This window comes from Ralstonia sp. 22086, from assembly GCF_052045975.1.
In the GTDB taxonomy this organism is placed as follows: domain Bacteria; phylum Pseudomonadota; class Gammaproteobacteria; order Burkholderiales; family Burkholderiaceae; genus Ralstonia; species Ralstonia wenshanensis.
In genome coordinates, this window is the sequence record NZ_JBQEPZ010000003.1 from 226,179 (window position 1) to 283,849 (window position 57,671).

Sequence of the window (57,671 nt, forward strand, 5' to 3'; positions counted from 1 at the left end):
AGGGGCGGGATAGCGGTTTGCGGTGACAAGGCGGGGCACTGTCAGCCCGGCGATCGCGCGACTGGAAGCGGAAAGGGTTCGAAAATCAGGGACTTATCAATTTCCCTGGGGTACAATCCCCCCCTTTCCTCCAAAGGCCGGGCCGGTGTACGCCGCTCCGCACGATGGTTTGGGTCTGTTGGCCCATTGAACGTATGGTCGTTGGCCCAAGCGGGGGCCAGCAAGCGCTCGTTTCCTACCTCAACAGACCCTAGGCCACCTGCCGATGGCGTCCTTTCCCAAATCGATCTTGTCGATGGTTGGGTTGTTCACTGCTTTCACCGTTATTGGGAGTGGGGATAATGTCCAATCTCAGCGCCGCACTGAATCTGGTGCCGTCTGAAACCCAGTTGCCCGTCTCTGCTTACTTCGACGAGGCGCTGTATCAAACTGAAATCGAACGTCTGTTCAAACATGGCCCCGGTTACGTCGGCCATGAGCTGATGGTCCCGGAAGTTGGCGACTATCACACGCTTGCCGCCGAGGCCGAAGGCCGCGTGCTCGTGCGCAACCCGAACGGCGTCGAACTGCTCTCCAATGTGTGCCGGCATCGGCAGGCAATCATGCTCAATGGGCGCGGCAATGCCCAGAACATCGTCTGCCCGCTGCATCGCTGGACATACGACCTGCAGGGCGACTTGCTGGGCGCACCGCACTTCGAAAAGCAACCGTGCGTGCATCTGTCACGCTCGCCGCTGCAGAACTGGAACGGCCTGCTGTTCGAGGGCAAGCGCGACGTGCGCGAAGACCTCGCCCGCCTGGGCGTGGCGCGCGATCTCGATTTCTCCGGCTACATGCTGGATCACGTCGAAGTGCACGACTGCAACTACAACTGGAAGACCTTCATCGAGGTGTACCTCGAGGACTACCACGTCGTGCCCTTCCACCCCGGCCTCGGCCAGTTCGTCTCGTGTGACGACCTGGAATGGGAGTTTGGCGAGTGGCACAGCGTGCAAACGGTCGGCATCCACGCGAATTTGCGCAAACCCGGCACACCGGCTTACCAGAAGTGGCATGACGCCGTGCTGCGCTTCAACAACGGCGAGATGCCGAAGTACGGCGCGGTGTGGCTCACCTACTACCCGAACGTGATGGTCGAGTGGTATCCGAACGTACTGGTCGTGTCGACGCTGCATCCGATGGGGCCGACCAAGACCCGCAACGTGGTCGAGTTCTACTACCCGGAAGAAATCGTCCTGTTCGAGCGCGAGTTCGTCGAAGCCGAGCGCGCCGCCTACATGGAAACGTGCATCGAGGACGATGAAATCGCCGAGCGCATGGACGCCGGACGCCTGGCACTGCTCAAGCGCGGCACAAGCGAAGTCGGCCCGTACCAATCGCCCATGGAAGACGGCATGCAGCACTTCCACGAGTGGTATCGACGCACAATGAACTACTGAGCGACGACCGAAGGTAGGCATCCGCCGCCTTCCGCGTCACAATAGGAACGGTGCAGCCCTCACAGGCCGCACCGTTTTTTTTCGCCCTCGCCCCTCGCCATGCCTGCCGACACTGCTACCGCTGCCCAGACTGCCGCCCAGACGGCCGACAGCTCCTCTCGCCAATCGCTGTGGATGATCCTTGCCGCGTTTGCCTTCTCGGCGATGGGCGTGTGCGTGAAACTGGCCTCGGCGCATTACAGCACCGGCGAGATCGTGTTCTACCGCAGCGTGATCGGCATGACATTGATGGGCGCCATCCTGGCCAAGACCGGCGCGGGCATCCGCACGCCCTACCTCATGGCGCACATCAAGCGCAGCGTATTCGGGGTGACATCGCTGCTGCTGTGGTTCACGTCGATCAGCCTGTTGCCGCTGGCGACGGCCATGACGTTGAACTACATGTCGCCGGTGTGGATTGCGTTGATCATCGGCGCCGGAGCTGCAATGGCCGGCAGAGCAGGGGGCGCCGACAAGAAAATGGTGGCAGCGATCCTGATGTCGTTTGTTGGTGTGCTGTGCCTGCTGCAACCCAGCGTGGGCGGCGGGCCGTCCCAGCTTGCCGGCGGCATGGTTGGGCTGGTGTCGGGCGTGTTCACGGCCCTCGCCTATGTGGAGGTCCGCCAACTGGGTGACCTGGGCGAGAACGAGGCACGCATCGTGTTTTACTTTTCCCTGGTGAGCGCAATTGCCGGCGGCGTCTGGATGCTGATCGGCGGCGCGCAGCCGCATACGTTGCACAGCGCGGCGCTGCTGCTGGCGGTGGGGCTTCTGGCCACGCTGGGCCAGACTGCCATGACGCGGGCCTACAAGCGCGGCAACACGCTGCTGACTGCTAACCTGCAATACACCGGCATCGTCTTTGCGAGCGGGTGGGGCATGTTGCTGTGGAATGACCACCTGAACGCGCTGTCGTGGGCGGGCATGGCGCTCATCATCGGCAGCGGCATCGTGACTACCGTCATGCGCGCCCGTCAGTCGGGCGCCGAACATCCGACGCCGCAGACAGCCGTGTCCGGCCCGGAAGCCGAGATTCACCCGGAAGTTTGATCGACCCAGGAGATTGCCGCCATGAGCGAACGCGCTCACTACGCCACCCTCATCACCGCACCGCAACTGGCCGCACTGCAGCAGAGCGCGCCCGAAGCGGTGGTCGTCATCGATTGCAGCTTTGACCTCGCCAACCCCGCCGCGGGGCGCGATGCGTATCACGCCAGCCACGTGCCCGGCGCGTTCTACATGCATCTCGACAACGAGCTGTCGGGCCCCAAAACCGGCACCAACGGCCGCCACCCGCTGCCCGATGCCGAAGCGCTGGTCGCGCGCTTGCAGGCGCTGGGCGTGAACGACGACACGCAAGTCGTCGCGTACGACCGCCAGGGCAGCATGTATGCGGCGCGCCTGTGGTGGCTGCTGCGCTGGGTCGGCCATGCCGATGTGGCCGTGCTTGATGGCGGCCTGCAAGCCTGGGAAGCGGCGCACTTCCCGGTCGACCAGGTCGTTCCCGAAGAGCCGCAGCTCAACGCCACGCCCGGCAACATCACGCGCAAGCCATCGCTCGTACAGATGGTCACTGCGGAGATCGTGCAGAAATACCTGGGCCACGCCGACAAGCCAATCGTCGATGCCCGCGCCCCAGACCGCTACCGCGGTGAGAACGAAACGCTCGACCCTGTGGGTGGCCACATCCCGGGCGCACGCAACCGCTTCTTCCGTGACAACCTGCAGGCAGACGGCACTTTCAAGCCTGCGGAACAATTGCGTGCCGACTTTACCGGCGTGCTCGCGGGCGCCCAGCCGCAAGACGCGACGTTGCAATGTGGCTCTGGCGTGACGGCCTGCCACAACGCACTGGTCATGGAGATCGCCGGTCTCACGGGCGCGGCCCTCTACGCCGGATCATGGAGCGAGTGGTGCAGCGACCCGTCGCGTCCGGTGGCGACGGGGCCGAATCCGTAATCTGCGAATCTGGCGTGCAGCAAAAAGCCCGGCATCGACCGGGCTTTTTTCTTGAGGACGATGCGGCGCGTCAGTGCGCGTGACCGTGCAAACCTTCGGTCAGCAAAAAGATCATCGCGATGCCTGCCGCAATCAATGCGACCTGCACCGCCGATTCCTGCCAGCGCGGCCGGCGCTTCATCTGCGGCATCAGATCGCACACGGCGATGTAAATGAAGCTGCTCGACGCCACCACCAGCACGTATGGAATCCACGACGTCAGGCGATCCAGCAAATAATAGCCAAGCACCGCGCCCACCAACGCGCAAACACTGCAGAGCAGGTTGTAGACAAAGGCGCGCGTCTTGGTGAACCCCGCGTTGAGCAGCACCATGAAGTCGCCAATCTCTTGCGGAATCTCGTGAGCGGCAATCGCCAGCGCGGTGACGATGCCTACCCTGGTGTCCGCCAGGAAGGCTGCGGCAATGACGATGCCGTCCGAAAAATTATGCAAGCCATCGCCTACCAGGATCATCAGGCCGCTGCGGCCCGCTTCCTGCCGGTCATGGCCGTGGTGATGTCCGTGACCATCGCCCTCGTGATGATGTGAATGGCGGATCAGCGAGATCTTTTCCAGCAGGAAGAAACCCAGCAGCCCGGCCAGCAACGTGGCGAACAACGCATGCGTGTTGGGCTCGATGCCGCGATGCGCTTCGAACGCCTCCGGCAACGAATGCAACAGCGACGTGGCCAGCAGCACGCCTACCGAAAAACTGACCATCCGATCGACCATGCGCGACAGCACCGTCAATGACAGCACGGCGGCGCCCGCCATGCTGCCGATGCCAGACAGCGCGGTGGCGAGAAGAATGCCTAACAGGGTGGTATCGAAGGTCATGCGGAGGTGACGCAGCGGGAGCCAATAAACGCAACAGAGTTGCAAGAAGGGCGAATTGTATGCCGCTTTATCAACCTTTGCCAGCACAGACAACAGAAAAAAGGCCCCAGCGACTGCGAGGGCCTTCCGTGTTCAGCGCGTGGCGGCGCTACACCACCCCGTGATCCTTGAACCAGGCGAGGCACTTCTTCCAGCCATCTTCTGCGTCGGCCTTCACATAGCTCGGTCGGTAATCTGCATGAAACGCATGGCCGGAATTCGGATACACGATGATGCGTGATGCGTGCGCCTTGGGGTTCTTGGATTTTTCCAACGCGGTCTTCATCGTGTCGCGCACGTCTTCCGTGATCACGGTGTCCTTCGCGCCGTAGAGACCCAGCACGGGCGCCTTCAATTCGTCCACCTTGTCGATGGGCGAAGCCGGTTGCAGCGGATTCGGATTGCCCTTCAGCGGCCCGTACCAGGACACTGCAGCCTTGATGCTGGGATTGCGCTCCGCGGCAAACCAGACGTGACGCCCACCCCAGCAGAAACCGGTGATGCCGACACGCGCCGCGTCGCCACCGTTCTCCTTGGCCCATGCGATCGTGGCGTCGATATCGCCTGCCACCTGTGAATCCGGCACCTTGGAGACCACGTTGGCAACGGCTTCTTGCACCGTGCCGTACGCACGCGGATCTCCCTGGCGCACAAACAACTCAGGCGCGATCGCCAGATAGCCGAGCTTGGCAAAGCGCCGGCAAATATCGGCAATGTATTCGTGCACGCCAAAGATCTCGCTGACGACAATCACCACCGGAAGCTTCGTCTTGCCCTCCGGCTGGGCACGATAAGCCGGCATCTTGAAATCGCCAACGGGCACAGTCACCTCGCCCGCCGTCAGCCCATTGAAATCGGTATGGATGGTCTGCGCAGACACCGGCAGCACCGCAGCCGCAAAGGCCGAGCCCAGTGCCGTCTTCATGAAGCCGCGACGGTCAAAGCTGCGGCCGGGTACCAGGCTCTCCACTTCTGCATCAAGCTGCATCGCACTCTCCTCCCGCCCTTGGACGGTTACGGTGAACGAAGCGGCTAGTCTACCGAAGCGGTTGCATTGCTGCAGAGCCAGGCATCCAGCGCAAGCAACAGGAACAGCCTAGTGCAGCTTGACCCGCGGATTCGTCTTGCTGCGCAGCCAGTGCATGACCGTATCCACCGACATGCGCACCCAGCCATGCAGTGCGAGCACGTGCATGCGATACAGCGACGTGTACATCAGCCGCGCCATCAGGCCTTCGATGAACATCGACCCGCCGATCAGTCCGCCCATCAGGCTGCCGACCGCGCTGAAATGGCCCAGCGACACCAGCGAGCCGAGATCCTTGAACGCGAACGGCTGGACCGGCTTGCCATCCATACGCTTGCGCAACGCGTCGAACAGATAGGTGGCCTGCTGATGCGCAGCCTGCGCACGCGGCGGCACGCTGGTTGACGCCTCGGGCCACGGGCAGCTTGCGCAATCGCCAAAGGCGTAGATCGAATCGTCGCCTTCCACCTGCAGCGTGCGTGAGACGACAACCTGACCCAGCTTGTTCACCGGCAACCCGAGCTCACCCAGCACCGACGGCGCGCGGATGCCCGCAGCCCACACGGTCAGATCTGCCGGAATGGACTTGCCGCTGGCCGTGTTGACGGCGCTTGCGGTGACTTCCGTCACACGTTCGCTGGTGATGACGTCCACGTCAAGCTTGTGCAGCAGCTCGGTGGTCGCAGCCGAAATGCGCTCCTTGAGCACCGGCAAAATACGCGGGCCGCCTTCGATCAAATGGATGCGGATGTCGTGGCGCGGGTCCAGCTTGTGCAGGCCATAAGCGGCCAACACGTGGGCCGTATTGCGCAGCTCTGCTGAGAGTTCCACGCCTGTGGCGCCCGCACCGACGATGGCGATGTCAACCTGCGGACGCGCATCGCCCACGCCGTTCTGTGCGCGCATGCACGCTGCAATGAGCCTGCGGCGGAAGCGCTCGGCCTGCCATGCGGTGTCCAGTGCGATGGCGTGCTCGGCCGTGCCCGGCACGCCGAAGAAATGCGTCACGCTACCGATGGACAACACCAGCGTGTCGTACGAAATGGCGCGCTCGGGCAGCACCTCGGTGCCGTCGGCGTCAACGCATCCGGACACGATGATGGACTTGGCGACGCGATCAAGGCCCTTCAGCTCGCCCTGCTGGAATTCGAAGCCATGCCAGCGCGCCTGTGCCGCGTATTCGAGCTGATGCGTGTTCGGATCCATGCTGCCGGCGGCGACTTCATGCAGCAGCGGTTTCCAGATGTGTGTGGGGTTGCGGTCGACCAGAATGACCTGGGCTGCGCCGCGCTTGCCGAGCTTGTCACCCAGCCGCGTTGCAAGTTCCAACCCGCCGGCGCCCCCGCCGACCACCACAATGCGCGGCCCGTTCGCCCCGCCTGCGCCATCCGTCTGCCCTGCCATGTGCCTCTCCTGGAGCCGTTGAATCTTCTCGATCACGTGATCTGTCAGGTGCAGTCTGCTGCAACGCAAAATTCACCGCAACCCCGCGCGCATGGATATGGCGAATCATGACGACCGCATGCCCAGGCCATCCGCAGGCTGCCTCGGCAGGCAAACTGGCGCCATCCCTTGTTTGACGGTGTAGCGCTCAGCTGGCAAGCGATTGCGTCAGTGCGCCTCTTCCCAGTTGGCGCCTACACCCACTTCGGCCACCAGGGGCACGCGCAACGTTGCGACGCTGCACATGAGCTCGGGCAGACGCTCGCGCACCACGGCCAATTCGTCCTGCGGAACTTCCAGAACCAGTTCATCGTGCACCTGCATGACCAAGCGCGAGCGCATCGCCTCGGCTTCGAGCCAACCTTGCACAGCCAACATCGACAGCTTGATCAGGTCAGCCGCCGTGCCTTGCATCGGCGCATTAATGGCGGCGCGCTCGGCAGCCTGGCGGCGCGGGCCGTTGCCGCCATTGATGTCGGGCAGCCACAGGCGACGGCCGAAGACGGTCTCCACGTAGCCTTCCTCGCGCGCGCACTGGCGAGTCTGGTCCATGTAGCTCGCGGCGCCGGGGTAGCGGGCGAAGTAGCGATCGATATAGAGCTTGGCAGCGTCGCGCCCGATGCCCAGGTTGCTCGCCAGGCCGAACGCGCTCATGCCGTAGATCAGACCGAAGTTGATGACCTTGGCCACACGGCGCTGGTCGGGTGAGACCTCCAGCGGCGTCACGTTGAACACTTCGGCGGCCGTTGCGCGGTGCACATCCTGCCCCTCACGGAACGCACGCATCAGGCCTTCGTCCTGCGACAGATGCGCCATGATGCGCAGCTCGATCTGCGAGTAGTCGGCCGACACGATCACGCTGCCCTCCGGCGCGATGAACGCTTCGCGGATGCGTCGCCCTTCTTCCGTGCGCACCGGAATGTTCTGCAGGTTCGGATCGGTCGAGGCCAGGCGCCCTGTCACCGCCGTAGCCTGACCGTAGGTGGTGTGAACGCGGCCAGTGCGCGGGTTGACCATCTTGGGCAGCTTGTCGGTGTAGGTGGACTTGAGCTTGGCCAGGCCCCGGTAATCGAGCAGCAGCTTCGGCAGGGGGTAGTCTTCGGCCAGCTTCTGCAGCACTTCTTCGTCAGTCGACGGCGCGCCGCTCGCGGTCTTCTTGATGACCGGCAGCTTCATCTGGTTGAAAAAGATGTCACCGATCTGCTTGGGCGAGCCGAGATTGAACGGCTGCCCGGCAAGCTTGTGCGCCTCGGCCTCCAGATCGATCAGGCGCAAGCCCAGCTCGTTGCTCTGCCTGGCCAGGCGTTCGGCATCGATCAGCACGCCGTTGCGCTCCATTTTCTGCAGAACGATGGAGGTCGGCATTTCGATCTGCTCGTAGACGTAGCGCAGCTTGTCGTCTTCGGCCACCTTGGGGAACAGCGTGCGATGCAGACGCAGCGTGATATCGGCGTCCTCCGCCGCATACTCGGTCGCGCGATCGAGCGGCACCTCATCAAAACCGATCTGCGATGCACCCTTGCCGCACACCGCTTCGTAGGTGATCGTCTTCAAGTGCAGCACGCGCTCGGCAAGCGCGTCCATGCCGTGATTGCGGTGAGATTCCAGCACATACGATTCGAGCATCGTGTCGTGCTCGATGCCGCGCAGCGCGATGCCATGGTTGGCAAACACATGCGCGTCGTACTTCAGATGCTGGCCGACCTTCTTGCGCGATTCATCTTCAAGCCACAGCTTCATGCGCGCGAGCACGGTGTCTCGCGAGAGCTGCGCCGCTGCATCAAACCCGGCCACATCCGGGCCGCGATGCGCCACCGGAATGTAGCAAGCCTCGCCCGGCTTGACCGACAGCGAAATGCCTACCAACTGCGCGAGCATCGGGTCGATGGATGTCGTCTCGGTATCGATGCAGCCGAGGTCCACTTCATCCAGACGCTGCATCCACGATTCGAGCTGCGCTTCGGTCGTCACCGTCTCATACTTGATCTCGTCGGGCGGCGCTTCCACATCGAACAGGTTGGCCTGGGCCTGCAGTTGTGCAGCCTCGCCGGCGTAGTTCTTCACCGGCGTCGCGGCCTTGCGCGCAGCACCCACGCTTCGCGTATCGGGCAGCGCATCGCCGGAAGCCTCGCGCAACCACGTCTTGAAGCCATAACGCGAGAAGAAATCGACGAGCTTGGATTTGTCTTCGCCGCCGTCGATCAGCGCATCGAATGTCGGCACCTCCTTGCTGAGGTCGCAGTCGAGCTTCACGGTCAGCAGTTCGCGGCCCTTGGGTAGCCACTCAAGCGTGTTGCGCAGGTTGTCGCCCACCACGCCCTTGATCTCGCCCGCACGCGCCATGACGTTGTCGAGCGTGCCGAATTCCGTCAGCCATTTCACCGCGGTTTTCGGGCCCACCTTCGGCACGCCGGGCACGTTGTCCACGGTGTCGCCAATCAGCGAGAGATAGTCGACGATACGTTCGGGCGGCACGCCGAACTTGGCTTGCACGCCTGCCGGATCGAGCGTTTCGTTGGTCATGGTGTTGACCAGCGTGACGTGATCATTCACCAATTGAGCGAGGTCCTTATCACCCGTTGAGACGATGGTCCGGACGCCTTCGCGAGCCGCCCGTTCGGCCAAGGTACCGATCACGTCGTCGGCCTCGACACCTTCGACCACCAGGATGGGCCAACCCAATGCCCGCACGGCTTCGTGGATCGGTTCGATCTGCGCGCGCAGGTCGTCGGGCATGGGCGCGCGGTGTTCTTTGTAGGCCGGATAGAGGTCGTCGCGAAAGGTCTTGCCTTTGGCGTCGAAAATGCAGGCGCTATACTTGGCCGGGTAGTCGTTGCGCAGTTTGCGCAGCATGTTGACGATGCCGTAGATGGCCCCCGTAGGAAACCCTTCTCCGTTTCGCAAGTCGGGCAGTGCGTGATAGGCACGGTATAGATAACTCGAGCCATCGACGAGCAACAGCGTTTCTTGACTTTCCGACATTCCCATGGACTCTAAAGTGACTGGCACGCCAAAAGGCGTTTCCGATAATGGCGCTTCTGCTGAAGGCGACTTGGCAAAGCAGGCTGCTGGTGCTTCCGCGACGGAGGTTTCGGCGGCTGAACTGACCGGAGTGAGCCCCTCGCGCCAGGCCACCACCGCCGACATGGACGTCAACGTGACAGTGGGCGTTGAACACGAGCCCAAAGCTGACGTGTCACACGGCCGTACCGATCGCAAGATGATCCCCAGCCTGCGGGCACTCGCCGACGAAGAACGCGCTACCGCAAAGAAAGCGCGCGCCTCCTGGCAGATGTTCACGATTATGGCAGAGTTCATCGAGGCGACCGAGTACCTCTCGGAGATCCGTCCGGCCGTCTCGATCTATGGCAGCGCGCGCCTGCGCGAGGATTCGCCGTACTACGAACGCACCATCGAAATCGCCCGGTTGTTCTCGGATGCGGGCTTCGCCGTCATCTCCGGCGGCGGCCCCGGCATCATGGAAGCGGCCAACAAGGGCGCGCACGCCGGCAAGTCGGCCAGCGTCGGCCTGAACATCGAACTGCCGCACGAACAGCAAGGCAATCGATACCAGGACATCTCGATGCGCTTCCGCCATTTCTTCACACGCAAGGTCACCTTCGTGAAGAACTCGGATGCGTTCATCGTCATGCCCGGCGGTTTCGGCACGCTCGATGAACTGGCTGAAGTGCTCACACTTGTCCAGACCGGCAAATCGCGCAGTGTTCCGGTGGTCATGTTCGGCAGCCATTTCTGGAAGGGCCTGCTGGATTGGTTCCGCTTCACGCTGCTGCCAATGGGCCTGATTGCCGAGCACGACCTGGACATCATGCGCATCGTCGACGAACCCAAGGACGCGCTCGATGCCGTCTACGAGTTCTACGAAAAGCGCGAAGGTACCTCGCCGATTCCGCCCAAGGAAGAAATGTTCTATCTGTAACCTTGGGTGTGGCATTTCGCGCCACGCGAACGGACGATGGCGGGAGGCTGGACTGCTAGAATGTAGGGTCTCAGATCACCCGCCGGAGTCCATGATGGATTCGCTGCTTCACCCGTCCGCCCCCGTCCACTCCGGCTTTGCCAATGCCGCGCGTCTGATGCGCCACGCTGGGCTGCTGGCAGGCGCCGTTTTTTGCCTCGCCCTGCCCGCGCACGCCGAAGTGACTTCCGACAGCGCCGGCCTGGACCTGCCGGACGTTAAAGCGATCAACAATCAGCCGATTTCCAAGCCGACCCACGGCGCGATCCACAACGAGCGCGTCAAACCGAGCTTCGACTACCGCGACAACGACGGTACGCAAGTCGAGGAATACCGCTTCCAGAAGGGTCAGGCACCGGACATCCATGTCAAATCGGGCATGGGCACCTCCTACAACATGAGCAAGCCCGAAGACAGCTCGCCGCGCATTCGTGAGCGCGGCAATATCGATCGTGTGCCCTCAGTCAACGTCCTGAAGTTCTAAGCCTGTGCCGCGAGCGCGGCGCCTGCAAGCCGGCTCCATGGTGGGCCGGTTGCATTTCCCTCCACCCGTTTCCCATTCCTGAAGCATGGCTGTTTTCACCCCGGTCTCCGACGCCGAGATCGCTCTCTGGCTGGATCAATACGATGTGGGCGCCGTGCGCGCATTTCGCGGCATCCCCTCCGGGATCGAAAACTCCAACTTCTTCCTGACCACGGAAAAAGATGGGCAGACGCACGAATACGTCGTCACCCTGTTCGAGCGACTGACGCTTGAGCAACTGCCGTTCTACCTGTATCTGATGCAGCATCTGGCGCAGCACGACATCAGCGTGCCGGCACCGATTCCGGGGCGCGACGGCGAGATTCTGCGCACGCTCAACGGCAAGCCGGCGACCATCGTGACGCGTCTGGCGGGCCGCTCGAACCTGGCGCCCACGGTGTCGGAATGCGCCATCGTCGGCGACATGCTCGCGCGCATGCATCTGGCCGGACGCGACTACCCACGCCATCAGCCGAATCTGCGCAGCCTGCCGTGGTGGAACGAAGTCGTGCCCGACGTCGTACCCTTCGTGCACGGCGACACGCGCGCGCTGCTGGAAAACGAACTCGCGCATCAGCAACGCTTCTTCGCCAGCGCCGACTACGCCGCGCTGCCCGAAGGCCCGTGCCATTGCGACCTCTTCCGTGACAACGTGCTGTTCGAGCCGGCCGCCGATGGCCAGCCGGAACGCCTGGGTGGCTTCTTCGATTTTTACTTTGCCGGTGTCGACAAGTGGCTCTTCGACGTGGCCGTCACCGTGAACGACTGGTGCATCGACTTGGCCACGGGCGTGCTGGATGATGATCGGGCACGGGCCATGCTCCACGCGTATCACGCCGTGCGGCCCTTCACCGACGCTGAGGCACGGCACTGGCAAGACATGCTGCGCGCCGCAGCCTATCGTTTCTGGGTCTCGCGCCTGTGGGATTTCTATCTGCCGCGCGACGCCGAACTGCTCAAACCGCATGACCCCACCCACTTTGAGCGCGTGCTCCGTGAACGGGTTGGCGCGGGCGCCCTGACTCTGGATCTTCCCCAACCATGCAACTGATTGAAGTACCGGCCAAGCAAGGCTACGTCTGGCTGCGCCAGGGTGCGTGGCTGTTTCGCAAGAACCCGATCGGATTCTTGCTGCTGCTGTTCATCTACCTGTTTGCGGTCAACCTGCTGATGCTGCTGGTGCCGCCGATTGGTGTGTTCGCCATCCTGCTGGTGAATCCGGCTATCTTTGTTGGCTTCATGTCGGCCTGCCGCGATACGGTTGCTGGCAAGCGCGTGGGGCCTGCGTCGCTCATCGCCGGCTTTCGTGCGTACGGCAAGGATGCGATGCGCAGCCTGCTAAAGCTCGGCGGCATCTATGGCGTGCTGGTACTCGTGGTCAGCGGCGTGCTGATGACGATGGTGGATGTCGACACGCTCATGACCGTGGTCAGCGACAAACCGCTCACCGCTGATGCCATCCGCGAGTTCTATCTCGCCATGGTGATGGGCTCGGTGCTGTACATCCCCGTGGCAGTGCTGTTCTGGTTTGCGCCGCTGCTGGTCGCATGGCACGGCATTCCGGTGGGCAAGGCGCTGTTCTTCAGCTGGATGGCCGTATGGCGCAACCGCGCGGCGTTCATCGCGTACGGCGTGCTGGTCGCAATTTTGCTGATCGCCGTGCCGCTGTTCATCGATGCGCTGTTCGCGTCGAGCGGCGCCAACAACATCGCCCCCATCATTGCCACGCCGTACCGGATTCTGGTGATGGCGGTGCTGTACTGCTCGTTCTACGCCACCTACCGCGGCTGCTTCAACGTCACGCAGGCGGCCGGCCAAACGACTGACACGACGGCCTGATCGGGCCGGATGACCCGATCGGTACTCAGTTGATCGGGTCGAGCTTGGCGATGCCCAGCGCCAGCGTCTTCACGCCGTGGCGGTTGAACTTGATCTGGGCGCGCGCCTCGGCGCCCTCGCCTTCCAGCGTCGTGATGACGCCTTCCCCGAACTTGTTGTGGAACACCGACTGGCCCACGCGGAAGCCCGTGGCCTCTGCACGCTTGGCGTCAGCGTAGTTCTTGCCGGTGTCCATGCCACCGGTCGGGCGGCCAGTGTAGGCGTCGTCATCGCCGCGCTCGGGGCGCTTGAACCAATCCTTGCCCCAAGCGGAATCGCCTTGCGCACGGCGGGTGGCTTGATAACCCGACTGCTGCGGCGTCAGCCACTTCAGCGTCGCTTCGGGCAATTCGTCAAAGAAGCGTGAACGGATGTGGTAGCGGATCTGACCATGCAGCACGCGGCTCTGCGCGAACGACAGATACAACCGCTCGCGGGCCCGGGTAATCGCCACGTACATCAGGCGGCGCTCTTCCTCCAGGCCGTCCTTCTCCATCTGGCTGTTTTCGTGGGGGAACAGACCCTCTTCCAGTCCGGTGATGAAAACGACATGGAATTCCAGCCCCTTGGCCGCATGCACGGTCATCATCTGCACGGCATCCTGACCGGCCTGCGCCTGGTTGTCGCCAGCCTCTAGCGAGGCGTGCGTGAGAAACGCGACCAGCGGTGTCATCTCCGCGGGCGTCTCGTCGAGCACGAGTTCAGAAACGGTATCGATCTCGCCGCCTTCGATGCGCAGCATGGCGTCGTGGCGCACCGGCAATGCGGTCGCGATCGCGTCGACACCGTAGCCTTCTTCGGCAACGAAGGCTTGGGCGGCGGTCACCAGTTCCTGCAAGTTTTCGATGCGGTCCTGGCCCTCCTTCTCGCCCTGGTAGTGCGTGATCAGGCCGCTGGCATGAATGACGTGCTGGACGATTTCGGGCAGCGTCATCTGGCGCGTGTCCGCACGCATCTGCTCAATCAGACGCACAAACGCCGACAACTTGGTGCCCGCCGCCCCGGTGAGATAAGGCACCGATGCTGCGAGCGAAATGCCGTACAGTCGCGCCGCATCCTGCAGCTGCTCCAGCGAACGCGCCCCCACGCCACGCGCCGGGAAGTTCACCACGCGGCCAAACGCGGCGTCATTGTCGGGATTCTCAAGAAGCTGGAGATACGCCAACGCGTGCTTGATTTCCGCACGCTCGAAGAAGCGCAGGCCGCCATACACCTTGTAGGCGATGCCGGCGGAAAACAGCGCGTGCTCGATCACCCGCGACTGCGCGTTGCTGCGATACAGGATGGCGATTTCGGAACGCGCCGTGCCACTGGCAATGCGGTCGCGGATTTCCTCGACGATCCAGCCGGCTTCCTGCCCGTCGGTGGCGGCCTGATAGACGCGTACGGGCTCGCCATGGCCGGCATCCGTGCGCAGGTTCTTGCCCAGCCGACGCGTGTTGTGCGAGATCAGGTGGTTGGCGGTATCGAGGATATGGCCGTGCGAGCGGTAGTTCTGCTCCAGCTTGATCCGGTGCTCGACGCGGAATTCACGCTCGAAGTCGACCATGTTGCCGACGTTGGCGCCGCGAAACGCGTAGATGCTCTGGTCATCGTCGCCCACGGCAAAGATGGCGTTGGGCGTGACACCAGGCTCGCCCAGGCCGGCCAGGATCTTCAGCCAGGCGTATTGCAGCTTGTTCGTATCCTGGAACTCGTCGACCAGGATGTGCTTGAAGCGCCGTTGGTAGTGCGCGCGGATGGCATCGTTGTAGCGCAGCAGTTCGTAGCAGCGCAGCAGCAGCTCTGCAAAATCGACCACGCCTTCGCGCTGGCATTGCGCGTCGTAAGCGGCGTAGAGATCGGCCATGCGGCGGTCGTATTCGTTAGCGATTTCCAGATCGCCCGCGCGCAGGCCCTGCTCTTTGGCGCCATTGATGAAGTACTGGACGTTCTTGGGCGGGAATTTCTCGTCGTCGATATTGAGCGACTTGAGCAGGCGCTTGACGGCGGAGAGCTGGTCTTGCGTATCCAAGATCTGGAACGTCTGCGGCAAACCGGCATCACGGTAATGCGCGCGCAGCAACCGGTTGCACAGACCGTGGAACGTGCCGATCCACATGGCGCGCGTGTTGATCGGCAGCATGGCCAGCAGGCGGGCCGTCATTTCCTTGGCCGCCTTGTTCGTAAACGTGACGGCCAGCACACCTGAGGGCGACACGCGCGCGCTCTGGATCAGCCACGCGATGCGGGTGGTCAACACGCGCGTCTTGCCGCTGCCCGCCCCCGCCAGGATCAGCGCCGATTCATCGGGAAGCGTGATGGCAGCGCGTTGTTCGGGGTTCAGATTGGCGAGCAGGTCGGACATGCGGGAGGAGCCTCGGCAGAATCCTGAAATTATACCGGCCGCATTCGCCGCTTCGCCCGAGCCGGACATCGACACGCCGTATAATTCCAAGCTTTCGCCCGCTATTTTCCTGGGCCAAACGTCTTTTTGCGCCCACTGCGCCCCGTCAGCATGACCGATCAAAACCAGTCCCTCGCCAAGAGTTTCGAACCCGCCACCATCGAGCAGAAGTGGAGCGCGGCCTGGGAAGCGATGGGCGTCTCCCGCGCGACGCTCGAAGCCGGCAAGCCCGACTTCTGTATCCAGCTCCCGCCGCCGAACGTGACGGGCACGCTGCACATGGGCCACGCGTTCAACCAGACAATCATGGACGGCCTGACGCGCCACGCGCGCATGTCCGGCGCCAACACGCTGTGGGTGCCGGGCACCGACCACGCGGGCATCGCCACGCAGATCGTTGTCGAGCGCCAGCTGGACGCCCAAGGCGTGTCGCGCCATGACATGGGCCGCGAGAAGTTCGTCGAGAAGGTCTGGGAATGGAAAGAGCAATCGGGTTCGACCATCACGCGCCAGGTGCGCCGCATGGGCGCCTCAATCGACTGGGAGCGCGAATATTTCACGATGGACCCGAAGATGTCGCGCGCGGTCAGCGACGTCTTCGTGCGCCTGTATGAGCAGGGCCTGATCTACCGCGGCAAGCGCCTGGTCAACTGGGACCCGGTGCTGGGCACCGCCGTGTCCGACCTGGAAGTGGTGAGCGAGGAAGAAGAAGGCTCGCTGTGGCACATCCGGTATCCGCTGGCCGAACCGGACGCCGTTGGCGGCCTGACCCACCTGACGGTGGCCACCACCCGCCCCGAGACGATGCTCGGCGACACGGCCGTGATGGTGCACCCCGAGGATGAGCGCTACGCGCACCTCATCGGCAAGTTCGTTCACCTGCCGCTGACCGATCGCAAGATCCCGGTGATTGCCGACGAATACGTCGACCGCGAATTCGGCACCGGCGTCGTCAAGGTCACCCCTGGCCACGATTTCAACGACTACGCCGTGGGCCAGCGCCACAAGCTGCCCCAGTTGTCGATCCTGACGCTTGACGCGAAGATCGTTGCCGATGCACCGACCGCCTATGCAGGCATGGACCGCTTCGACGCGCGCAAGAAGATCGTCGAGGATCTCGAGGCGCAGGGCCTGCTGGCTGAAGTCAAGAAGCACACGCTGATGGTGCCGCGCGGTGACCGTACCGGCGTCGTCATCGAGCCGATGCTGACGGATCAGTGGTTCGTCGCCATGAGCAAACCGGCGCCCGAAGGCACGCGCTTCCCGGGCCGCTCCATCGCGGAAGTGGCACTGGACGCCGTGCAGAGCGGTAAGATCAAGCTCGTGCCCGAGCAGTGGGTCAACACGTACAACCAGTGGCTGAATAACATCCAGGACTGGTGCATCTCGCGCCAACTCTGGTGGGGTCACCAGATTCCGGCGTGGTACGACGAAGCTGGCAATGTGTATGTTGGCCGCACCGAAGAGGAAGCCAAGGCCCAGGCAGCTTCTAAGGGCTACACCGGCGCACTCACGCGTGACGACGACGTGCTCGACACGTGGTTCTCGTCCGCGCTCGTGCCGTTCTCGTCGCTGGGCTGGCCGGCCGATACGCCGGAACTGAAGCACTTCCTGCCCTCCACCGTGCTGGTCACGGGCTACGACATCATCTTCTTCTGGGTGGCGCGCATGGTCATGATGACCCTGCACTTCACCGGCGAAGTGCCCTTCCACACCGTCTACGTGCACGGCCTCGTGCGCGACTCGGAAGGCAAGAAGATGAGCAAGTCCGAAGGCAACACGCTCGACCCGGTGGACCTGATCGACGGTATCGCGCTGGAGCCGCTGCTGGCCAAGCGCACGACCGGCCTGCGCCGCCCGAAGGACGCGCCCAAAGTCGAGAAGCGCACGCGCAAGGAATTCCCCGAAGGCATTCCCGCATTCGGTGCCGACGCGCTGCGCTTTACGTTCGCCTCGCTCGCCACGCTTGGCCGCAGCATCAACTTTGACCCGGGCCGCTGCGAGGGCTATCGGAACTTCTGCAACAAGCTCTGGAACGCCACGCGCTTCGTGCTGATGAACACCGAAGGCCAGGACTGCGGCGTGCAGGAATGCGTCGGCGATTGCGGCCCAGAAGGCTACCTGCATTTCTCGCAGGCCGACCGCTGGATCGTCTCGCTGCTGCAGCGCGTGGAAACCGAAGTGGAGAAAGGCTTTGCCGACTACCGCTTCGACAACATCGCCAACGCCATCTACAAATTCGTCTGGGACGAATACTGCGACTGGTACCTTGAACTGGCCAAGGTGCAAATCCAGACCGGCACGCCGGCCCAGCAGCGCGCTACGCGCCGCACGCTGCTGCGTGTGCTGGAAACCGTGCTGCGCCTGGCCCATCCGATCATTCCATTCATTACCGAAGAACTCTGGCAGAAGGTTGCGCCGATGGCTGGCCGCGCCAAGGGCGACGGCACCGAAAGCCTCGCGCTGCAGGAATACCCGCGCGCCGTGCTGTCCAAGATCGACGAACAGGCCGAGCAGTGGGTGCAACAGTTGAAGGCGCTGGTGGACGCCTGCCGCAATCTGCGCGGCGAGATGAATATTTCCCCGGCGCAGCGCGTGCCGCTGTACGCCAATGGCGAAGCCGAATTCCTGCAGGTGGCGGCACCGTACGTGCAGGCTCTGGGCAAGTTGTCTGAAGTGAAGGTCTACACGGATGCGGCCGCCATGGAGCAGGACGGCGCAGGCGCACCGGTCGCCATCGTCGGCGAGAACAAGCTGCTGCTGAAGATCGAGATCGACGTGGCTGCCGAGCGTGCGCGGCTGTCGAAGGAAATCGACCGCCTGCGCGGCGAGATTACCAAGTGCGAAGCCAAGCTCGGCAACGAATCGTTCGTCGCCCGCGCGCCGGCCGCCGTGGTGGAACAGGAACAAAAGCGCGTGACGGATTTCAAAGCCACGCTGGCCAAGCTGGAGGCCCAGATCGCACGGCTACCGGTTCAAGCCGCCTGAGCGCCCGGAACAATCGATATCAAGGAAACCACGATGCAACGCGTCACCAAAGCCGTTTTCCCCGTCGCGGGGCTCGGAACCCGCTTTCTGCCGGCCACCAAGGCCAGCCCGAAGGAAATGCTACCGGTCGTAGACAAGCCGTTGATCCAGTACGCCGTGGAAGAAGCCATGGCCGCCGGGATCACCGAGATGATCTTCGTCACGGGCCGCAGCAAGCGCGCCATCGAAGATCACTTCGACAAGGCGTACGAACTGGAAGCGGAACTGGAAGCCAAGCACAAGACTGCCCTGCTGGAGGTCGTACGTTCGATCAAGCCGTCGCATGTGGATTGCTTCTACGTGCGTCAGCCGGAAGCGCTGGGCCTGGGCCATGCCGTGCAATGTGCCGAGAAGCTCGTGGGCGACGCGCCCTTCGCAGTCATCCTGGCGGACGACCTGCTGGACGGCGACCCGCCCGTCATGAAGCAGATGGTCGACCTGTACGAGCACTACAACTGCTCGGTCATTGGCGTGGAAGAGATCGACCGCGAGCAGAGCCGTTCGTACGGCGTGGTCGATGGCCGGCCGTGGGAAGAAGACGGCAGCGTGATCAAGATGTCGGGCATCGTCGAAAAGCCGGCGCCGGAAAACGCGCCGTCCAACCTGGGGGTGGTCGGCCGCTACATCCTCACGCCGCGCATTTTTGATCACATCCGCAACCTCAAACCCGGCGCGGGCGGGGAACTGCAGCTCACGGATGCCATCCAGTCGCTGCTGTCCGCCGAGCAGGTGCTCGCCTATCGCTACAAGGGCGTGCGCTACGACTGCGGCAGCAAACTCGGCTACCTGAAGGCAACGGTGGAACTGGCGCTCAAGCACAAGGAAGTCGCTGACGACTTCCGAGCCTATCTGGCTGCACGCGGCTGAGCCAACAGGCGCGTCGCCATGGAAAAAACCCGCGCAGCGTGAGCTGACGCGGGTTTTTTGTTGCCGGATCGTGTCCCGTCCGTCCGGCGCGGAGTTCCACCCTTTTGCGAGGAGAGGCTGCAGCCGTTCTTATTGCGGTGCCGTCAGCGGTTTGATGGTGTTGTTCAGCAAGCTCCAGTACGAACTGGTGCTGTACGGCAGCATCTGCTCAACGTAGTTCCACCAGAAGTAGCCGCCGATGAAGCGCGGATCGGCTGCCATCGTGGTGGTACCCATGGGGTAGTACGACTTGATCAGATTCTGCTGTACGGAGGTCGGCGCCGAGATGCTGGACGTGCCAATCTCACCAAAGCCCACCTTCGCGACCGGGAAGATGCTTTCAAGCAACTTGAAATCGTTTGCCCACGACGGATTCAATCCTGGGCAGTCCTGGTACGGGTAGTAGCTGAACAGTGCGTAGTCGGCACCTTGGAGCACGCGGGACGGCAGGAAATTAGTCGCCCAGGTACGCCATGAGTCCATCGACAGTTCGTAGCAGTTGGTGCCCTTGCCATCGTCGTTGTAGTACATCGTCACCGACACCAGGCCACCCGCGCCCTTCACGATGTCGTAGGCATTGCCGACCATCTGACCGATCTGCTGTTCCTGCGACGTTGCCGTCGTGGTCGGACCGCTCGGGTTGGCACGCAGCCATTCGCCGTTGATTTCATTGGCGATTTCCCATACATCCACGACATTTTTCAGCGTGCTCACCAACTCGTTAGTGCGTGCGCTGTAAGTAGTCGGGTCGACGGGGAAATAGTACGAATCCATCACTTCGCCCATCACGTAGGCGACTTGATGAAGCTTGACCAGCGGTGCGTAATAGTCGGCGGCCGAAGTACCCGGGTCAAAGACCACGCGCACGGTCGGCTTGTACGGCAGGTGCGTGAGCGAGGCCACGATCGCATTGATTTTGCTGACGTCATCAAGCGTGACGCCGTAGATGGGAGCCTTCGGGCGCGTGGCCTGCGCCGAGGCGGTTTGTATTCCCAGGCCTGTCAGCGTTGTTGCTGCCGCCAGACCCACCAAAGCGCGCAGGCTCATGCGCGCCGCCCTCTGTGCTGCTTTTTTGGTTTCCAACATTGTGATTTTCTATTCCCTCGGACGCAAAAAACGTTACGCCCAGTACTGCGATGGACAAGCGCCGTCCTACCTGTGCGGTATCCCGATGTGGTGTGACTCCTTTGACACACTGAACACCGAACGGGTGCGAGCGTCAGATGACGCCCCGGTCGGCGAATGGATGCGCGATTAGAGGTCCTGCTGAGTCGATGGATCGATCAACGGCCGTGCGCTTATTGAGTGGACTGGTACAGCTGGCGCGAGCTCACCCGAGGGTGGCACGCGGCTTGATATGTGACAAGCCCTGCACTTCAGTTGGCTGCCAACTGTGTTCCCCCCGTTGGCAGCCAAGCGGCATGATACCGGATGTTGTAGGCAGATCAACGAAATTTAACGCTGCTTACGCAGCAATAATAAAAAAACCGCGGGTCGGGCAGACACGCGGTTCTTCGAAACGCCCACGGGGTGGACGTCTTGGCGGCACAGCCGTTTTTACTTGTGCCGGTAGTTGATGCGACCCTTCGTGAGGTCGTACGGCGACATCTCCAGCTTCACGCGGTCGCCCGCGAGAATGCGGATACGGTGCTTCTGCATCTTGCCCGATGCGTAAGCCCAGATTTCCACGCCGTTTTCCAACTGCACGCGAAAACGATTGTCGGGTAGTGCTTCAGACACCACCCCTTCAAATTCAATCAGTTCTTCCTTGGCCAAACTCGTTCCTTTGTATGCAGCACGCGGCTGCGCCGATGGTTGCAATGATGTGATGACCCACCCGAACCACGCCACACGCATCTAGGAGCATGCAGCGGTACGCCGCGATCATCTGCCCGGACAGCGGGCTTGGGGGGTACCGAGTTGCACGGAACACAAATCGCGCCCGCCAAAGGCGCGCGCCGTTTCGTGCAAGCGAGAGCGAGGATGGGTGGCGGTCGCAGAAGCGCGCCGCCCGACTCGGCGCGGGGTATTCCCCGGTGCTGGACTCAGCCGCCACCGGCCATGATTGGCGCGGCGGCGAGCCGGATTCGCCCGCTATTCTACCACGGGGAGGTTCGGCGGGTTCAGGCGCCGTCGGCAGGAAGAGACAGTTCAGGCACGTCGCCATCGATGATGCTCTCAGCAAAGCGCAGCGCTGCAATGCGTGCAGCACCCACATTGCTGAATTGTCGATCCCCTGAGAGTCGGAAGACCTGCGTCTGCCCGGGTTCGGGCGACTCCCCCGCCCGACAGATCATCACGGCTGCGTTGTAGCTGCGATCTTCCCTGGCCTCGGGCCAGCGTGCCGTGCGTTCATGTTGGAAAGCCAACGGATAAATGTCGAAGCCTTTGTATTGGCCCGCCGGCGAAGTGTCCATCTGAAATGCCCCCTTCTTGAACGTCGAGTGCTGTCTGACTATACACCCGTGCGTTTTGCATGGCGATGAAAGCGACGGCAACGTTTGACTTCGGGCACGGCACAGCATGCGCAGGCCCATCGGCCATGGAAAGGAGGTCCGAAGCGATGACGAACGCTGGTCTAAAGAAGTTTCAGAACGTCACGCCCCGCCGCACGGTGCAACGCCATCCGATTGTGCTAGCGTGGATCGGAGCTTGCCGTGGCATCCAAACCGATGCGCACGCTCAGAGCAAGGCACCCGCTCCCGACCCTTTCAAGAATGACAATGCGCCTGATCTGTCCCATTGCCCTGGCATGTGCCGGGCTAATGTTGTCTGCCTGTGGTGGTGGCGGCGACGGTGTTTCGTCATCGAGCCCGCAAGCCAGGGTTGCTTCCAATGCCGCGAAACCGCAGTCGAAAACGGCAACTGCGGCAGCCGCAATCACCACTCCCGCTTGCGGTGTCAACGGCACCTCGCCGCTGGCAGGCGTGCAGACGTGGATGTACCAATTGCAGGGCATGACCACCGGCGCGCAGATCGATGCGCTGGACGCGCAGCCGTACGACATGCTGGTCATCGAGGCCAACAACACCGTCAAAGGGCTGGAGAACTTCAACACCGTGGACATGGTGGCGCGCCTGCGCACCAAGCCCGACGGCTCCGCGCGCAAGGTGCTCGCTTACATCGACATTGGCGAGGCCGAAGACTTCCGTACCTATTGGACGTCGAGCTGGAAGGCACCGACAGCTGACGGCCCCGGCACGCCCGACTTCATCATCCAGGCCGACCCCGATGGCTGGGCCGGCGATTACCCCGTCGCGTTCTGGGATCCGCGCTGGCAAGCGCTCTGGCTCGGGCCGAACGGCGCTGTCGCACAACTGGCGCGCGAAGGGTTCGATGGCGTCTATCTGGATTGGGTCGAAGCATACGCCGAGCCTTCGGTGGCGGACGCAGCCCAGGCGGCTGGCATCGATCCAGCACAGGCCATGGTCGATTTCATTGCCAGGATCCGTGCGGCGGGCCGCGCCATCAATCCGCAGTTCGCGGTGATCCAGCAAAACGCGTCCTCTTTGATTGACGACGGCGGTGGGTCAACTCTGCTGGCAACGATCGACGGCATCTCGCAGGAAGACACATGGTTCGGCGGCAGTGCCGGCGCCGCGTGGGGCAGCGCCTCCGGCGGCGACAAGGCCGCCAGCACAGAAGACACGCAATGGACGATCGACCAACTGCAGAAATACTGCGCTGGGAACGTGCCTGTCTTCACGATCGACTACGCGTTGAAGACGGCCAACGCGCAGAAGGTCTACACAGCCTCGCGCGGGCAAGGCTTCCACCCGCTGGTCTCCCGCATTGCGCTGTCCAAGCCGACGACTACGCCGCCCTGGAATGACTGACCACACTCAACGACGCACCGGCCGGCGCATCGGCAAACGGCAGGCCGACATAGTTTTCGGCGAGCACGCGGGCCCCGGCCGGTGAGCTGGTGACGTAGTCCAGCTCGGCGCGCTGCAGCTTTTGCATGAAGGGCGTGTGGTCGTCAAAGCGATGCAGCATCGACGTCATCCACCACGAGAAATGCTCGGCGCGCCACACGCGTTGCAAGCAACGTTCGGAGTAGCCTGCAAGCTGGGCGGTGTCCTCCTGCTTGTAGCGCGCGGTGAGCGCCTGAGCCAGCACGCGAACGTCAGCCACGGCCAAGTTCATGCCTTTCGCGCCGGTGGGCGGCACGATGTGCGCGGCGTCCCCCGCCAGGAACAGGCGGCCGTACTGCATCGTCTCGCACACAAAGCTGCGCATCGGCGTGACGCTCTTCTGCAGGATCGGACCTTCCTTCAAACGCCAGCCGTCGTTGTTTTCCAGGCGCGTGTGGAGTTCATCCCAGATGCGCGCATCGGACCATTCGGCAAGATTCTCATCGGGCTTGCATTGCAGGTAGAGCCGCGTGATCTTGGGTGAGCGCATGCTGAACAGCGCAAAACCCCGATCGTGGCTCGCGTAGATCAGCTCTTCCGCCGCAGGCTCCGCTTCCGCCAGGATGCCCAGCCAGGCAAACGGATACACGCGCTCGAACACCGCTTGCCGCTGGGCCGGAATCGCTTGCCGGCAGATGCCGTGAAAGCCATCGCACCCGGCGATGTAATCGCATTGCAATGTCTGCGGCACGCCGTCGTGGACGAACTGCACCGAAGGCGTGGCCGACTCGATGTCATGCACCGACACATCGCTCACATCGAACAGCAGCGGTGCGCCCTGCTCCATGCGCGCCGCAATCAGATCCTTGACCACCTCGTGCTGCCCATACACGGTGATCGAGCGGCCGCCCGACATCGCCGTCAGGTCAATGCGGTGGCGCTTGCCGCCAAACAGCAGGTCGATGCCGTGATGCACCAGCCCTTCGCGCCGCATACGCTCGCCCACACCCGCTTCGTTAAGCACGTCGACCGTGCCTTGCTCCAGCACGCCGGCGCGGATGCGCTCTTCAACGTACGCGCGGCTCTTGGTTTCGAGAATGACGGCGTCGATGCCGTTGCGGTGCAGAAGCTGCCCGAGCAGAAGGCCTGCCGGGCCCGCGCCAATGATGGCGACCTGGGTGCGCATGTTGGTTGTCTCCGGATGGATTTGGAATCGTTCTGGCAACCATTGTTGGCGCGCGCCTTGATATCGCACAATGCAATATTGGCGATAAACTCTATCGCCAATTCAGATAGTGCATTGCCATGTCTACCCTGCCCGACTTTGACCTGAACCTGTTGCCGATCCTGCTGGCCTTGCATGACGCGCGCAGCGTAAGCATGGCCGCGCAACAGCTCGGCATGAGCCAGCCTGGCGTGAGCACCGCGCTGGGAAAGCTGCGTGCCGCGTTTGACGACCCGTTGTTCGTACGCACCTCGCGCGGCATGGAGCCCACGCCGCGAGCGCTGGCGCTCATTCCGGCAGCGCGCGATGTGGTGGCGCGCGTGCAGCAGGGCATTCTGGAAACCGGCGCGTTCGATCCGGCCACGACCACACATACGTTTTCGATCTCGTTGTCGGACGTGGGTGAGATGGTATTTCTGCCCCGGATTGTCGAAGCGATGGCGCGGCAGGCGCCGCGGGCGTCGGTGCAATCCGTATCACTGCCGCCGGCGCAGATCGAGCGCGCGCTGGAGACTGGTTCGCTCGACCTGGCCGTCGGTTACTTCCCCGACTTGAAGAAGAACAACTTCTTCCAGCAGCGGCTGTTCACGCACTATTTCACTTGCATCGTGCGCGCAGATCATCCCGTCACGCGGGGCGGCAACACGAAGCTGTCGATGGCGCAGTTTTTGGAATACGGGCACGCCGTGGTGCGCGCGGAGGGGCGCAGCCAGGAACTGTACGAGCGCTTTCTGGAGCGTAAGCGCATCCGACGGAAGCCGACGCTGCTCACGCCACACTTCATGAGCATTCCGTTCATCCTGGCGCGCACCGACTTGATTGCGACGGTGCCGCACGCTGTGGGCCTGTCGTTCATGCAATCGCACGGCAACATCCGCGTGATGGAACCGCCCCTGGAGCTGCCGAGCTTCGATCTCAAGCAGCACTGGCATCGCAAATTCCATAACGACACGCGCAGCCAATGGTTCCGCGCGCTAGTGTCGTCTCTGTTCAACGACGAGGCGGATGAATGGCGGGAGCCCGGCCATCGGCCCGCCAAACGCAAGAACACGAAGTAACCGACTTGACCCGAATGTTCACAATCACGCGCAGGCGACGCCGGCGGCCATTTTTCCGGTGCGTTGCATGGCGCCTACCCGAGACGGTGGATTCTGCGTCTACGTCTTGGATGCGGCCTCGGCGTCCATCTCTGCAAACACCGTCTGCGCAAGGTGGAAGGCATGGTTGGCTGCCGGCACGCCGCAGTAGATGGCGGTCTGCAGAAGCGTTTCCTGAATCTCGTCGCGGGTGACACCGTTGTTGGCAGCAGCACGCAGGTGAAGACGCAACTCGCCGTCGCGGCCGAGGGCAACCATCATGGCGATCGTCAGCAGACTGCGCGTGTGGCGCGGCAAACCGGGGCGCGTCCAGATCTCGCCCCAGGCGTAGCGCGTGATGAGATCCTGGAACGGTACGGTCAACTCAGTCTGCGCGGCGTTGGCACGGTCGACATGGGTGTCGCCCAGAACAGCGCGGCGCACTTCCATGCCCGCGGCGTAGCGTTCGCGATCATCCATGGGCGACCTCGCGTGCCACGCCGGCCGTCAAGAAGCTGACCAGCGCTTCGGTATAGCCGTCAGCCTGCTCCCAGTTGGCGAGGTGGCCGGCGCAAAGCTCGACGTATTGCGCACCCGGCACACCGTCCGCAATGAGTTTGGTCTGCGCGGCGGGCGTGGAGATATCGTGCGTACCACCAATCACCAGCATCGGCACGCGGATGTTCGGCAGTTGCGCGCGCAAATCCGCATCGCGAATGGCTGCGCAGTTGCCGTTGTAGCCGGCGTCCGGCGTCGACAGCAGCATCGCCTTGACGATGTCGACGCGGCTTGCGTTGGCGTCGCGATAGCCCTGCGTGAACCAGCGCTCCAGCACCGTTTCCGTAATGCTGGCCATACCGCCTTGCTCGACCTGCGCGATGCGCGTGTTCCAGCTCTGCTGCGTGCCGATGAGCGCGGCGGTGTTCGTCACCACCATGCGCGGGAAGCGCTCGCCGTGATGCGCGGCCAGCCACAGGCCGGTCAGCCCGCCCATCGACAGACCGCAGAACAGCGCAAGGTCAATGTTGTAGTGGTCGAGCAACGCAAGCACATCTCCGCCAAGTTGTGCGACGCCAAACGGCGCGTCGGGCACGCTCGACTGGCCGTGGCCACGCTGGTCATAGCGCAGCAAGCGGAAGTGTTGGCGCAGCGCTTCGAGCTGAGGCTCCCACATGCCCAGATTCGTGCCCAGGGAATTCGACAGCACCAGCACCGGCTTACCCGTGGCGGGCCCATCATCGAATTCGTGATACAGGCGGACATTGTCGTGTTCAAGCCAGGGCATGGTGTCTCCGTGGAATGTGTGTTCAGGGATGGCGGCGAGCGTGTTCCGCGAGCACGCGGTCGACTGCGGCGCCCGCATCGCCAAGGTAATGGTTGGGATCGAGCAGCGCGCTTAGCCGTTGCGGCGTGGCCGCGCCCCAGATGTGCAGGACGTCGGCGTCTTGGGCCAGCACGTCATGCAACGTTCTGCTCTCTTGTAAGGCTTTGCGGCTGGCAGCTTCGACCACGTGATGCGCTTGCAGGCGGCCAATGTCTGCACCCAGCGCCAGCATCACGGCTTCACCGAGGATCAGGCCGTGCGTGAGGTCGAGATTTGCGCGCATGCGAGCGGCGTCAACATGCAAACCTTCGACCATCTCGCGCATGCGATCGAGCGCGCCGGCCGTGAGGCAGGCCATCTCACGCAATGTTGCCCATTGCGCCTGCCAACCGCCGAGCGCGCGTTCGTGCTCCTGCGGCAGCGCAGACAGCAGCGTGCTCGCCAAGCCGGGCATGCGCGTGGCCGCAGCAAGCACCGTTGCGCAACCGACCGGGTTGCGCTTATGCGGCATGGTGGAAGATCCGCCCTTGCCCGCACCGGAAGGCTCGGCAACCTCGCCGACCTCCGTTTGCATCATCAACGAAAGATCGCGTGCGCAGTGACCCAGCGTGCCGGTCAGCAGCGCGAGCGTCGTGCCGATATCGGCGATTCGATCCTGCTCGCCGTGCCACGACAGCGCTGGCAGTGGCAGATCAAGTTCGTGCGCCAGCGTTTGGGCGACAGCGCGTGCCTGTTCACCCAGGCTGGCAAGCGTGCCTGCCGCCCCGCCAAACTGCAGCGCGGGCACATGCGCGCGCAACGCGGCAAAGCGATCCTGCGCGCGATGCACGGCTTCCAGCCAGCCCGCAACCTTGCGCCCGAACGTTGTCGGCAGCGCCTGCTGCAGCCACGTGCGCGCCACCATCGGTGTATTGCGATGACGCTGCGCCAGCGCGGCGAGCGCGTCGGCCAGTTTCTGCAAATCCGCTTCGATCAACGCAGCCGACTGCCGCCACTGCAACATCAAACCGGTATCGATGATGTCCTGACTCGTCGCGCCCCAATGCACGTAGCGCGCGGCGTTTTCATCGTGCTGCGCGACAGCGGCAGTCAGTTGTTTGACCAGTGGAATGGCCAGGTTGCCCGCGCTGGCAGCGGCGTTACCCAGCGCGTCCAAGTCCAGCACTACGCTGGCGCACACCGCGCGAATCGGCGCCACGGCTTGCGCCGGAATCACGCCCACCGCGCCCTCGGCCTGCGCAAGCGCCGCCTCCACATCGAGCATCGCGCGCACCGTGGCCGCTTCGGACCACACCGCCAACATGGCCGGTGTGGAGAAGGCGCGATCAAGCAATCCGCTGGTCATGGCCGTATCAAACTCAAACGCGTTCGATCACCAGGGCAATGCCCTGCCCCACGCCGATGCACATCGTGCACAGCGCATAGCGTCCGCCCGTGCGTTGCAGCTGATACATCGCCGTCGTCACCAGGCGCGCGCCGCTCATGCCAAGCGGGTGGCCCAGTGCGATGGCACCGCCGTTCGGGTTGACGCGCGGATCGTCGTCACGCAGGCCCAGTTGACGCGTCACCGCCAAACCCTGCGCGGCAAACGCCTCGTTCAGCTCGATCACATCCATCTGATCGATCGTCAGTCCCAGTTGCTTGAGCAGCTTCTGCGACGCCGGTGCCGGGCCGATGCCCATCACGCGCGGCGGCACACCAGCCGTGGCCATGCCGACAATGCGGGCACGCGGAGTCAGGCCAAAACGCTTAGCAGATTCTTCGTTGGCGAGGAGCAGCGCGCAGGCGCCATCGTTCACGCCCGACGCATTGCCGGCCGTCACCGTGCCGTCCGGACGCACCACGCCCTTGAGCTTGGCGAGCGCTTCCATGCTGGTCGCACGCGGGTGCTCATCGCGGTCCACCACGATGGCATCGCCCTTCTTCTGCGGAATCGTCACAGGCGTGATTTCGTGCGCGAGCGTGCCATCTTCCTGCGCACGTGCGGCGTTGGCCTGGCTGCGCAGCGCGAAGCGGTCTTGGTCTTCGCGGTTGACCTTGTAGTCGGTGGCGACGTTCTCGGCGGTTTCGGGCATCGAGTCGACACCGTATTGCGCCTTCATCAGCGGGTTGATGAAGCGCCAGCCGATGGTGGTGTCGTAGATGGCAGCATCGCGCGAGAAGGCACTCGCCGCCTTGCCCATCACGAACGGCGCACGGCTCATGCTTTCCACACCGCCTGCGATCATCAACGCGGTTTCACCCGAGCGGATGGCGCGCGCAGCGGTGCCGGTCGCGTCCATGCCGGAGCCGCACAGGCGGTTGATGGTCGAGCCCGGCACGCTGTCGGGCAACCCGGCCAGCAGCGACGACATGCGCGCCACGTTGCGGTTGTCTTCGCCCGCCTGATTGGCGCAGCCGAAGATCACGTCGTCGATGGCCGACCAGTCGACCTGCGGGTTGCGCGCCATCAGCGCCTTGAGCGGCACGGCACCCAGGTCATCCGCACGCACGGCGGACAGGCTGCCGCCGTATCGGCCGATGGGGGTCCGGATGGCGTCGCAGATAAAGGCTTCGGTCATGTTGTTCTGTCTCCAATGGTTCTAGGCACGACGCAACGGCGCCGCCGTCATCGTCTGCAGCGTATCGAAATCGAGGCCGTCGGCCATCTCGCGCACCACCAGGCCATCGGGCGTGATGTCGATCACGGCAAGGTCGGTGTAGATGGTATCGACACAGCCGATGCCCGTCAGCGGGTACGTGCACGACGGCACGATCTTGCTGTCGCCCTGCTTGGTCTGGTGCTCCATCATGACGAAGACGCGCTTGGCGCCAATAGCGAGGTCCATCGCGCCGCCCACGGCAGGAATGGCGTCGGGTGCACCGGTGTGCCAGTTGGCGAGGTCGCCCGTGGCCGATACCTGGAAGGCGCCGAGCACGCAATAGTCGAGATGGCCGCCCCGCATCATGGCAAACGAATCGGCGTGATGGAAGAACGAGGCACCGGGCTTGATGGTGACCGGCTGCTTGCCGGCGTTGATCAGGTCTTCGTCTTCTTGCCCAGGCGCGGGCGCGGGGCCCATGCCCAGCAGGCCGTTCTCGGTGTGCAGGATGATTTCGCGGTCGGCCGGCAGCTGGTTCGCCACCAGCGTCGGCAAGCCGATGCCCAGGTTGACGACGGAGCCATCGGGAATGTCATGCGCCACACGCGTAGCGATTTGATCGCGCGTCCAGCGTTGAATCTTGGCGGTGGTTTCGGCGCTCATGCGGCCTCCTTGGATTGCGCTGCGTTGCCGAGTTGCACGACACGCTGCACAAAAATGCCCGGCGTAACGATGTGCTCCGGGTCCAGCTCGCCAAGCTCCACCGTCTCACTGACCTGCGCGATGGTGCACTTGGCCGCCATCGCCATCACCGGCCCGAAGTTGCGTGCCGTCTTGCGATAAACGAGGTTGCCCCAGCGGTCTGCGCGCAGGGCCTTGATGAGGGCGTAGTCGGCAGTCAGCGGCAACTCGAGCACGTACGGCTTGCCGTCGATGATGCGCGTTTCCTTGCCTTCGGCCAATTGCGTGCCATAGGCGGTCGGGCAGAAGAAGCCGCCAATGCCGGCACCTGCGGCGCGGATGCGCTCGGCCAGGTTGCCTTGCGGCACCAGTTCCAGTTCGATTTCGCCGGCGCGATACAGCGCATCGAACACATACGAATCGGCTTGGCGCGGGAACGAGCAGACGATCTTGCGCACGCGGCGCGCCTTGAGCAGCGCGGCCAGGCCCGTCTCGCCATTGCCGGCGTTGTTGTTGATGATGGTCAGCTCACGCGCGCCATGCGCGATGAGCCCGTCGATGAGTTCCGATGGCATGCCTGCGGTACCGAACCCGCCGATCATGATGGTGGCACCGTCCGGGATATCGGCCAGGGCGGCCTCCACAGACGGACAAAGCTTGTTGATCACGTGCATTCTCCGGCAAGGGCGCCCGCACATTCTCGATGGCTGGCGCGGGTCGGAGCATCGCGGGGGCCGGACATGGCCAAACCGCAACCGGGCGGCCTGCGAGTCTCCTGTTTGACGATTGGATCGACACAGGCCTTTGCTGTCCGGCCCACGCTTGCCTTCCCTCTTTTGTTCGATATGCGAACTCGCGTTCGATCCAAGAACTAATCTACGCCTCCCTTCCCGAGCGTGTCAAGGCGTACGCATGCCGATCAGACGTTCGAGTAGCGAAACCGGGGCAATGCCAGTAGTCTTGAGGCCACTGCACCGCTTTTGTCTTTCTTTGCATGTCTGCTGCCGAACTGTCCACCGAAAAACCCAGCGATTCCTATGTCCAGTCCTTTGCGCGGGGGCTGTCCGTCATTCGCGCGTTCAATGCCGAACGCCCGGAGCAGACGCTCTCCGAAGTCGCCGAGGCCACGGGCCTGACCCGCGCCGGCGCCCGCCGCATCCTGCTCACGCTGGTCAGCCTGGGTTATGTCAGCTTTGAAGGCCGCCTCTTCCGCCTCACGCCCAAGATTCTTGATCTCGGATTCGCCTACCTCACCTCGATGCCGTTCTGGAACCTGGCCGAGCCGGTGATGGAAGAGCTCGTGCAGACGGTGCACGAAAGTTGCTCTGCCTCGGTGTTGGACGGGACGGAGATCGTCTACGTTCTGCGCGTGCCCACGCAAAAGATCATCGCGCTGAACCTGTCGGTCGGCAGCCGCCTGCCTGCGTTCTGTACGTCGATGGGCCGCGTGCTGCTGTCAGGCCTGCCCGAGGATCAGCTCGACATCGCACTGCGCGAATCGGACCGGCGGGCGCGCACGCAACGCACCATCACAGACGTCGACGCACTGAAGGAGGTCATAGCCGGCGTGCGCCAACAAGGTTGGGCGCTGGTCGACCAGGAACTGGAGGAAGGGCTGATTTCGCTGTCGGCGCCGATCCGCAATCGCGCGGGGGATATCATCGCCGCCATGAATATCAGCGGACAGGCCAACCGGACTTCCGGCAAACAGATGACGAAGCAGTTTCTCGGTCCGCTGCAGCAGGCGGCCGAGCGTATTTCTGCCATGGTGCGGGTGCGGACCTGACCTGAGTTAAAGGCAGCAGCGCCCAGTGCGCTGCGCGCCTCGCATCCCGACAGTTTTTTCAATAAAATTGTGGCTCCGTGGGCAAAGAGGATGTCTGTGACTCAACACACCGCCATTCACACCGGTCTGGATGTGAAAGGCCGCCAACGCCGGGCGCATGCTTCGTGCGTCCTGGCGCTTGCCCTGCCGTTGCTGTCCAGCCCTGTGTGGGCCCAATCGACCACGCTGGCGACGGCCATGCAGGAATTGACGCCGCTGGCCCGCATGCTGGTGGGCGCCGCCACAGGTCGCAGCACGGCCGCCGCCGGCGTGCCGGCCCTCACGGGCCCCGCGCGCAACGCAGACCGTGCCCTCGCTCAGGCCTGCGCTGAAATCAACCGCTTCACCCCCGTCCCGCTCGACCGCGAAACCTCGCTGGCGCAATGCTCGCTGGCGCAGAAGAAGAACCTCGTCTTCGTCATCACGCTAACCAACTACGCGGCGCACTCGGCCGCATCGCAAGGCTTTCGGCTGAATTTCGTGCCGATCCTGCAGAAGAACATCTGCAACAACGGCGACGTTCGCATCCTCACGCGCCTGGGCCTGAGCCTGGTCTACCGCTATCGCGGCAACGACCATGAGACCGTCGGCGACGTGCCCATCAACGAATCGATCTGCGGCACCCTCTAAGTCCACGCTCCGCCCCGGGAATCCCCTGATGGAGCGCAGTCGGCGGCCATGTCATTAATGGCAGACAAAGTCTCATTTGATCCAACATGTGCCGGGCCTCTGCCTTGCTGCGCCAGCCTTACCTGGCTGCACGCATGCAACCCCACAACCCGAATATCCCGCCTGTGCACTGCACCCCGCCCTGCCTGCCAACCGCCATCTGCGCCCCGTCGGCATGGACTATAGTTGGGCGTTCCGCTCGCCGTCATATGGTTATCCGAAGTCCGCGCATGCAAATCGCGCATACGCCGGTATGCTCGCGGGCGATCCTCGATTCGATCTCGAATCGCACACTGTTCACCACCCAAGTCGTCAAGGAGGAAATCCGATGAAAACAAACCGACGTCTGACGCAATTTGCAGGTGCCGCCATCCTGGCTGCGGCAACCCTGGTCGCCGCCACTGCGCACGCTGATCAAGTTTCCGACATCAAGAAGAAGGGCGAGCTTGTCTGCGGCGTGCTCGGCACCGACGAGCCGTTCAGCTTCCTGAAAGACCCGATGAGCCGCGAGATCGTCGGCTACGACGTCGATATGTGCGACGCCATTGCCAAGAGTCTGGGGGTGAAGCCCGTGCTCAAGCAGTTGGCCGTGGCCGCCCGCCTGCCCGAACTGCAGCAAGGCCGCGTCGACCTGCTGGCCGCCTCGCTCACGCACAACAAGGAGCGCGAGGCGCAAATCGACTTCTCGGTGTCGACGTTCATCACCGGCCAGAAGGCCATGGTGAAGAAGAGCAGCGGCATCACGTCGCTCGCCCAGCTTGATGGCAAGAAGCTCCTGACGGTCAAGGGCTCGACCATGGAAGCCAACATTGCCAAGACCATCAAGAACGCCGATGTGGTCTCGTTCGACAACAGCCCGCAGGCGCTGCTGGCCCTGCAGCAAGGCAAGGGCGTCGCCTACGTGAACGACGAAACCACGCTGATCGGCAACATGGCCAAGATGGGCCCGGCAGCGAAGGACTACGCGCTCCTGCCGCAAAACCTGTCGACAGAACACCTCGCACTGGGCATCCGCAAGGGCGAGCCGGCCTTCAAGAAGCAGGTCGACGACGTGCTGCTCGGCATGGAAAAGAGCGGCGAGGCGCAGAAGCTGTTCGACAAGTGGTTCGGCCCGAATACAAAGATGGCCTTCCCGCAGCGTACCTTCAAGATTTCCACCGACAAGATCGATTAATCGTTAAAGGTCGGGCCGCCCAGACGCCGTTCTGGGCGGTGAATCTCCATGCCCCATTTTGATTTGTCGATGCTGCTCTCTGGGCAGTATCACCAGTGGCTTGTCAGCGGTTTCTTCCTGTCGATCAAGCTCTCCGTGCTGGCCTTCGTGCTGGCCCTTCCGCTTGCCATCGTGGTCGCGCTGCTGCGCCTGTCGCCCGCCGCACCACTGCGCGGCATCGGCCAGACGTTCGTCGAAGCCATCCGCAACGTGCCGCTGCTCGCCCACATGCTGTTCTGGTATTTCGGCGCGCCGCAGATCCTGCCGGAGTTCATCCGGGATTGGCTCTACAGCATGAACTACGAGGCCGCGAGCGCGGTCATTGCGCTCGTGCTCTATACGGCCGCGTACATGGCGGAGGACATCCGCAGCGGCATCCGCTCGATCCCGAAGGAACAGCTTGAAGCCAGCCGCGCGCTCGGGCTCTCGTTCCTACAGGCCATGCGCTTGGTGGTGCTGCCGCAATCGCTGCGCGTGACGGTACCGCCGCTGGTCAGCCAAACGTTGAACCTGTGGAAGAACTCCAGCATCGCCATGGTCATCGGCGTGGCCGAATTGATGTACCAGGCGCAGCAGGTGGAGTCCGCCACCTTTCGCGGCTTTGAGGCGTTTGCGTTTGCCACTGCCGCCTATCTGACCATCTCGATTGCGATCACGGTGTTCTCGGCCTGGTATCAGCATCGCTACCCCGTCCGGACGCTGTAGCCATGCTCGATCTCATTCAAACCTACGGTATCTATTACCTGATCGGCCAATACCCGAACGGGCCGCTGGGCGGGTTGGCGCTGACGTTCCTGCTGGCGTCTGCCGGCCTCGTGCTGGCGCTGCCGATGGGCATCATCCTGGGCCTGTGCCGCGTGAGCCCGATTGCCGCGCTGCGCTGGCCGGCCACGGCGCTCGTCTATATCGTGCGCGGCACGCCGCTGCTGATGGTGATCTTCTGGGCGTACTTCCTGCTGCCATCCGTCACCGGCCAGCGCACCGACCAGTTCAGCACCATGCTGACCGCGCTGGTGATTTTCGACGGCGCCTATCTGGCGGAGATCGTGCGCGCAGGCATCCAGGCGTTGCCGCGCGGGCAGATGGAGAGCGCCCGCTCGCTCGGCCTGTCGTACATGCAGGCCATGCGCCGGGTGATCCTGCCGCAGGCGCTGCGCAACATGCTGCCGTCGCTGGTCAACCAGCTTGTCTCGACCATCAAGGAAACCTCGCTCGGTTACATCATCAGCCTGCCCGAGGTGTCGTTCGTGGCGGGGCAGATCAGCACCGCCGTGATGGTCAAATCCGCCGAGGTGTACGGCCTGCTCGGCATCAGCTACTTCATCATGTGCTTTAGCCTCACGCGCGTGGCGTTCTATCTGGAGCGCCGCCTCGCGGCACGCGCTCCGTCCAAACCATGAACATGATCACGATCGAACACGTCGACAAGTGGTACGGCGATTACCACGCGCTGGTCGACATCAACGAAACCGTTGCCAAGGGTGAAGTGGTGGTGGTGTGCGGGCCGTCGGGCTCGGGCAAGTCGACGCTCATTCGCACGCTGAACCGGCTCGAAGCCATTCAGAAAGGCCGCATCGTCGTGAACGGCCACGAGGTGCATGCGCCAGGCGTGGACGTCAACCAACTGCGCAGCGGCATCGGCTTCGTGTTCCAGCAGTTCAACCTGTTTCCGCACCTGACCGTCATGCAGAACTGCACGCTCGCGCCGGTGCAACTCAAGCGCATGCAGCCGCAGGAGGCCAAGGATTTTGCAATGAGTCTGCTCGAACGCGTGGGCCTGCCGCACAAGGCCGGCGCCTACCCTGGTGAGCTGTCGGGCGGGCAGCAGCAGCGCGTGGCCATCGCGCGCGCCCTGGCCATGAAGCCGCCCGTCATGCTGTTTGACGAGCCGACGTCCGCGCTGGACCCGGAGATGGTGAACGAAGTGCTGCTGGTCATGAAGGACCTCGCCCGCGACGGCATGACCATGGTGTGCGTCACGCACGAAATGGGCTTTGCACGCGAGGTGGCAGACCGCGTCCTGTTCATGGACCAGGGCCAGGTGCTGGAGCGCGCCACACCGGAAGATTTCTTCCAGCGCCCGCAACACCCGCGCGCACAACGCTTCCTGGCTGACATCCGCTCGCCCTGGAGCGAACCGGCCTGAACCCTCAGGCAGCGAGCAAACAAAAACGGGGGACACAGTCCCCCGTTTGCTTTGCATGCGCGATGACGCCGCTTACTGAATGGCCTTGTCGTTCGGGTGTGCGTACAGCTCCTTCATGCCGGCCGTCATCGGGTAGTTCAGGTTCAGGCCCTTCGGCGGAATCGGCGACAGGAACCACTTCTTGTACAGATCGTTCGCCTTGCCCGACTTCATCAGGTCGGCGATCACGTCGTCAGCCACTTTCTTGAACGCCGGATCGTCCTTGCGCATCATGCAAGCGTACGTCTCGGTCTGCAGCGGCTTGCCTGTGACAACCCAGTCAGCCTGGTTCTTGGCCTTGGTGCGCTCGCCATACAGCAGCGGCTCGTCCATCACGAACGCCACGGCGCGGCCCGATTCCAGCGTCAGGAACGCCTGACCATGATCCTTCGCGAGGATCAGGTTCATCTTGTCGGCATCCTTGGCCTCACCGTTCATCTTCTGCAGGATGCGGTCTTCGGTCGTGCCGGCGGTGGTGACCACGGTCTTGCCCTTCAGGTCCGGGAAATCCTTGATGCCCGAATCCTTCTTCACCAGCATCAGCATGCCGTAGATGAAGATGTTGTTGGAGAACGCCACCTGCTTCTGGCGCTCGAGGTTGTTGGTGGTCGAGCCGCACTCGAAGTCGATCGTGCCGTTCTGCAGCAGCGAGATGCGGTTCTGCGACGTAATCGGCGTGAGCTTGACCTGCAGCTTCTTGCCCACCGTCTTTTCCACGCCCGCGACGATCATGTTGGAGATCTCTTGCGAATAGCCGGTGATGGTGTTCGCGTCAGCCTGATACGAGAACGGAATCGACGACTCGCGATAGCCCACCGAAATCACGCCCGACTGCTTGATCTTGGTCAGCGTGTCGGTCGACTGCGCCTGCGCGCCGGTCGACAGCACTGCCAGTGCGCCGGCCGCAGCTAGCGTCAGGCCACACAGAATACGTTTGGTCGAATGCAAGGTCTTCATGCTTCCCCTCCTATGGGTGTGTTCGCTCCAGACTACTTGGGTTACCAATGGGCTCGGGCCAGATACGCATCATCGGGCCTGCGCGCTCGGTCTTTTGAATCTCGTTCTTGTGTCACGCGGCAAGCGCGTACGGCACTGGGGAAATCGCGGGCTTGCGGCCCGCAATCAGATCGGCCAACAAGCCTGCACTTCCCAGCGCCAGCGTAAAGCCCAGCGCGCCGTGGCCCACGTTCAACCACAACCCTTGCACCGGCGATGGGCCCACCACCGGCACGCCTGTTGGCGTTGCGGGCCGCATGCCGGCCCAGGGGGCAGCATCGGCACCCGCGTCATTGGCGCGCATGGCACCCGGAAACAGCGCGCGCGTTTCGTCATACAGCGTCTGCGCACGGCGCGTGTCCAGCGCCGTTGACCAGCCCACCAAGTCAGCCATGCCCGCCACACGCAGCGTCTGGCCGATGCGGGCATAGACGATCTTGCGCGCCGCATCCGTCACGCTGATCACCGGGGCAACATCGTCCGCCTCCAGCGGCAGGCTGATGCTGTAACCCTTCAGCGGATACAGGCCTGGGTCGATGCGCAATGGGCTAAGCAGCTTGGCGCTGGTCACGCCCGCTGCCATCACCACCGCATCGGCGGCAACCTGTTCGCCATCGGCCAGTTTGAGACCACGCACACGGCGGCCTTCTGTCCACAACGCATCCACGCCGGTATTGAAGCGCAGCGTCACGTTCGGCATCGCGCGCAACCTGTCGAACAAGCCGACGCAGAGTTGATGGCAATCCGCCACGTCTTCGTCGGGCGTGTAGATGGCGCCGACGATCTGGTCGCGTACGCCGGCAAGCGCGGGCTCGTGGGCGACAGCCTCATCGGCGGACAACGCATGCTGCTCGCAGCCGAGCGTGGCCTGATAGCCGACCTGGGCGCGGGCAGATTCAAACGCCGCAGCCTCGCGATGCACCACCAGCTTGCCGCGACGCGCAAAGCTGAACGCCAGATCCGGCAGCGCCTCCCGCAGCGCCTCCATGCGGGCGCGGCTGTAGAACGACAACGCGAGCAGCTCGCGCGTGGTGCGATCGGCACGGTCGCGATTGCAGGCCGCGATAAAGCGCAGCCCCCAGCGCAGCAACGCCGGATCCAGCGACGGCTTCAGGCGCAGCGGCGAATCACGGCGCAGCAGCCAGCCCGGCACATGCGAAAGCACGCCGGGGCCGGCCAGCGGCGCCACATAGCTGTAGCTCAACTGGCCGCCGTTGGCGTAACTGGTGCCCTCGCCCGGGCCCGGATGGCGCTCGACCAGGGTGACCTGATGGCCTTCCTGGGCCAGCGCATGGGCCGTGCTGATGCCGATGATGCCGGCGCCGACTACTGCTATTTGCATGAAGAAGCTGCACGTTTTGGAATGTCGGGTGCAGCTTAAGGAGCCCGGCGGTGGTTCGGCAAATGCGGAGTTGTTAGGGGGGATGTTGTGGGGCTATGGGTTGGTCTTTGGTTTGGGTGCCCGGCGATCACCCGTTAGCGTGGCTCCCCACGCGGGAAGGTAGGAGGCGCCAGCATACTGGCCGTGAAACACGGAGCGTTTTCCTCTCCGCGCAAGGCAAGCAAGCGTGCAGCAATGGCTTTTCCTTGCCCCACCGCCGCCGCAACGGCAGCATCGGCTGAATCGAACTCCGCCGAGGCGTTATGAAAACGCTCCAGGCGCGGATAGATCATTGCCTCATTCTCGCGTGTGCAGACGAAGCCGGTGTATGAATAACCGAGCCGCCCTCTACTGCCCGGCACAACCAGCACGTGTATCGCACAGCCATAGAAGTGTTGAATCCGCCATCCCCGCATCATTTCCTCCTTCCTCTTTCTCGTCGACGCCCCAATATCGCTGCCGTGAGCCTACGGGCCGCCCCTCGCACCGCGTACGGTGCCAACTGGCCTGGCGGTGCTAGCACGGCAAGAGCAGGCATCGGCCTGACCAAGGCCATTTGTAGCCCGTGACATCGGTGTACCAGGCCGCCAGATAACCGTCCGCATTCATCACATCGAACATCACGGCGGCAAAGACGGCGACGGCAAGAACGCCCATCAGAATCTGGGCCAGCGGGGTACCGTCAGAGCGATCGTCTTCGTGCAACTCTTCTCGACCTTCCTCGTCAGTTCTGTGCGTGTCGCCGGCCACCATGCCGTCAGCTCCATTTCATACGGTCACCATTCAGGTCGGCCCTCAAAGCACAGCGCAACACCAGCGCGCTTTGCGCCTGCGTGTTCTAGGCAACCTGAAAATGCTTCACGGACTCCGCAAGCAGGCAGCCTTGCTCTTCCAGTGCCTGCGATGCGGCTGCCGCCTCTTCCACCAGCGCTGCATTGCGCTGCGTCATCTGGTCCATTTCCGAGACGGCCGTGTGGATCTGGGCAATACCCTGGCTCTGCTCGGCGCTGGCAGATGCAATGTCCTCGATCAGCCGCGTGACGTTAGCCACGGCAGTGGTCACGGATCGCATGGTTTGCCCCGCACGCCCCACGGCAACGTCACCTTCGCGCACATGCTCAAGCGACGATTCGATCAACCCCTTGATTTCCTTGGCCGCAGAAGACGACCGCTGCGCAAGCGTGCGCACTTCGCTGGCAACCACCGCAAAGCCGCGCCCCTGCTCACCGGCACGCGCGGCCTCCACCGCTGCGTTGAGCGCGAGGATGTTCGTCTGGAACGCGATCCCCTCGATAAGCGCGGTGATCTCGTTGATGCGCACCGAGCCCGCGCTGATCTTGCCCATGGTCTGGACCATGTTGTCCACCTCGTCGCTGCCTTGTTCGGCAACGTCAGAGGCATTGACCGCCAGCGTGGCAGCCTCTCGCGCATTGGCGGCGTTCTGCTGCACTGTCGTCGTCAGCTCTTCCACGCTGGAGGCCACCTCTTCCAGTGCAGAGGCCTGTTCTTCCGTGCGGCTCGACAAATCAACGTTGCCACTGGCGATCTGGCTGGAGCCGGCAGAAACCGACTGCGCCACATCGCCCACACGGCCGATGAGCACCCCCAGGCCCTGGCAGATCTGCTTCATTGAAGACAGCACGCTGCCACTGGGCGCGATCCTGAACGCGTCCTGTTCGCGGAAATCGCCGGCGGCAATGCGGGTGGCAATGGCTGCCAGACTTGAGGGCTCCGCCCCGAGTGCGCCCAACACGCTGCGTGCAATGGCAATACCCAGCACACCGGCTGCCGCAAACGCAAACAACCCTGCGGCCACGGCTATCCACATGGCTGTGGTCGCATACGCCTGTGCCGACTCCACTGCAGCAGCAGAGCGAGTGGAGACGAATGCGTTGTACGCTTGCACCGCCTTATCCAGCGCGTGCAGCAGCGGGATGCAGTCCCGGTTGATCATCTGGATCGCATCGTCGCGGTGGCCCGTCTGCGCCAACCTTGTGATCTCAAGCGCGACGGGACCGTACTTGTTTTCCACCGCACGGATGGCACCTACCAACGCGCGAGCCTCGTCAGATGAATCCGGTCCGTTCCGGGTTTCGTCTTCAAGGCGTGCGAGATGTGCCTGCACGCCAGCATGGGCCTTGGCAACCGCCTCAGCCGCATCACGCCGGCCCGCTTCGGTGTCTGCCAGCACGAGGTTGCGGGCGGCCACGGCCCGCTGCTCGACATCCACCTGCACCTCGGCCACCAGCTTCGACCGTAGGTAAAGCCCGGTTTCAAAATCCCCGAACTTCGTGCTCAGTGCGTTCAACTGATAGCACGCCATGCCAGCCATGATTGCCACCAGAGCTGCGAGTGCCGCGAACGCGGAAAATAGTTGTGTCTTGACCTTCATGCTGCTCCCCTTTTCCAGATAACAAGTCTTTCTCTGAAGACGTTTTACTCAAATCACGGTACGGCTCGTGCCGTTCAAACTGCATTGCACTGCCTTGCGTTGTGCTGCCGTTTCGCTCCTGGTTTCACTGCAGAATCACGCGCCCGAGTGCGCGACTTGCGCGGCCTCTTCGCCCGATGAGCGCTCAGGCATGAAGACCGCAAAGACGAAGATGGCCGCACCGGCCACGATTGAGAGTGCGAGGAACGCGGCGGCAAAGCCAAAGCGGTCCACCAGCAGGCCGCCGGTGAGATTGCTGAGTGCTGCGCCAATGCCCACGACTAGCGAAACGGTGCCTTGCGCAAAGTTGAAGCGCCCTGTGCCGCGCATCATGTCGGACAGCATGACCGTGATCACAACGCCGAAAATGCCGGCACTCACGCCATCCAGAAGCTGGATTGCTATGACGGCGTATGGGCTGCTCGTCAGTGCAAACAGAACGCCCCGCACTGGCAACACCACCAGCGCGATGAGAAACAGCTTCTTCCGTCCGACACCGGCTTTGATTGCGCGTCCGACAGCTGCCGCCACCACGACCATCACGAGCTGTGCCGCAATCACGCATGCGCCGAGCCACTGCACGCCCTTGTGCGGCGCTTCTACGGCGATCATTTGCCCTGCAAGCGGCAGCATGGCTGCATTGCCGAAATGGAACAGTACGACTGTGGCGAGCAGCGCCAGCAGATCGCGCCGTTTGAACACATCCAGGATCGGCTGCGGTTTCCCGGCCCTGCTTTCCGCGTGCAGCATTTCACCGCCGCGTGCGATTTCATAATCAACGTCGGCTGGCCGTATGAGCGCCGCCGCAAACGCGCTTGCCACAGAGAAGGCGCAGACGATGTAGAAGAGCCACAGCGTGCCCGCGTAGTGCGTGACGCTTGCGGCCAGGATCGCGCCGCTGAAATTGCCGGCGTGATTGAAGACCTCGTTGCGGCTCACGCGCGCAGGCAGCCGGCGGTGCCCGACGATCCCCAGGCTCAACGAGGCAAGGCACGGCCCGATGACCGCCGAGACGAGCGCCAGTGCAATCTGCGTGCAAAAGATGACGGCCCACGTGGGCGACCATGCGATCAGCATGCAACCCAGGCCGATTACACCGGCCGAAATGGCAATCACGGCACGCTTGGCCCGAACGGTGTCTACCAGCATGCCCGCTGGTATCTGGGCGATCGCGCCGGCGAGCCCGCTTGCACCGACGACAAGACCGATATCCGCCGAAGACCAGTGCTGCGTCCCCTTCAGGAATACCGCAAGAAAAGGTCCGACGCCGTCCCGGACATCGGCCATCAGGAAGCTGAGCGCGTCAAGGCCCCGAAGGCTGCGTGCGGACGGTGTGCGGCTGGCGTGCGGCTCTGGCTTGGTCTTGGCTCCGGCTGTGAAGGCGTGCATCGTCATCGAGCAGCGTTCTCCCGGCCAGCCCGCGCAGACGGGTGCCCAACGCCATCGCTGACCAACGCAATGGTGGCCACATCGAGCGTGCTGGCCAACTCGCTCGAGACGAGCTCCCCCCACGCATGCACGCGTGTGCCAGGCGCGAGATACCTCGCCAGTTCCTGCGCGGCGCACACTGCCATGCGCAGCGAAGTGCCGCCCCCCAACAGCACACCGCATGGCTCGCCCTTGGGGCCATAGAGCGGCAGCACCACCGTGCCGATCAAATCAACCGGCACCTTTTGCACGTCCCGCTCGCTACCGTGACTCCGATTGCGCCCGGGTCCCATATCGACGATGGTCTCGCCGTCTTCGGCTTCAATCGCAAACACCGACATGACGTCGGTCCTGAGTGGCGCGGCGCCTTGCACGCGCACGGTGTCGCCTTGCGTGACATGCGCCGCAACGCTTGCCGACATGCGCGGTGAAAAATACACCTGCCAGATTTTGTCGAGAATGAAGCCGTCCGGGTCGCCGTGTTCGTTCATCAGGAATTGCGTGACAGTGCCTTGTGCTTCTGCCGGGCGTGCTGGGTCAATCGGATGCATCAGTCGTGCTTCTCTCAAAGTGACGTCGGAAAACGGCCATGAACTTGCGCCGTGCTGCAGGCCACACCGGAAGCGATTGGGGAGAGAACGGTGTCGTATTGGCTACGCCTGCCTCCACAAGACAGGTGCTATGGGAGGGGCAAGGCCGACGGGCACGGCACAGCAGACGCGTCGCGAAGCACGCTCGGGTGGATGCGCGGTATGTCGTGCTGCAAAGATGGGCTCGGTGCGCGGCATGGTTCACTCCCATCGCAGGGCGTGGAGTGAATTGCAAGCGCTATGCCATCCTGGAAACCTTGATGCGACAAGGCCCCGGTGCGGGCATACCGCCCGGAGATGTCCGCTTGGTGGACACCGGGTGTCTGATTTCTTGACGGCTTAACTCAGCCCGAGCGCCGCCATCTTTGTGTAGAGAGACTGCCGGCTGATGCCAAGCCGGCGCGCAGCATCGGCTCGGTTGCCATTCGCCTGCGCGAGCGCACGGGTGATGACGGCGCGCTCGACGCGCTCAACGGCTTCGGCGAGTGGGAGTTCGATAAGCTCGGATGGCACCGTCCGCTCCTGCGCCGCAGTGGGCCTGCGCAAAAACGATAGATCATCGGCGGTGATGGTGGGCCCGGGTGCCAGCGAACAGACGCGCTCCATGGCGTTCTTCAGCTCACGCACGTTACCGTGCCATGCGTGCTCGACCAGCATGCGCTGCACCTCAGCGCAAAGATGCATCGGGCGCCCCGTCGCGCGCACGGCCGAAGCCAGAAAATATTCAGCCAGCGGGACGATATCGGCCACGCGCTCGCGCAGGGGCGGCAAATGCAGCGCCACGACATTGAGCCGATAGTGCAGGTCCTGACGGAACTGTCCCGCCGCCACCATGGCGTCGAGATCACGGTGCGTGGCAGCCACCACCCGCACGTCGATCTGTATGGTCCGGTTCGTGCCCAGCGGCGTTACGTGACGTTCCTGCAGCGTGCGCAGGAGCTTGGCCTGCATTGCGGTGGGCATGTCACCCACTTCGTCGAGCAGCAACGTACCGCCGTTGGCCGCAACGAGCCTTCCGACGCGGTCGGTGGTGGCACCCGTGAATGCACCCTTGCGATGCCCGAACAGCTCGCTCTCAAGCAGGTCATGCGGTATGGCAGCGCAGTTGACGGCAACGAACGGCCCGGCCCGCCGATTTGACGAGGCGTGCAGCACCCGCGCCGCCACCTCCTTGCCCGTTCCAGTCTCGCCGGTGATGAGCACGGTGGAGTCGGTCATGGCGGCCCGGCCCAGTTGCTTCTGTACCGTGCGCATGGCAGCGCTGATACCCAACAACTGAGGCCGGTCAGTCTCGGACTCGTCAAGAAACGGCGTGCCGGCATCAGAAGACAAGGTGCGCGGCTGGTTGGCCGAGAAGACACGCTCCAGCAGCACCGCAATGTCGCGACGCCCAACCGGTTTCGTCAGATGCTCGAAGGCACCCAGGCGCATGGCGCCGATGGTGTTGTCGCAACTGGCGTATGCCGTGAGCATGACGACCGGAATGGCTTTCAGCGCCGGTTCTTCGCGCAGGCGCTCAAGCACGTCCAGGCCATTCAGATCGGGCAGACGGAAATCGAGGAACACGCAATCGGCGGGCTGCCCGTCGCCAAGCATCTGCAATACGGCCTGTCCCGATGCGGCTTCGACCACGCGGTGTCCGAGATCGGTCAGGGTTTCGGCCAAGCCCTCTCGAAACGCATCGTCGTCATCGACTATGAGGATGGTTGCCATGGCACTTCCATTACGAATGAGGTGGTATCCGCGGTTTCGTCCAGCCACGCCCGGCCCCCATGGGCAGCCGCAACCTCGCTGACCACGGCGAGGCCGAGTCCGGAACCCTCGACGCGGCCAGTCACAAAGGGCTCGAAGATGTGCGCGCGCTGTTCAGGCGGCACACCGGGGCCGGTATCCGATACGGTAAGCCTGAGATAAGCGCGGCTGCCAACAAGGGTGCGTGTAGCAAGCGCCGTTACCTCGCCACCATCGCCTGCATGCCGGATGGCATTGATGAGCAGGTTGTCGAGCGCGCGGCGCATTTGTTCCTGATCGAACCGGGCCGGCCGGTTTGGCGCATCGTCGCCGTCCGCCCGAACGTCGCACGTTGAAACCAGGCGCACGCGCCTTTGCTGGGCAAGCTCCTGATGCGACCCGACCACGTTGTCCATCCACTGCACCACATCGGCGTCTTGCACATGAAGGCGGACGGGCTGCGTCAGCGCAAGCAGGCTCGTCAACTGCGCTTCGATCCTGCCGATTTGTTCGAGGATGACCCGAAGCGCTTCCTGCTGGCGCTTGCTGTCACCCGCAAGCGCATTCTCAGCCTTGAGCCGCATGGCCCCGGTCGGGTTGCGTATCTCGTGCGCGACCTGCGCCGCCAGCTTGCCCAGCACGCTGAACCGCTCAGCCTGCGCCAGCCGTTGCCCAAGTCTGGCCGTCTCGTGCTGCAGCGCCTCTGCCCGCGCTACGTACCCATTGAAGGCCTCGACGATGCGATCCAGATCCGGTTCACCCACCAGTGGCAGGCGGGCGGCATCACCGCGGGGCGGCAACGCCCTTTCCAGTTGCCCCAGTTGGCGCTTCCACCGACGCAGGACAACCCCGAAGGCCACCGCAATCACCAGGATCCCGGTCAGTACGATGGCAAGGCCGGTCACCAGATCTCTGCCGTATTGCCCAAGCGCGGGCTGGGCTCGCGTCATGGTCCAGACAAGCACGCCTTGTTGGCCCTGTACCGGGCAAGCGGCAACGACCACGGCATCGTGCCGATTCACAACAGCGTCCGTTGCAGGCTGCTGGCCCTGAAGGCTGGCCCGTAATGCGCGGAGGATCAGCGGGATTTCTGCCTCGGGAACGTCCCGCTTGATACCGCTGCCCTGGTAGGTCGGGAACGAGTAGGCGACAAAGCCATTCGGGCTTGAGCCCGCGTGCGCTGACCAGAAGCCGCCCTCCACGCCCGGCGCGGAGGCAAGCACAACGTCGAGGATGCCGCGCATCAGGTCGGCACTGGCAACGGCGTCGGTCGGCAGTATCGATTGGCGATAGCGCGACGCGACGGCATCACACGCTGTCGCGGCCTGCAGCTTTGCATTTGCCACGTGATGGTCTGCCGCGGAGCGAACCATCACCCAGATGATCACGAGAAGCGTGGCAAGGATGATCGCAACGAGCCCCCAAAGGATGGTGAGCTGGGCAGAGAACGACGGACGTTTCATCAAAATGGTGACGACGGCACAACAGGACGATTCAGCCGATTCTTGGTCGAGAACAGGCGGCAATCAAGAGGCGCGCGGGGTAAAGGATAGACGCCTTGAAAGACCCTGATCTTAAGGTCAGCCCGCATGCGAACAGAACGGCTGTCTGTGGTGGCCTTCATTGAACCCCCGTTCAAAGGGAAGCTTCTCTCGGCCGGCCTTTCATCCGCCTAGCAGCATGACCCCGTTCCCGCCCAGCCAGAATCGAATGGATGCTGCAAATCCAACGCACCGCATCAGTGCGAAAATTTGCGCAAAGCAGGCTGAATCGGCCGATCAGGTTTTCATAGCAGCGTTTTCCAGCAAACGGGCCGATTTAAACGCACCATCGTTACTGGTAGCCCATCCGCTCGGCGGGCACGTCGCAATTTGGAGACGGTCGCCGGCCAGCCACCACGCCATCAAAACCATCCCCTAGCAGGGCTATGGGTTCGAGCACAGGAGCGCAGATCCACGGCGTCTAGATCGGCAGGTGCGTCGTCTGCTTGATGCGCTTGAGCGGGATCTCGGTTTCCACGTTGCGCACCCCTTTTATCTTCGTCAGCGTCTCCATCTGGAAGCGCTGATAGTCATCGAGATCCCGGGCGATCACGCGCAAGAGATAGTCATAGCTGCCGGCCATCAAATGGCATTCGAGCACCTCAGACGCCTTCTCGATCTCGCGCGCGAAATGCTCGACCGTCGCCTTGTCCTGGCGTTCCAGGGTGACTCTGACAAACGCCGTGAACTTCAGATCGACGGCTGCGGGGTTCAGCAGCGCAACGTAGCCATCGATGACACCGTGCTGCTCTAGCAGATGAACCCGGCGCAGGCAGGGCGTTGCAGAGAGCCCGACCTTCTCGGCGAGTTGGGCATTCGTCTGGTTCGAATCGCGTTGCAGGGATCGGAGAATGCGCTTGTCGATCGCATCAAGCTTGGCTTCCATATTTGGCTAGTTATGACCTGTTTTATAGAGATTTGCTCCAATTCTGTGGACGATCATAGCCAAACATGCAGCCAATCTCTACCGCGTTGTCCCCATAATTTGAGGGCGCGGACGGCCTGCAAGCGGTGCCATGCTGCAGACATGCGCGGCTCAACGTCTGCCCATTTCACTCAGGAGTTCTGCTTATGTCGCATCTGTCATGGCTGCCGTTCGTGGCAACCTCCCTGCTCATCATCCTGACGCCGGGGCAGGATATGGTGCTCGTGATGTCGCGCACGCTCACCCACGGAACACGGTCCGGCCTTGTCACCGCAGCGGGTGTCAGCGTTGGGCTGACGGTGCACACCGTGCTGGCCACGCTTGGCTTGGGCGCCCTGCTCCAGGCATCCGAATGGGTGTTCACCGCACTGAAGCTGGTCGGCGCGCTCTACCTGCTCTATCTGGGCATCGCGCTGTTCCGCGCATCGGGCGAGCTTGCGCTTGCGCACAGCCACGGTGCGCCGCAATCGGCAGTGCGTGCGTTCTCTCAAGGTGCGCTATCCAACATGTCGAATCCCAAGATCGCGCTGTTCTATCTCGCCTTCCTGCCGCAGTTCGTTCCCGCCGATGCGGCACATCCAACGCTTTCCGTCTTCATGCTGGGGCTTGCGTTTGCGTGCCTGACATTTCTCGTCAAAGGTCCGGTGGCGATATTCGCGGGGCTGCTCTCGAACTGGTTTCGCCAAAATCCGCGCTTCCTTGCACGGATGCACCGGACAAGCGGCATCGTCATGATCGGATTGGGGCTGAAACTCGCGTTTGAGCCACGCCACTGAGTGCGGCTGCCGACCGCCGGGTCCAGAGCCGCGTCGCCCCGCCCGAGCAAAAAGCTCGGGCTGTCGAGCTCAAAGCTCCATTCGCCGAGTAAAAAGCTCCGACCGCCGAGCTCTGAGCCCCATCTGTCGAGTAAATAGCTCCGACTGCCGAGCACGGAGCTCCACCCGCCGAGTAAAAAGCTCGGAACGCCGAGCTCGGAGGTCCATCCGCCGAGCAAAGAGCCCGGCGCGCCGGCCTCCGGGCCTCGATGGCGGAGCAAAAAGCCTCGCGACTGGCGCTTGGAGCGCGGTGCGCGAGGCTTGAAGGGTCATGAGCGGAGGTTGAGGTGCCGCGGGCGAGGCTCCGGACGGCAGCGGAGGCTGTCGGCCAGCCTCACTGCAACATGAACGTCTCGTACTCCAGCCGATCCAGCTTCCGGTCCAGGATCACCAGGCTCGCCATCACAACCAAGAGCAGCGATACGGCAAATCCGTATCCGTACCAGGCCGGCCCGAGCTGCAACGTAATCCACGTCAGCACGCCATTGAGCGCCACGAACGCCGCCGTCAGCGCCAGCACCACGCGGCGCCGGTCCAGGTAGAAAAAGATGTTCACCACCCCCAGGAACACCACCTGCAAGCTCGCGGCAATGGTGTCGACATACAGCAGCGGCAGGTACAGCTCGGAAATCTGCAGCGCCCGCAGCACCGCAGCGCCCACGGCAAACAACACCAGCGCGGCCATGGCTTGGATCTTCACGATCTCGTACAGGCCGGCACGAATGGTCTGCACCATCGTGTTGCGCATGTCTTCGATGTGCTCGAGCGATGCCCCGCCCCGCACGGCGTCATAGAAGGCGTCGTAGTACTCGACAAAGTCGGTCTCGATGCGCACCAGGAACACCGCCATGCCGGGGATGATGCCGAGGTAAGCCAGGAACACCGGAATGTCATAGATGACCGACGCATGCAGCGGCCCGATCACCTGCTGCCCCGTGCCCGGCGCATACCAGAACATGAACTTGTCGAGCCAGATGCCGAGGTTGTAGAGCAGCCCGATGAGCATGAGCGACGGATACGCAAACCGCCTGTCGAACACCTCGAACGACAGGAAGCGCCGCCCGCTGAAGTTGCGGTAGATGAGCGCGGCCATGCCGATCAGCAAGAAAAGCTGCCCCGTCACGAACCCCAGCAGCAACCCTTCCAGCCCGTGCCGGTTGAACAGCAGCGCCAGCAGCACGGTGAGCGTGTAGCCGACCAGGAAGATCCACACGATCGCCTTGTACTGCTTCATGCCCGACAGGAAGATCACGGCAATCCAGATGTTGGCCATGACCACGAAGCCCGCCAGCATCAGCAGCCGGTAAATGGCCGACTGCTGCGGAAAAGCAAACACGATGACGAGCAGCCCCAGCCCGCCCGCCACCAGCGTCATCACGAGCGACACGGCGTGGTAGTTGGGCAGGATCAGGTCGTCGCGCTTCTCGAACAGGCGGTCGGACGTAAAGCGCGTGAAGGCAAGCTGCAGCGGCCCGGTCAGGATCAGGCTGACCGCGATCAGGTAGGTGACCGACACCTGGAACTGCGTGATGAGCGAGCCGGGAACCACGAACGGCAGGCTCAGGATACCGATCAGCAGAATCCCGACGATGGAGAGAATCCACGGCCCGGAACTGATGATGCCGGCGTAGGTATAGGCGCGCAGCAGCCCAAGCAGGCTGTCGCGCTTGAGCATCTTGCGCAGCTCAAAACCAATGCCGGCCATCAGCGGGCTCCCTTATCTGGCGTGTTCTGTGGCCTGTTCTGCTGGGCGTGGTGCGGGCAGGCCGCCGCAGCTGCAGACGCCGCCTTGGCACCGTGCTCGGTACTCAGGTCGGGCAACGTCTGCAGGCGCGTGTACAGCTCGCGGTAGCTGCCGACCATCATCTCTTGCGTGTAGTAGCGCTCGACGCGGGCAATGCCGGCTGCCTGGGCCGCATGCCAGCGCGTTTCATCGCGCAGCAGCGTCAGCACTTCGGCAGCCAGGGCGGCGGGGTCGGCAATGCGCACCACGGCGCCGGCCGCGCCCAGAGCCGCGTCTTCGCCTTCCAGGCCGAACAGCAGTTGCCGGCACGAACCCACATCCGTCGTGACGGACGGCACGCCCGCGGCAAACCCTTCCAGCACCACCAGCGGCAGCGCCTCGCTGATGGAACTCAGCACCAGCACACCCACCTTCGGCAGGATGTCGTCGATCTTCTGGAAGCCCAGGAACTTGATGCGGTCGCCCAGGCCCAGGCTCTCGGCCAGGCTGTGGCATTCCTGTGCATATTCCGGATCTTCGTCTTCCGGGCCGGCAATCCAGCCTTCCGCGTCGGGCATCTCGCGCGTGACGGTCAGCATGGCGCGGATGAACGTCTTCACGTCCTTGATGGGCACCACCCGGCCGATCAGGCACATCACGCGCGGCACGTTGGCCTGCCGCTTCTCGCGCAGCGCGGCCAGGCGCGGCAGGTTGATCCCGTTGGGAATGCTGCGCGTCTTCTCGGCGGGCGCACCGTCAATCACCTGCCGCTGCCGGTTGCCTTCGTACAGCGCGACGATGTCTTCGGCCGCGTCATAGCAGACCCGGCCCATGGTCTCGAAAAAACGCACCCACAAGTCGCGGAAGTAGCTGATCTGCGCGATGTCCTTCTCGAAGATGCTGCGGTTGTCACGAATCCACTGGCTCTGGAACAGGTCGATCTTGCGTTCCTTGGTGTAGATGCCGTGCTCGGACACCAGCAGCGGCCGCCCGCGCCTGTAGCGCAGCAGCGCGCCCAGGAAACCGGCATAGCCGGTCGAGACGGTGTGGAACACCTTCACCGGGATGAGGTTTTCGGCAATGCGCACGAGCTGCCACAGCGGCTTGTGCATGATGCGCACAGTCCAGAAGTAGTCCGTGAACGACGGGTCGGTGCAATAGCGCCGGTAGTAGTCCGTCATCATGTCCCACGCACGGTGGCTGTAGAGGAACTGCTCCTCGGCCAGCGGGCCGTCGTCGCGCAGGTCGGCGATCGAGGCGCGGATCAGTTCGGCGGTCTCTTCCTTGTTTGCCGGATTGCGCAGGGCGTCGTGCAGCTTGCGCGAGCGCTCGAACGCTGCGGCATCGCCACCACTGGCCTGCACCAGTGGCGGCGGTGGAAAGTCGTACAGGTAGTGGCACTCCAGGTGCACCACGTTGTCGGGAATGGCGTAGACGGGCTTGCCGTAATCTTCACGGCGGCTGCCGATGAAGACGACGGCAAAGCGGATGTCCGGAAACGCCCGGATCATCTGGTTGACCCAGCTCGACACCCCGCCGCTCACGTAGGGAAAGGTCCCTTCAAGCAGCAGCGCAACGTCGGCGGACTGGGCGCGAGGAAAGTGGTCGTTGCTCATGATGTCCAGTAGCGCAGCAGCGGGCGCAGCAACGGCAGCGGTGACCGGCTGGAGAACTGCGCCAGCGCCGCACGCGCGCCGGCATAGTCGCGACGCAGGTAGCAGGCTTCGGCCAGTGGCGGCAGCAGGCGGTCGCGCGGGAAGCCGAGGGATTCGGCGCGGCGCAGGTGGGACTCGGCCACATCGGGCTCGCGGCGCGACAGGGCAAGCCGGCCGCGCATGTACCACAGGGCGGCGTTGTCGGGCTGAATGTCGAGCGCGGCGCTGGCGTAGCGCTCGACCTGCTCGGCGGTGTAGCGGTACACGTCGCCCTGCACGAGGTTCTGGTAGATCAGCTCCCAGTACAGGTCGGCCAGGCGCTTGTTGATGTCGTAGCGTGCCTCTGGCGTGTTGGCTTCTTCCAGACGCGGCAACTCGGCCAGGATCTTTTGCGTGAGCACCTTCTCTGCGTTGTCGAGCATGCCGTAGGCCAGCAGGCGGATATCGTCCACCGGGTCGGCCAGCAGGTCGCGCAGCACGGGGCTGGCGGTGCGCGTGGGCATCGACTGCATGGCCACCAGCGCGGTCATGCGGCTTTGCACTGGCGCGCGCTCGTTGCTGAGCTGTGCGCGCAGCCGCGCCCCGCCGCCGTGCGTCACGCGCGAGATCAAATGCGCCACGAACACCGGCAGCCCAACATCGGCGATGTCCTTGTCGTCTTCGGGCTTGGGAAACAGCTTGGCGAGCAGCAGGCTCCCGAGCACCAGCAGGCCACCCGCCACCGGCACAAAAAAGCACAGCGCCGCCAGGTAGCCATACGTCCACACGAACGGCACGCGATAGCGGCGCGGCAGCAAGCGCCACGCAGCCAGGCCGATCAGCGCCGCGGCGGTGCCCTGCAGCATCAGGCACGACAGCAGCAGCGCAAGGCTGTTGCCGGCATGCAGTGCCATCGCCACTGCCGCAATCTGGGCCGCGATGCCGCCGAGCGTGAGCTTAAACATGGTCACCCCGCATGCCTATGCGCCCCTATGCATCGAGATGGCAGCGCGAGAGGAAGCGCTGCAGCGCTTCGCCCGGATGCTCGCCGGTCACATGCAACGTCTGCACGCTGATGTGCCCGCCCTCGAAATCGACGCCGAACTGCGCGCGCAGGCTGTCTTCAATGCGCACCAGATAGGCCGACACGGCACCCGCGCCCGACAGCGGCATCAGCGTGATGATGGCGCGGCGGTTCTTGCCGCTTGCCTGCCAGACAACATCCAGCGCACGGCGGCTGCGCACCACGCTCTCGAACAACGCGTCGCTGGCCTCGTCCTGGTGGAAGATAAGCGCCACCACCGACGAATCGATACCGGTGTCGCGATGCAGGCGTGCCAGCCGCCCGAGGTCGAGCGCGAATTCGTACGGCGCATCGGGCACGAGATCGAGAATCTCGGAGCTGACGGTGAGGTGGCGCACGCCGTCGGCGTAGTAGCCAAGCAGCACGAGCAGGAACTGCAGGTTCTCGTACGACAGCGAGAGGAACGGCATCTGATGCACGACCACCAGGCCGATCAGCTCATCCGCACCCGACAGCACGGGCGCGCACGCCACGTAGCGCGAGCTGTCTTCCGGGTTGTTCGCATTCCGCAGTTCGGGCGCCTGCGGGTGGCCCAGCGTGTGCGTGTCGATGCAATGGCGGATCAGCGGGTCATCGGCAACGATGTCGAACGGCGTGCCGACACGGGCCACCGGTTCGGTGTCGATGCGGTTGCCTGTCACGCGCACCATGGCCGCCACTTCCAGCTGGCAGGCCTGTGCCGTCCATTGCAGGAACGGCTCGGCGCCGGGCAGTTGCGCCACGTCAGGCGCGTTCTCGGCCGTGCCATGCTCGCGCGCGGCCAGCGCGATATTGCGCAACTGCGTGAGCGTGTCGCGCAGCGTGGTCGGCTTGGCCAGCAGGTCGTTCTCCAGGCGCTCGTGCGAGAGGCGCAGCAGGAAGTGGTTCTTGGTGAGCGCTGCCAGCCGGTCGTTCAGATAGCCATTGACCGTGCGGGCGCGAGACAACCGCGCGCCCCAGATGTCGCCGTACTGCCCGCCAACCAACACCAGCATCAGACCGCCCAGGAAATACATGCGCGGGAAGCTGCCGGCAGCGGCCGTCTGTCCGTAGAACACGGCCCAGGCGCCCAGCACCACCAGCGCGGCCAGCGCGCCGAGCAGCGTGCCGTAGCGCAGCGCCAGGATGAGCGGCACCAGCCAGATCCACGGAAAGCCGTAGCCGAGCAGCAGCGGGTTGTCGGGCGAGAACAGCCAGACGACGCCAATGGCCACCACCACCGCGCCCAGCGTTTCGAGCACGGCGCTCGGGCTGGACACGGCGGGCGCAATCAGGCGCCCATACCAGGTCGACGCGCCAATGCCCTGCGCGTTGCGCCGCCGCTCAGTTCGCCCACCCTGGCCGCGCGCATCGGCGGCGGCGCGGCCGGCCGATTGGGCGGAACCTGCGGACTCGGTCTTCATCAGCCCCGGCCCAGCGGCGACAGCAGCTCGCGCAGCAGCTTCTGCGCCACCGCCGACACGGCATCACGGCTCCAGCCGGTGCGGCTGCCGGCTGCGCTCCAGATCACGTTGCCGGTCTGCACGTCAATCACTTGCAGCGTGATGCCGACAGCGGGCTCGCCATCCACGCCGACCTTGTAGCGCCATTCATCCACGGCGCCGGTCAGGGCATAGCGGGCTTTCTCGCCGCGCGCCCAATCCAGCGCACGCGCCACGGCCTCGCGCTCGGCGGGCTCGAACAGCGATTCGCTGTTCAGGTTGGCCGGATACTGCTTGAGGTTGGAGAAGCCGCGCGCCTTCAGGATGCTGGCCGCGATCGTCTCTGCACGCAGGCCGGCCTGCGGCGTTTCTGTGTAATTGGCGATGGGCAGCACCACCCACGCGTCAGACGCGCTGGTTGCCGGTGCACGGCCGCTGTCGACCACCGCGCAGGCGGACAACACAAGCGCCGCACCAACGCCTGCTGCCATGGCCAGCCAGCGCCGGCGGCCGGCCTTCATCTTGTGGATCAAGGGTGTCATCGCGTTCTCCCTGGAGTCTTCCGTTGTGTGCTTCATGTCGTTCTTTCCCCGTTGCTTTGTTCTTGCTTGTCAGTAGAGCCACCGGTAGCGCAGGCCGATCTCCGTCAGCGGCGATGTACCCGCGCGCGTAATCGACTGGTGCTCGATGTACAGCGCCAGATGGTCGTTGCCAAACACGCTGCCTGCCACGCCAAGCTGGGCCTGCACGCCCCACCCTTCGCGGTTGTCATGCAGCATGCCCGCATCCATGAAGGGCCGCCATGCGCGCGTGTAGCGGTCCAGATAATCCGTGCCGAAGCCGAACAGCATGCCGAACTGGTTGAACGAGCGTGGCATGATCTGGTCAACGTCCGGTGCGGCGCCCGAAGGAAGCAGGCGAGCCATCAACGGGCTGACCGTGCCCGATGCGTTGTAGCGTGCGACGGTACCAACCACGCGGATCGTGTAGTCCGGATATTCCACCCGGAAGCGGTGGCCGATTTCACCATCGAACACCATGCCGCTGCCGAGGAACAAGCGATCCTGTCCGTAGAAGCGGTCGCCTTCCACACGGGCGCGCACGTATTCGCTTTGTGTGAGGCGCCAGTTGTTGCCGATCGAGAACAGATCCTTCACGCCGCCCACACGCAGTTGCGGCGTTTCATTGGCCGGCTGGTTGCGGCCAATCGACAGTTCGGTGCCCACCGGCCCTACCTGCCCCAGCAGACCATCCAGCCGGAACGCGTAAAGCGAGCCCAGCCCCTGGCGCCAACCCACCGTGCCCTTCCACTGCGTGTTCTGCGTCTGGTATTGCGAGACCCAATCCACCTGCCGATCCTGCGCGGGCACGCCGGTCAACTGCGTATCGTCGGTCGAGCGCTGGTTCCGCTGGGTGGCGCGCACCAGCATGCTGTAGTGGTCGGTCAGGCGAATGCCGGCGGCGGCGCTGGTCTCGAAGTACGTCAGCGGTGCCTGCTTGAACCACGTCTCGCGCGGCTCTAGCGCCTGCGCATTGGTCAGCAGCGTCTCCTGCACACGTTCGTGCAGTTGCGCGTCATCGGGCGCGGTGGTCAGCCCTTCAAACGACAAACGCTGCGCCTCGCCCAGGCGGTCCGTCATTACATTGGCATCGATGCGGTTGTAGAGCGGAATGCGGTCAGGCGTGTCGTCAAGCAGCCGGTTGAGCGTCTGCAGATCGCGCTCGGCCAGGGCAATGGAGATTTCGGCATAGGCCGGGCGCGTCATGCGGCGCGTGTACTGCTGCAGCAGCCACGCGCGCGCCAGATCATTCGCCTCCTGCGAGAGCGCCCAGCCCAGTGCGGCTTCTTTCGCCACGGCGGAAACAAGCTGATCGCTCACGCGGGCCTGCTTGCGCTTGTCGGCGGGAGTCTGGGGCGGCTCGGGCGGCAACGTGTCGATATCGCCCAGCTCCGATTTCTGCACAGCGGCGCTGCCGCCTTCGCGGGCCTGCCGCGTGGCGCGGCGGTCATCGCGCAGCAGTTCGATCAGCAGACGCTGCGACAGGTCGCCAGACCCGAACGTCTGCGCCAGTGAAACGCGCCGGGCACGCAATTCAGCGCGTGCATCTTCTTCCAGCGGCGCCGCGTCGCCATCGCCCACCGTGACGCGCGTGCCTACGCGGCGCCCCGCGGGCGGGTTGGCCTTGCCTTTGCCTGTCGTGTCTTCAGCGCGCCACAGCAACCACCACGCTTCGCGGCGCAGCGCCCAGGCAGCATCGGCCTGACCGGCCATTTCGCGGGCATCGGCATAGGCCAGCAACCAGAGCGGATCGGTCTGCATCGACTTGCCCTGGCGGCCCAGGAAGCGCAGCGCCAGGTTGGCGTCAAACAGCTGCAGGCCGGCGGCAGCGTAGGCGCCCCAGTACGCGGAATCGTTTTCGGCCTCGCCACGCCAAAGCGCCAATGCGCGCTTGAGTTCGGCGTTCTGACCGGAATCCAGCAGGCCCCAGAGGAAGGCGGCCTTCACATCGCTGCCCGCATCAGGCAGCGACACAGCGCGCCGCAAATCACGCATGGCGGCATCCCACTGACCGCTCTGGCGGAAATACTCTGCGCGCGCGCCCAGCACGCCGGCGGATTGCTCGGCCGCTTTGCGCTGTTCTGGCGTGAGGGAGGCCAGCAACCCATCGATGCGGCGGAAGGCGCGCGCACGCGTGTAGTAGTAGATGGCCTGCTGCAGGTGAACCATCGTGCCGTCCTTGCGGAAGGCAAGTTCAGCCAGACGACCAGCATCGATGGGGCTGGCGTCGTAGAAGTCGATCATCGTTGTCAGATCGTCTGGCTCAGCCTTGCCGCCGATCAGCAACTGTCGATACGCCTCACGCGACAGATCATCACGCTGGTTCAGACGCGCGAGCTGGGCGAAGGTCCGCCAGTAGAGGTCATCGGATGGCTTGGCCACCTTGTCCGCGGCCTGCATGGCGGCAAGCGCCTGCGCGAACTGCCCGCGCACGTACAGGATGTTCGCCAGCTTGAGCGCGTACTGCGCGTTGGGACCGAACTCCTTCTGCAAACGCACGTAGGTGTCGTAGGCCTGATCGTCTTTGCCTGCGCGCTCGGCCAGATTGGCATAGCGCTCCAGCACCACCTGGCGATGCGGCCCGCGCGCGATGCTGTTCAGGTAGGCCAGCCCTTCCACGGGTTCGCCCAGGCGCTCGTATGCCGCGATGATCTGGTCGAGCAACTTCATGTCGCCCGGGTTGCGGCTTGCCTGGTAGCGCAGCCCCGCCAGATAGGCGTGGTCTTCATTGAGCGCGGGCGCCAGACGCAATACATGGTGCCAGGCCGCGTCATCCCCAGTGGATTGCGCGTACGCCAGCCAATAGTTCAACGCCGCCATCGGTTGGCGGTTCCACTCGGCCACCTGCGCGGCACGTTCGGTCCAGATTTTCAGATCGGGGCGTTGGCGCACGGCGGCCTCGGCCACGCGCATGGCATCGTTCAGATTGCCGCTGCCCATGAACACCTGGAATGCGAGGTCGTAGTCTTCGGCATTGAACGGGGCGATCCCGCGTGCAATAGCCTGTGCGCCCGACGGTTGCGCTGGCGAAGCTGCATCGTCAGCCTTGTTCTGCTTATCCGCTACGGGGCGAATGCGCGCAGCGTGGCGCTGACGACGCGCCAGGCCTTCCGGGCCATCCATGAACACCAGGTCTGCGGGACTTGGCAGTGGTTCAGGCCGGCCCGCGAATGCCCAGTCATGACGGGCGACACCGGAGGCCAAGGCAACACCCTCCCCCGCCTGATGCCACGACAGCCGCAGCAGGCGCCGCGCGTATTGGTCTGCCAGATCCGG

48 protein-coding genes (1 of these 48 only partly in view) are annotated in these 57,671 nt (G+C 63.6%); 18 read left to right on the plus strand and 30 right to left on the minus strand.

Annotation, left to right across the window (positions count from 1 at the left end; all coding sequences use genetic code 11):
- Positions 1-341: 341 nt before the first annotated feature.
- From ACTJK6_RS14225 to ACTJK6_RS14235, 3 genes are all read left to right on the plus strand, one after another.
- Positions 342-1,439, plus strand: a complete 1,098-nt coding sequence (locus ACTJK6_RS14225) for an aromatic ring-hydroxylating oxygenase subunit alpha (protein WP_232040636.1) — start codon at positions 342-344, stop codon at positions 1,437-1,439.
- Positions 1,440-1,538: 99 nt separating this feature from the next.
- Complete coding sequence (locus tag ACTJK6_RS14230; protein ID WP_440839415.1) at positions 1,539-2,528, plus strand: DMT family transporter; 990 nt, start codon at positions 1,539-1,541, stop codon at positions 2,526-2,528.
- Positions 2,529-2,549: 21 nt separating this feature from the next.
- Entirely contained in the window at positions 2,550-3,437 is an 888-nt protein-coding gene (locus ACTJK6_RS14235; RefSeq protein ID WP_440839416.1) for a sulfurtransferase, read from the plus strand.
- Positions 3,438-3,507: 70 nt separating this feature from the next.
- Here ACTJK6_RS14235 and ACTJK6_RS14240 read toward each other — a convergent pair whose 3' ends face one another.
- The 4 genes from ACTJK6_RS14240 to polA form a co-directional block, all read right to left on the minus strand.
- Positions 3,508-4,314 carry a ZIP family metal transporter gene (locus ACTJK6_RS14240; protein ID WP_232040639.1) on the minus strand — a complete coding sequence of 269 codons (807 nt, stop codon included), beginning with the start codon at positions 4,312-4,314 and terminating at the stop codon, positions 3,508-3,510.
- 148 nt (positions 4,315-4,462) lie between these two features.
- Entirely contained in the window at positions 4,463-5,341 is an 879-nt protein-coding gene (locus ACTJK6_RS14245; protein ID WP_440839418.1) for a dienelactone hydrolase family protein, read from the minus strand.
- Positions 5,342-5,449: 108 nt separating this feature from the next.
- Positions 5,450-6,784, minus strand: a complete 1,335-nt coding sequence (locus ACTJK6_RS14250) for an NAD(P)/FAD-dependent oxidoreductase (protein ID WP_260801919.1) — start codon at positions 6,782-6,784, stop codon at positions 5,450-5,452.
- 207 nt (positions 6,785-6,991) lie between these two features.
- On the minus strand, positions 6,992-9,805 hold the full coding sequence (gene polA, locus ACTJK6_RS14255) for a DNA polymerase I (protein WP_440839419.1): 2,814 nt from the start codon (positions 9,803-9,805) through the stop codon (positions 6,992-6,994).
- A 4-nt stretch (positions 9,806-9,809) separates the two neighbouring features.
- On the opposite strand from polA, the gene ACTJK6_RS14260 reads away from it, so the two are divergent.
- From ACTJK6_RS14260 to ACTJK6_RS14275, 4 genes are all read left to right on the plus strand, one after another.
- A complete protein-coding gene (locus tag ACTJK6_RS14260) occupies positions 9,810-10,763 on the plus strand; it encodes a TIGR00730 family Rossman fold protein (protein WP_232040643.1) in 954 nt (317 codons plus the stop codon).
- 94 nt (positions 10,764-10,857) lie between these two features.
- A complete protein-coding gene (locus ACTJK6_RS14265; RefSeq protein ID WP_232043031.1) occupies positions 10,858-11,286 on the plus strand; it encodes a hypothetical protein in 429 nt (142 codons plus the stop codon).
- A gap of 85 nt (positions 11,287-11,371) precedes the next feature.
- Positions 11,372-12,376, plus strand: a complete 1,005-nt coding sequence (locus tag ACTJK6_RS14270) for a homoserine kinase (RefSeq protein ID WP_414560870.1) — start codon at positions 11,372-11,374, stop codon at positions 12,374-12,376.
- Complete coding sequence (locus ACTJK6_RS14275) at positions 12,367-13,164, plus strand: BPSS1780 family membrane protein (RefSeq protein WP_147218008.1); 798 nt, start codon at positions 12,367-12,369, stop codon at positions 13,162-13,164. Before ACTJK6_RS14270 ends, ACTJK6_RS14275 begins: the two co-directional genes overlap by 10 nt.
- A gap of 25 nt (positions 13,165-13,189) precedes the next feature.
- On the opposite strand, the gene ACTJK6_RS14280 is transcribed toward ACTJK6_RS14275, so the two are convergent.
- Positions 13,190-15,550 (minus strand): UvrD-helicase domain-containing protein, encoded by a 2,361-nt coding sequence (locus ACTJK6_RS14280; protein ID WP_440839420.1) that lies wholly within the window; start codon positions 15,548-15,550, stop codon positions 13,190-13,192.
- Positions 15,551-15,700: 150 nt separating this feature from the next.
- Here ACTJK6_RS14280 and ACTJK6_RS14285 point away from each other — a divergent pair, with 150 nt between their 5' ends.
- Positions 15,701-18,577, plus strand: a complete 2,877-nt coding sequence (locus ACTJK6_RS14285) for a valine--tRNA ligase (RefSeq protein ID WP_440839421.1) — start codon at positions 15,701-15,703, stop codon at positions 18,575-18,577.
- Positions 18,578-18,610: 33 nt separating this feature from the next.
- Positions 18,611-19,483, plus strand: coding sequence for a UTP--glucose-1-phosphate uridylyltransferase GalU (gene galU / locus ACTJK6_RS14290; RefSeq protein WP_232040647.1), 873 nt, complete (start codon positions 18,611-18,613; stop codon positions 19,481-19,483).
- A 129-nt stretch (positions 19,484-19,612) separates the two neighbouring features.
- On the opposite strand, the gene ACTJK6_RS14295 is transcribed toward galU, so the two are convergent.
- The 3 genes from ACTJK6_RS14295 to ACTJK6_RS14305 form a co-directional block, all read right to left on the minus strand.
- Complete coding sequence (locus ACTJK6_RS14295; protein WP_232040648.1) at positions 19,613-20,608, minus strand: hypothetical protein; 996 nt, start codon at positions 20,606-20,608, stop codon at positions 19,613-19,615.
- Between the two features lie 471 nt (positions 20,609-21,079).
- A complete protein-coding gene (gene infA, locus ACTJK6_RS14300; RefSeq protein WP_004631109.1) occupies positions 21,080-21,298 on the minus strand; it encodes a translation initiation factor IF-1 in 219 nt (72 codons plus the stop codon).
- A 347-nt stretch (positions 21,299-21,645) separates the two neighbouring features.
- The gene (locus ACTJK6_RS14305; protein WP_004631110.1) at positions 21,646-21,939 is read right to left on the minus strand and encodes a hypothetical protein; all 294 of its coding nucleotides are present in this window, start codon (positions 21,937-21,939) and stop codon (positions 21,646-21,648) included.
- Between the two features lie 306 nt (positions 21,940-22,245).
- Between ACTJK6_RS14305 and ACTJK6_RS14310 the strand changes: the two genes are divergently transcribed.
- Positions 22,246-23,358, plus strand: coding sequence for an endo alpha-1,4 polygalactosaminidase (locus tag ACTJK6_RS14310; RefSeq protein ID WP_440839422.1), 1,113 nt, complete (start codon positions 22,246-22,248; stop codon positions 23,356-23,358).
- Here ACTJK6_RS14310 and pobA read toward each other — a convergent pair.
- Entirely contained in the window at positions 23,336-24,562 is a 1,227-nt protein-coding gene (gene pobA / locus ACTJK6_RS14315) for a 4-hydroxybenzoate 3-monooxygenase (RefSeq protein WP_440076109.1), read from the minus strand. The genes ACTJK6_RS14310 and pobA overlap by 23 nt on opposite strands.
- A 119-nt stretch (positions 24,563-24,681) precedes the next feature.
- On the opposite strand from pobA, the gene ACTJK6_RS14320 reads away from it, so the two are divergent.
- The gene (locus ACTJK6_RS14320) at positions 24,682-25,659 is read left to right on the plus strand and encodes a LysR family transcriptional regulator (protein ID WP_440839423.1); all 978 of its coding nucleotides are present in this window, start codon (positions 24,682-24,684) and stop codon (positions 25,657-25,659) included.
- 99 nt (positions 25,660-25,758) lie between these two features.
- Here ACTJK6_RS14320 and pcaC read toward each other — a convergent pair whose 3' ends face one another.
- From pcaC to ACTJK6_RS14350, 6 genes are read right to left on the minus strand one after another with little or no spacing between them, the layout of a single operon-like run.
- A complete protein-coding gene (gene pcaC / locus ACTJK6_RS14325; RefSeq protein WP_440839424.1) occupies positions 25,759-26,157 on the minus strand; it encodes a 4-carboxymuconolactone decarboxylase in 399 nt (132 codons plus the stop codon).
- Positions 26,150-26,962 carry a 3-oxoadipate enol-lactonase gene (gene pcaD, locus ACTJK6_RS14330; RefSeq protein ID WP_440839425.1) on the minus strand — a complete coding sequence of 271 codons (813 nt, stop codon included), beginning with the start codon at positions 26,960-26,962 and terminating at the stop codon, positions 26,150-26,152. Before pcaD ends, pcaC begins: the two co-directional genes overlap by 8 nt.
- A 22-nt stretch (positions 26,963-26,984) precedes the next feature.
- Positions 26,985-28,346 carry a 3-carboxy-cis,cis-muconate cycloisomerase gene (locus ACTJK6_RS14335; RefSeq protein ID WP_440839426.1) on the minus strand — a complete coding sequence of 454 codons (1,362 nt, stop codon included), beginning with the start codon at positions 28,344-28,346 and terminating at the stop codon, positions 26,985-26,987.
- Positions 28,347-28,359: 13 nt separating this feature from the next.
- Positions 28,360-29,562, minus strand: a complete 1,203-nt coding sequence (pcaF, locus tag ACTJK6_RS14340; protein ID WP_440839427.1) for a 3-oxoadipyl-CoA thiolase — start codon at positions 29,560-29,562, stop codon at positions 28,360-28,362.
- A 21-nt stretch (positions 29,563-29,583) separates the two neighbouring features.
- Entirely contained in the window at positions 29,584-30,246 is a 663-nt protein-coding gene (locus ACTJK6_RS14345; protein ID WP_260801929.1) for a CoA transferase subunit B, read from the minus strand.
- A complete protein-coding gene (locus ACTJK6_RS14350; RefSeq protein WP_440839428.1) occupies positions 30,243-30,932 on the minus strand; it encodes a 3-oxoacid CoA-transferase subunit A in 690 nt (229 codons plus the stop codon). The genes ACTJK6_RS14345 and ACTJK6_RS14350 overlap by 4 nt, the downstream gene beginning before the upstream one ends.
- 326 nt (positions 30,933-31,258) lie before the next feature.
- Here ACTJK6_RS14350 and ACTJK6_RS14355 point away from each other — a divergent pair, with 326 nt between their 5' ends.
- From ACTJK6_RS14355 to ACTJK6_RS14380, 6 genes are all read left to right on the plus strand, one after another.
- Positions 31,259-32,050 carry an IclR family transcriptional regulator gene (locus tag ACTJK6_RS14355; RefSeq protein WP_232040657.1) on the plus strand — a complete coding sequence of 264 codons (792 nt, stop codon included), beginning with the start codon at positions 31,259-31,261 and terminating at the stop codon, positions 32,048-32,050.
- Positions 32,051-32,140: 90 nt separating this feature from the next.
- The gene (locus tag ACTJK6_RS14360; protein WP_232040658.1) at positions 32,141-32,719 is read left to right on the plus strand and encodes a hypothetical protein; all 579 of its coding nucleotides are present in this window, start codon (positions 32,141-32,143) and stop codon (positions 32,717-32,719) included.
- A gap of 367 nt (positions 32,720-33,086) precedes the next feature.
- The gene (locus ACTJK6_RS14365) at positions 33,087-33,932 is read left to right on the plus strand and encodes an ABC transporter substrate-binding protein (RefSeq protein WP_232040659.1); all 846 of its coding nucleotides are present in this window, start codon (positions 33,087-33,089) and stop codon (positions 33,930-33,932) included.
- A 48-nt stretch (positions 33,933-33,980) separates the two neighbouring features.
- The gene (locus tag ACTJK6_RS14370) at positions 33,981-34,676 is read left to right on the plus strand and encodes an amino acid ABC transporter permease (RefSeq protein WP_232040660.1); all 696 of its coding nucleotides are present in this window, start codon (positions 33,981-33,983) and stop codon (positions 34,674-34,676) included.
- A gap of 2 nt (positions 34,677-34,678) precedes the next feature.
- Positions 34,679-35,371 (plus strand): amino acid ABC transporter permease, encoded by a 693-nt coding sequence (locus tag ACTJK6_RS14375; RefSeq protein ID WP_232040661.1) that lies wholly within the window; start codon positions 34,679-34,681, stop codon positions 35,369-35,371.
- Positions 35,368-36,117, plus strand: coding sequence for an amino acid ABC transporter ATP-binding protein (locus ACTJK6_RS14380; protein WP_316869946.1), 750 nt, complete (start codon positions 35,368-35,370; stop codon positions 36,115-36,117). The genes ACTJK6_RS14375 and ACTJK6_RS14380 overlap by 4 nt, the downstream gene beginning before the upstream one ends.
- A gap of 72 nt (positions 36,118-36,189) precedes the next feature.
- Here the strand turns inward: ACTJK6_RS14380 and ACTJK6_RS14385 are convergent, their stop codons facing one another.
- The 9 genes from ACTJK6_RS14385 to ACTJK6_RS14425 form a co-directional block, all read right to left on the minus strand.
- The gene (locus tag ACTJK6_RS14385) at positions 36,190-37,113 is read right to left on the minus strand and encodes a glutamate/aspartate ABC transporter substrate-binding protein (protein ID WP_440839429.1); all 924 of its coding nucleotides are present in this window, start codon (positions 37,111-37,113) and stop codon (positions 36,190-36,192) included.
- 112 nt (positions 37,114-37,225) lie between these two features.
- Positions 37,226-38,494, minus strand: coding sequence for a D-amino acid dehydrogenase (locus ACTJK6_RS14390; RefSeq protein WP_440839430.1), 1,269 nt, complete (start codon positions 38,492-38,494; stop codon positions 37,226-37,228).
- A gap of 555 nt (positions 38,495-39,049) precedes the next feature.
- Positions 39,050-39,286: a hypothetical protein gene (locus ACTJK6_RS14395; protein WP_322017359.1), complete on the minus strand. Its 237-nt coding sequence runs from the start codon at positions 39,284-39,286 to the stop codon at positions 39,050-39,052.
- An 85-nt stretch (positions 39,287-39,371) separates the two neighbouring features.
- Entirely contained in the window at positions 39,372-40,925 is a 1,554-nt protein-coding gene (locus tag ACTJK6_RS14400; protein WP_440839432.1) for a methyl-accepting chemotaxis protein, read from the minus strand.
- Between the two features lie 135 nt (positions 40,926-41,060).
- Entirely contained in the window at positions 41,061-42,359 is a 1,299-nt protein-coding gene (locus ACTJK6_RS14405) for an MFS transporter (protein WP_440817404.1), read from the minus strand.
- Entirely contained in the window at positions 42,356-42,943 is a 588-nt protein-coding gene (locus ACTJK6_RS14410; protein WP_440839433.1) for a hypothetical protein, read from the minus strand. The genes ACTJK6_RS14405 and ACTJK6_RS14410 overlap by 4 nt, the downstream gene beginning before the upstream one ends.
- Positions 42,944-43,321: 378 nt before the next feature.
- Positions 43,322-44,695 carry a sigma-54-dependent transcriptional regulator gene (locus ACTJK6_RS14415; protein WP_414560881.1) on the minus strand — a complete coding sequence of 458 codons (1,374 nt, stop codon included), beginning with the start codon at positions 44,693-44,695 and terminating at the stop codon, positions 43,322-43,324.
- The gene (locus ACTJK6_RS14420; RefSeq protein ID WP_440839623.1) at positions 44,677-46,176 is read right to left on the minus strand and encodes a sensor histidine kinase; all 1,500 of its coding nucleotides are present in this window, start codon (positions 46,174-46,176) and stop codon (positions 44,677-44,679) included. The genes ACTJK6_RS14415 and ACTJK6_RS14420 overlap by 19 nt, the downstream gene beginning before the upstream one ends.
- A gap of 499 nt (positions 46,177-46,675) precedes the next feature.
- Positions 46,676-47,140: an Lrp/AsnC family transcriptional regulator gene (locus ACTJK6_RS14425; protein ID WP_232040669.1), complete on the minus strand. Its 465-nt coding sequence runs from the start codon at positions 47,138-47,140 to the stop codon at positions 46,676-46,678.
- A gap of 185 nt (positions 47,141-47,325) precedes the next feature.
- Between ACTJK6_RS14425 and ACTJK6_RS14430 the strand changes: the two genes are divergently transcribed.
- Positions 47,326-47,955, plus strand: coding sequence for a LysE family translocator (locus tag ACTJK6_RS14430; RefSeq protein ID WP_414560883.1), 630 nt, complete (start codon positions 47,326-47,328; stop codon positions 47,953-47,955).
- 373 nt (positions 47,956-48,328) lie between these two features.
- Here the strand turns inward: ACTJK6_RS14430 and pelG are convergent, their stop codons facing one another.
- The 6 genes from pelG to ACTJK6_RS14460 all read right to left on the minus strand — a co-directional run.
- The gene (gene pelG, locus ACTJK6_RS14435) at positions 48,329-49,699 is read right to left on the minus strand and encodes an exopolysaccharide Pel transporter PelG (RefSeq protein WP_232040671.1); all 1,371 of its coding nucleotides are present in this window, start codon (positions 49,697-49,699) and stop codon (positions 48,329-48,331) included.
- Positions 49,699-51,333 carry a GT4 family glycosyltransferase PelF gene (gene pelF, locus ACTJK6_RS14440; RefSeq protein ID WP_440839434.1) on the minus strand — a complete coding sequence of 545 codons (1,635 nt, stop codon included), beginning with the start codon at positions 51,331-51,333 and terminating at the stop codon, positions 49,699-49,701. The genes pelG and pelF overlap by 1 nt, the downstream gene beginning before the upstream one ends.
- On the minus strand, positions 51,330-52,316 hold the full coding sequence (locus ACTJK6_RS14445; RefSeq protein ID WP_343619299.1) for a tetratricopeptide repeat protein: 987 nt from the start codon (positions 52,314-52,316) through the stop codon (positions 51,330-51,332). The genes pelF and ACTJK6_RS14445 overlap by 4 nt, the downstream gene beginning before the upstream one ends.
- 25 nt (positions 52,317-52,341) lie before the next feature.
- Positions 52,342-53,817 (minus strand): PelD GGDEF domain-containing protein, encoded by a 1,476-nt coding sequence (locus tag ACTJK6_RS14450; RefSeq protein ID WP_316869954.1) that lies wholly within the window; start codon positions 53,815-53,817, stop codon positions 52,342-52,344.
- Positions 53,817-54,377, minus strand: coding sequence for a DUF4136 domain-containing protein (locus ACTJK6_RS14455; RefSeq protein ID WP_232040675.1), 561 nt, complete (start codon positions 54,375-54,377; stop codon positions 53,817-53,819). The genes ACTJK6_RS14450 and ACTJK6_RS14455 overlap by 1 nt, the downstream gene beginning before the upstream one ends.
- A 69-nt stretch (positions 54,378-54,446) precedes the next feature.
- Positions 54,447-57,671, minus strand: the 3' portion of a protein-coding gene (locus ACTJK6_RS14460) for a tetratricopeptide repeat protein (RefSeq protein ID WP_440839435.1). The gene runs 807 nt beyond the window's last position; only the last 3,225 of its 4,032 coding nucleotides appear in the window; the start codon falls outside the window, past its right edge; its stop codon occupies positions 54,447-54,449.

Excerpts from the sequence above, each read along its gene's own strand:
- ACTJK6_RS14225 (WP_232040636.1), top strand. The coding sequence starts at position 342 with ATGTCCAATCTCAGCGCCGCACTGAATCTGGTGCCGTCTGAAACCCAG.
- ACTJK6_RS14230 (WP_440839415.1), top strand. The coding sequence starts at position 1,539 with ATGCCTGCCGACACTGCTACCGCTGCCCAGACTGCCGCCCAGACGGCC.
- ACTJK6_RS14235 (WP_440839416.1), top strand. The coding sequence starts at position 2,550 with ATGAGCGAACGCGCTCACTACGCCACCCTCATCACCGCACCGCAACTG.
- ACTJK6_RS14240 (WP_232040639.1), bottom strand. The coding sequence starts at position 4,314 with ATGACCTTCGATACCACCCTGTTAGGCATTCTTCTCGCCACCGCGCTG.
- ACTJK6_RS14245 (WP_440839418.1), bottom strand. The coding sequence starts at position 5,341 with ATGCAGCTTGATGCAGAAGTGGAGAGCCTGGTACCCGGCCGCAGCTTT.
- ACTJK6_RS14250 (WP_260801919.1), bottom strand. The coding sequence starts at position 6,784 with ATGGCAGGGCAGACGGATGGCGCAGGCGGGGCGAACGGGCCGCGCATT.
- polA (WP_440839419.1), bottom strand. The coding sequence starts at position 9,805 with ATGTCGGAAAGTCAAGAAACGCTGTTGCTCGTCGATGGCTCGAGTTAT.
- ACTJK6_RS14260 (WP_232040643.1), top strand. The coding sequence starts at position 9,810 with ATGGACTCTAAAGTGACTGGCACGCCAAAAGGCGTTTCCGATAATGGC.
- ACTJK6_RS14265 (WP_232043031.1), top strand. The coding sequence starts at position 10,858 with ATGGATTCGCTGCTTCACCCGTCCGCCCCCGTCCACTCCGGCTTTGCC.
- ACTJK6_RS14270 (WP_414560870.1), top strand. The coding sequence starts at position 11,372 with ATGGCTGTTTTCACCCCGGTCTCCGACGCCGAGATCGCTCTCTGGCTG.
- ACTJK6_RS14275 (WP_147218008.1), top strand. The coding sequence starts at position 12,367 with ATGCAACTGATTGAAGTACCGGCCAAGCAAGGCTACGTCTGGCTGCGC.
- ACTJK6_RS14280 (WP_440839420.1), bottom strand. The coding sequence starts at position 15,550 with ATGTCCGACCTGCTCGCCAATCTGAACCCCGAACAACGCGCTGCCATC.
- ACTJK6_RS14285 (WP_440839421.1), top strand. The coding sequence starts at position 15,701 with ATGACCGATCAAAACCAGTCCCTCGCCAAGAGTTTCGAACCCGCCACC.
- galU (WP_232040647.1), top strand. The coding sequence starts at position 18,611 with ATGCAACGCGTCACCAAAGCCGTTTTCCCCGTCGCGGGGCTCGGAACC.
- ACTJK6_RS14295 (WP_232040648.1), bottom strand. The coding sequence starts at position 20,608 with ATGTTGGAAACCAAAAAAGCAGCACAGAGGGCGGCGCGCATGAGCCTG.
- ACTJK6_RS14305 (WP_004631110.1), bottom strand. The coding sequence starts at position 21,939 with ATGGACACTTCGCCGGCGGGCCAATACAAAGGCTTCGACATTTATCCG.
- ACTJK6_RS14310 (WP_440839422.1), top strand. The coding sequence starts at position 22,246 with ATGCGCCTGATCTGTCCCATTGCCCTGGCATGTGCCGGGCTAATGTTG.
- pobA (WP_440076109.1), bottom strand. The coding sequence starts at position 24,562 with ATGCGCACCCAGGTCGCCATCATTGGCGCGGGCCCGGCAGGCCTTCTG.
- ACTJK6_RS14320 (WP_440839423.1), top strand. The coding sequence starts at position 24,682 with ATGTCTACCCTGCCCGACTTTGACCTGAACCTGTTGCCGATCCTGCTG.
- pcaC (WP_440839424.1), bottom strand. The coding sequence starts at position 26,157 with ATGGATGATCGCGAACGCTACGCCGCGGGCATGGAAGTGCGCCGCGCT.
- pcaD (WP_440839425.1), bottom strand. The coding sequence starts at position 26,962 with ATGCCCTGGCTTGAACACGACAATGTCCGCCTGTATCACGAATTCGAT.
- ACTJK6_RS14335 (WP_440839426.1), bottom strand. The coding sequence starts at position 28,346 with ATGACCAGCGGATTGCTTGATCGCGCCTTCTCCACACCGGCCATGTTG.
- pcaF (WP_440839427.1), bottom strand. The coding sequence starts at position 29,562 with ATGACCGAAGCCTTTATCTGCGACGCCATCCGGACCCCCATCGGCCGA.
- ACTJK6_RS14345 (WP_260801929.1), bottom strand. The coding sequence starts at position 30,246 with ATGAGCGCCGAAACCACCGCCAAGATTCAACGCTGGACGCGCGATCAA.
- ACTJK6_RS14355 (WP_232040657.1), top strand. The coding sequence starts at position 31,259 with ATGTCTGCTGCCGAACTGTCCACCGAAAAACCCAGCGATTCCTATGTC.
- ACTJK6_RS14360 (WP_232040658.1), top strand. The coding sequence starts at position 32,141 with ATGTCTGTGACTCAACACACCGCCATTCACACCGGTCTGGATGTGAAA.
- ACTJK6_RS14365 (WP_232040659.1), top strand. The coding sequence starts at position 33,087 with ATGAAAACAAACCGACGTCTGACGCAATTTGCAGGTGCCGCCATCCTG.
- ACTJK6_RS14370 (WP_232040660.1), top strand. The coding sequence starts at position 33,981 with ATGCCCCATTTTGATTTGTCGATGCTGCTCTCTGGGCAGTATCACCAG.
- ACTJK6_RS14375 (WP_232040661.1), top strand. The coding sequence starts at position 34,679 with ATGCTCGATCTCATTCAAACCTACGGTATCTATTACCTGATCGGCCAA.
- ACTJK6_RS14380 (WP_316869946.1), top strand. The coding sequence starts at position 35,368 with ATGAACATGATCACGATCGAACACGTCGACAAGTGGTACGGCGATTAC.
- ACTJK6_RS14385 (WP_440839429.1), bottom strand. The coding sequence starts at position 37,113 with ATGAAGACCTTGCATTCGACCAAACGTATTCTGTGTGGCCTGACGCTA.
- ACTJK6_RS14390 (WP_440839430.1), bottom strand. The coding sequence starts at position 38,494 with ATGCAAATAGCAGTAGTCGGCGCCGGCATCATCGGCATCAGCACGGCC.
- ACTJK6_RS14395 (WP_322017359.1), bottom strand. The coding sequence starts at position 39,286 with ATGGTGGCCGGCGACACGCACAGAACTGACGAGGAAGGTCGAGAAGAG.
- ACTJK6_RS14400 (WP_440839432.1), bottom strand. The coding sequence starts at position 40,925 with ATGAAGGTCAAGACACAACTATTTTCCGCGTTCGCGGCACTCGCAGCT.
- ACTJK6_RS14405 (WP_440817404.1), bottom strand. The coding sequence starts at position 42,359 with ATGACGATGCACGCCTTCACAGCCGGAGCCAAGACCAAGCCAGAGCCG.
- ACTJK6_RS14410 (WP_440839433.1), bottom strand. The coding sequence starts at position 42,943 with ATGCATCCGATTGACCCAGCACGCCCGGCAGAAGCACAAGGCACTGTC.
- ACTJK6_RS14415 (WP_414560881.1), bottom strand. The coding sequence starts at position 44,695 with ATGGCAACCATCCTCATAGTCGATGACGACGATGCGTTTCGAGAGGGC.
- ACTJK6_RS14420 (WP_440839623.1), bottom strand. The coding sequence starts at position 46,176 with ATGAAACGTCCGTCGTTCTCTGCCCAGCTCACCATCCTTTGGGGGCTC.
- ACTJK6_RS14425 (WP_232040669.1), bottom strand. The coding sequence starts at position 47,140 with ATGGAAGCCAAGCTTGATGCGATCGACAAGCGCATTCTCCGATCCCTG.
- ACTJK6_RS14430 (WP_414560883.1), top strand. The coding sequence starts at position 47,326 with ATGTCGCATCTGTCATGGCTGCCGTTCGTGGCAACCTCCCTGCTCATC.
- pelG (WP_232040671.1), bottom strand. The coding sequence starts at position 49,699 with ATGGCCGGCATTGGTTTTGAGCTGCGCAAGATGCTCAAGCGCGACAGC.
- pelF (WP_440839434.1), bottom strand. The coding sequence starts at position 51,333 with ATGAGCAACGACCACTTTCCTCGCGCCCAGTCCGCCGACGTTGCGCTG.
- ACTJK6_RS14445 (WP_343619299.1), bottom strand. The coding sequence starts at position 52,316 with ATGTTTAAGCTCACGCTCGGCGGCATCGCGGCCCAGATTGCGGCAGTG.
- ACTJK6_RS14450 (WP_316869954.1), bottom strand. The coding sequence starts at position 53,817 with ATGAAGACCGAGTCCGCAGGTTCCGCCCAATCGGCCGGCCGCGCCGCC.
- ACTJK6_RS14455 (WP_232040675.1), bottom strand. The coding sequence starts at position 54,377 with ATGACACCCTTGATCCACAAGATGAAGGCCGGCCGCCGGCGCTGGCTG.